At 60.2% G+C, this 41,150-nt stretch carries 47 protein-coding genes, 2 tRNA genes and 1 pseudogene (1 of these 50 cut by a window edge); 19 read left to right on the top strand and 31 right to left on the bottom strand.

The features are described from left to right. Nucleotides 1-260 precede the first annotated feature (260 nt). The 11 genes from fliF to IB248_RS04615 all read right to left on the bottom strand — a co-directional run bounded on the left by fliF (nt 261) and on the right by IB248_RS04615 (nt 10,445). Complete coding sequence (gene fliF, locus IB248_RS04665; protein ID WP_169681175.1) at nt 261-1,952, bottom strand: flagellar basal-body MS-ring/collar protein FliF; 1,692 nt, start codon at nt 1,950-1,952, stop codon at nt 261-263. Nucleotides 1,953-2,055: 103 nt separating this feature from the next. Then, complete coding sequence (locus IB248_RS04660; protein ID WP_062369605.1) at nt 2,056-2,445, bottom strand: hypothetical protein; 390 nt, start codon at nt 2,443-2,445, stop codon at nt 2,056-2,058. Nucleotides 2,446-2,462: 17 nt separating this feature from the next. After that, nucleotides 2,463-3,017 carry a chemoreceptor glutamine deamidase CheD gene (gene cheD / locus IB248_RS04655; RefSeq protein ID WP_018117031.1) on the bottom strand — a complete coding sequence of 185 codons (555 nt, stop codon included), beginning with the start codon at nt 3,015-3,017 and terminating at the stop codon, nt 2,463-2,465. Further along, entirely contained in the window at nt 3,014-3,403 is a 390-nt protein-coding gene (locus IB248_RS04650) for a response regulator (protein WP_007530058.1), read from the bottom strand. The genes cheD and IB248_RS04650 overlap by 4 nt, the downstream gene beginning before the upstream one ends. Beyond that, the gene (gene cheB / locus IB248_RS04645) at nt 3,403-4,446 is read right to left on the bottom strand and encodes a protein-glutamate O-methylesterase CheB (RefSeq protein ID WP_025660316.1); all 1,044 of its coding nucleotides are present in this window, start codon (nt 4,444-4,446) and stop codon (nt 3,403-3,405) included. The genes IB248_RS04650 and cheB overlap by 1 nt, the downstream gene beginning before the upstream one ends. Beyond that, nucleotides 4,443-5,354, bottom strand: a complete 912-nt coding sequence (gene cheR / locus IB248_RS04640; RefSeq protein ID WP_018859704.1) for a protein-glutamate O-methyltransferase CheR — start codon at nt 5,352-5,354, stop codon at nt 4,443-4,445. The genes cheB and cheR overlap by 4 nt, the downstream gene beginning before the upstream one ends. Then, nucleotides 5,351-5,818: a chemotaxis protein CheW gene (locus IB248_RS04635; protein ID WP_192240397.1), complete on the bottom strand. Its 468-nt coding sequence runs from the start codon at nt 5,816-5,818 to the stop codon at nt 5,351-5,353. Before IB248_RS04635 ends, cheR begins: the two co-directional genes overlap by 4 nt. A 3-nt stretch (nt 5,819-5,821) precedes the next feature. Further along, entirely contained in the window at nt 5,822-8,095 is a 2,274-nt protein-coding gene (locus IB248_RS04630; protein ID WP_192240396.1) for a chemotaxis protein CheA, read from the bottom strand. A gap of 17 nt (nt 8,096-8,112) precedes the next feature. Beyond that, nucleotides 8,113-8,478, bottom strand: coding sequence for a chemotaxis response regulator CheY1 (cheY1, locus tag IB248_RS04625; protein ID WP_007530053.1), 366 nt, complete (start codon nt 8,476-8,478; stop codon nt 8,113-8,115). Further along, nucleotides 8,475-8,768, bottom strand: coding sequence for an STAS domain-containing protein (locus IB248_RS04620; protein WP_018859706.1), 294 nt, complete (start codon nt 8,766-8,768; stop codon nt 8,475-8,477). The genes cheY1 and IB248_RS04620 overlap by 4 nt, the downstream gene beginning before the upstream one ends. 63 nt (nt 8,769-8,831) lie before the next feature. Next, a complete protein-coding gene (locus tag IB248_RS04615; RefSeq protein ID WP_192240395.1) occupies nt 8,832-10,445 on the bottom strand; it encodes a globin-coupled sensor protein in 1,614 nt (537 codons plus the stop codon). A 646-nt stretch (nt 10,446-11,091) separates the two neighbouring features. Here IB248_RS04615 and IB248_RS04610 point away from each other — a divergent pair. Next, nucleotides 11,092-12,513, top strand: coding sequence for a glycosyltransferase family 39 protein (locus IB248_RS04610; RefSeq protein ID WP_192240394.1), 1,422 nt, complete (start codon nt 11,092-11,094; stop codon nt 12,511-12,513). A 4-nt stretch (nt 12,514-12,517) separates the two neighbouring features. On the opposite strand, the gene IB248_RS04605 is transcribed toward IB248_RS04610, so the two are convergent. Next, entirely contained in the window at nt 12,518-12,823 is a 306-nt protein-coding gene (locus IB248_RS04605; RefSeq protein ID WP_018859710.1) for a helix-turn-helix domain-containing protein, read from the bottom strand. Between the two features lie 34 nt (nt 12,824-12,857). Here IB248_RS04605 and ybaL point away from each other — a divergent pair, with 34 nt between their 5' ends. From ybaL to IB248_RS04565, 8 genes are all read left to right on the top strand, one after another. Further along, entirely contained in the window at nt 12,858-14,666 is a 1,809-nt protein-coding gene (ybaL, locus tag IB248_RS04600) for a YbaL family putative K(+) efflux transporter (protein ID WP_025660319.1), read from the top strand. 54 nt (nt 14,667-14,720) lie between these two features. Beyond that, nucleotides 14,721-15,101 (top strand): hypothetical protein, encoded by a 381-nt coding sequence (locus tag IB248_RS04595; RefSeq protein ID WP_025660320.1) that lies wholly within the window; start codon nt 14,721-14,723, stop codon nt 15,099-15,101. A gap of 92 nt (nt 15,102-15,193) precedes the next feature. After that, a complete protein-coding gene (secD, locus tag IB248_RS04590) occupies nt 15,194-17,749 on the top strand; it encodes a protein translocase subunit SecD (protein ID WP_169681171.1) in 2,556 nt (851 codons plus the stop codon). 87 nt (nt 17,750-17,836) lie between these two features. After that, entirely contained in the window at nt 17,837-18,286 is a 450-nt protein-coding gene (locus IB248_RS04585) for a hypothetical protein (protein ID WP_169681166.1), read from the top strand. Next, the gene (locus IB248_RS04580; protein WP_025660323.1) at nt 18,283-19,905 is read left to right on the top strand and encodes a VOC family protein; all 1,623 of its coding nucleotides are present in this window, start codon (nt 18,283-18,285) and stop codon (nt 19,903-19,905) included. The genes IB248_RS04585 and IB248_RS04580 overlap by 4 nt, the downstream gene beginning before the upstream one ends. Before the next feature lie 665 nt (nt 19,906-20,570). Further along, nucleotides 20,571-21,488 (top strand): glycosyltransferase family 2 protein, encoded by a 918-nt coding sequence (locus tag IB248_RS04575; RefSeq protein WP_192240393.1) that lies wholly within the window; start codon nt 20,571-20,573, stop codon nt 21,486-21,488. A 67-nt stretch (nt 21,489-21,555) separates the two neighbouring features. Next, nucleotides 21,556-23,046 carry a lipopolysaccharide biosynthesis protein gene (locus IB248_RS04570; protein WP_018859717.1) on the top strand — a complete coding sequence of 497 codons (1,491 nt, stop codon included), beginning with the start codon at nt 21,556-21,558 and terminating at the stop codon, nt 23,044-23,046. A gap of 42 nt (nt 23,047-23,088) precedes the next feature. Further along, nucleotides 23,089-24,108, top strand: coding sequence for a polysaccharide pyruvyl transferase family protein (locus tag IB248_RS04565; RefSeq protein ID WP_192240392.1), 1,020 nt, complete (start codon nt 23,089-23,091; stop codon nt 24,106-24,108). 7 nt (nt 24,109-24,115) lie between these two features. Here IB248_RS04565 and IB248_RS04560 read toward each other — a convergent pair whose 3' ends face one another. Together IB248_RS04560 and IB248_RS04555 are read right to left on the bottom strand one after the other, a co-directional pair. Next, entirely contained in the window at nt 24,116-25,012 is an 897-nt protein-coding gene (locus IB248_RS04560; protein WP_192240391.1) for a DMT family transporter, read from the bottom strand. A 144-nt stretch (nt 25,013-25,156) separates the two neighbouring features. Beyond that, entirely contained in the window at nt 25,157-25,585 is a 429-nt protein-coding gene (locus tag IB248_RS04555) for an OsmC family protein (protein ID WP_018859720.1), read from the bottom strand. Between the two features lie 236 nt (nt 25,586-25,821). Between IB248_RS04555 and IB248_RS04550 the strand changes: the two genes are divergently transcribed. Next, on the top strand, nt 25,822-26,028 hold the full coding sequence (locus IB248_RS04550; protein ID WP_018117010.1) for a hypothetical protein: 207 nt from the start codon (nt 25,822-25,824) through the stop codon (nt 26,026-26,028). Nucleotides 26,029-26,136: 108 nt separating this feature from the next. Here the strand turns inward: IB248_RS04550 and IB248_RS04545 are convergent, their stop codons facing one another. Next, entirely contained in the window at nt 26,137-26,541 is a 405-nt protein-coding gene (locus IB248_RS04545; protein ID WP_018117009.1) for a hypothetical protein, read from the bottom strand. Between the two features lie 242 nt (nt 26,542-26,783). Here IB248_RS04545 and IB248_RS04540 point away from each other — a divergent pair, with 242 nt between their 5' ends. Beyond that, the gene (locus tag IB248_RS04540; RefSeq protein ID WP_025660329.1) at nt 26,784-27,017 is read left to right on the top strand and encodes a hypothetical protein; all 234 of its coding nucleotides are present in this window, start codon (nt 26,784-26,786) and stop codon (nt 27,015-27,017) included. A 204-nt stretch (nt 27,018-27,221) separates the two neighbouring features. Further along, the gene (locus IB248_RS04535) at nt 27,222-27,872 is read left to right on the top strand and encodes a glutathione S-transferase family protein (protein ID WP_192240390.1); all 651 of its coding nucleotides are present in this window, start codon (nt 27,222-27,224) and stop codon (nt 27,870-27,872) included. A gap of 136 nt (nt 27,873-28,008) precedes the next feature. On the opposite strand, the gene IB248_RS04530 is transcribed toward IB248_RS04535, so the two are convergent. Both IB248_RS04530 and IB248_RS04525 read right to left on the bottom strand, forming a co-directional pair. Further along, on the bottom strand, nt 28,009-28,236 hold the full coding sequence (locus IB248_RS04530) for a hypothetical protein (protein ID WP_192240389.1): 228 nt from the start codon (nt 28,234-28,236) through the stop codon (nt 28,009-28,011). 105 nt (nt 28,237-28,341) lie between these two features. Further along, complete coding sequence (locus IB248_RS04525; protein WP_169683789.1) at nt 28,342-28,509, bottom strand: hypothetical protein; 168 nt, start codon at nt 28,507-28,509, stop codon at nt 28,342-28,344. 582 nt (nt 28,510-29,091) lie between these two features. On the opposite strand from IB248_RS04525, the gene IB248_RS04520 reads away from it, so the two are divergent. Then, a complete protein-coding gene (locus tag IB248_RS04520) occupies nt 29,092-30,069 on the top strand; it encodes a tyrosine-type recombinase/integrase (protein ID WP_246779205.1) in 978 nt (325 codons plus the stop codon). Between the two features lie 69 nt (nt 30,070-30,138). Here IB248_RS04520 and IB248_RS04515 read toward each other — a convergent pair. From IB248_RS04515 to IB248_RS04470, 10 genes are all read right to left on the bottom strand, one after another. Further along, nucleotides 30,139-30,214: transfer RNA gene (locus IB248_RS04515), tRNA-Phe, on the bottom strand. 184 nt (nt 30,215-30,398) lie between these two features. Further along, nucleotides 30,399-30,605 carry a DNA gyrase inhibitor YacG gene (gene yacG, locus IB248_RS04510; RefSeq protein WP_018858547.1) on the bottom strand — a complete coding sequence of 69 codons (207 nt, stop codon included), beginning with the start codon at nt 30,603-30,605 and terminating at the stop codon, nt 30,399-30,401. Between the two features lie 18 nt (nt 30,606-30,623). After that, complete coding sequence (locus IB248_RS04505; protein WP_018858548.1) at nt 30,624-31,244, bottom strand: Maf-like protein; 621 nt, start codon at nt 31,242-31,244, stop codon at nt 30,624-30,626. Nucleotides 31,245-31,300: 56 nt separating this feature from the next. Beyond that, entirely contained in the window at nt 31,301-31,519 is a 219-nt protein-coding gene (gene infA, locus IB248_RS04500; RefSeq protein ID WP_003545338.1) for a translation initiation factor IF-1, read from the bottom strand. Nucleotides 31,520-31,637: 118 nt separating this feature from the next. Beyond that, the gene (locus IB248_RS04495) at nt 31,638-32,114 is read right to left on the bottom strand and encodes a low molecular weight phosphatase family protein (RefSeq protein ID WP_018858549.1); all 477 of its coding nucleotides are present in this window, start codon (nt 32,112-32,114) and stop codon (nt 31,638-31,640) included. 5 nt (nt 32,115-32,119) lie between these two features. Next, nucleotides 32,120-32,593, bottom strand: a complete 474-nt coding sequence (locus IB248_RS04490) for a UPF0262 family protein (protein ID WP_018858550.1) — start codon at nt 32,591-32,593, stop codon at nt 32,120-32,122. A gap of 3 nt (nt 32,594-32,596) precedes the next feature. Next, the gene (gene hisD, locus IB248_RS04485) at nt 32,597-33,895 is read right to left on the bottom strand and encodes a histidinol dehydrogenase (RefSeq protein WP_018858551.1); all 1,299 of its coding nucleotides are present in this window, start codon (nt 33,893-33,895) and stop codon (nt 32,597-32,599) included. 36 nt (nt 33,896-33,931) lie between these two features. Continuing rightward, nucleotides 33,932-34,369 carry a DUF2948 family protein gene (locus IB248_RS04480; protein ID WP_018858552.1) on the bottom strand — a complete coding sequence of 146 codons (438 nt, stop codon included), beginning with the start codon at nt 34,367-34,369 and terminating at the stop codon, nt 33,932-33,934. A gap of 115 nt (nt 34,370-34,484) precedes the next feature. Continuing rightward, nucleotides 34,485-35,777 carry a UDP-N-acetylglucosamine 1-carboxyvinyltransferase gene (murA, locus tag IB248_RS04475; protein WP_169683786.1) on the bottom strand — a complete coding sequence of 431 codons (1,293 nt, stop codon included), beginning with the start codon at nt 35,775-35,777 and terminating at the stop codon, nt 34,485-34,487. 103 nt (nt 35,778-35,880) lie between these two features. Continuing rightward, nucleotides 35,881-36,075 carry a hypothetical protein gene (locus IB248_RS04470; RefSeq protein WP_018858554.1) on the bottom strand — a complete coding sequence of 65 codons (195 nt, stop codon included), beginning with the start codon at nt 36,073-36,075 and terminating at the stop codon, nt 35,881-35,883. 152 nt (nt 36,076-36,227) lie between these two features. Between IB248_RS04470 and IB248_RS04465 the strand changes: the two genes are divergently transcribed. The 3 genes and pseudogenes from IB248_RS04465 (at nt 36,228) to IB248_RS32345 (ending at nt 37,254) form a co-directional block, all read left to right on the top strand. Continuing rightward, a tRNA-Thr gene (locus IB248_RS04465) sits at nt 36,228-36,302 on the top strand. A gap of 161 nt (nt 36,303-36,463) precedes the next feature. Continuing rightward, the gene (locus IB248_RS04460) at nt 36,464-36,751 is read left to right on the top strand and encodes a hypothetical protein (protein WP_018858555.1); all 288 of its coding nucleotides are present in this window, start codon (nt 36,464-36,466) and stop codon (nt 36,749-36,751) included. Between the two features lie 225 nt (nt 36,752-36,976). Continuing rightward, nucleotides 36,977-37,254 (top strand): annotated as a pseudogene (locus IB248_RS32345) (hypothetical protein). A 69-nt stretch (nt 37,255-37,323) separates the two neighbouring features. On the opposite strand, the gene IB248_RS04450 reads toward IB248_RS32345, so the two are convergent. After that, the gene (locus IB248_RS04450) at nt 37,324-37,572 is read right to left on the bottom strand and encodes a hypothetical protein (RefSeq protein ID WP_018858557.1); all 249 of its coding nucleotides are present in this window, start codon (nt 37,570-37,572) and stop codon (nt 37,324-37,326) included. A gap of 305 nt (nt 37,573-37,877) precedes the next feature. Between IB248_RS04450 and IB248_RS04445 the strand changes: the two genes are divergently transcribed. Further along, complete coding sequence (locus IB248_RS04445; protein ID WP_018858558.1) at nt 37,878-38,120, top strand: DUF982 domain-containing protein; 243 nt, start codon at nt 37,878-37,880, stop codon at nt 38,118-38,120. 230 nt (nt 38,121-38,350) lie between these two features. Here the strand turns inward: IB248_RS04445 and IB248_RS04440 are convergent, their stop codons facing one another. The 3 genes from IB248_RS04440 to IB248_RS04430 all read right to left on the bottom strand — a co-directional run bounded on the left by IB248_RS04440 (nt 38,351) and on the right by IB248_RS04430 (nt 40,397). Continuing rightward, the gene (locus IB248_RS04440; protein ID WP_169683785.1) at nt 38,351-39,499 is read right to left on the bottom strand and encodes an acyltransferase; all 1,149 of its coding nucleotides are present in this window, start codon (nt 39,497-39,499) and stop codon (nt 38,351-38,353) included. A gap of 154 nt (nt 39,500-39,653) precedes the next feature. Beyond that, nucleotides 39,654-39,911 carry a hypothetical protein gene (locus tag IB248_RS04435; RefSeq protein WP_018117007.1) on the bottom strand — a complete coding sequence of 86 codons (258 nt, stop codon included), beginning with the start codon at nt 39,909-39,911 and terminating at the stop codon, nt 39,654-39,656. A gap of 222 nt (nt 39,912-40,133) precedes the next feature. Continuing rightward, a complete protein-coding gene (locus IB248_RS04430; protein ID WP_018858560.1) occupies nt 40,134-40,397 on the bottom strand; it encodes a BON domain-containing protein in 264 nt (87 codons plus the stop codon). Nucleotides 40,398-40,564: 167 nt separating this feature from the next. Between IB248_RS04430 and IB248_RS04425 the strand changes: the two genes are divergently transcribed. Together IB248_RS04425 and IB248_RS04420 are read left to right on the top strand one after the other, a co-directional pair. Continuing rightward, nucleotides 40,565-40,828, top strand: a complete 264-nt coding sequence (locus tag IB248_RS04425) for a hypothetical protein (RefSeq protein WP_018858561.1) — start codon at nt 40,565-40,567, stop codon at nt 40,826-40,828. Nucleotides 40,829-40,924: 96 nt separating this feature from the next. Then, nucleotides 40,925-41,150, top strand: the 5' end (the start) of a protein-coding gene (locus IB248_RS04420) for an ATP-dependent helicase (protein WP_018858562.1). Its footprint extends 1,835 nt past the window's final position; only the first 226 of its 2,061 coding nucleotides appear in the window; the start codon lies at nt 40,925-40,927; its stop codon lies off the right edge, out of view.

Here is a 41,150-nt window from a genome sequence, read left to right as displayed (position 1 = left end):
TTCACGGGCATCGCTATGCCCGCTTTCGAAGTCTCACCCGCGTCGCATGCCAGTGCCTGCTGGCTGCAGCCGCCCAAAACATCAAGAAGATCGCCATGGCGCTCACCAAGCCACCCAGACCAGCCATGGCATGAGGGCCAGAGGCCGCCAACTTCGCCCCGCCTCAGAACCCAACTAAAACAACCAACGTCCAAAAAACAAACCCGCCGAAAATATCGACGGGTTTGTCAGCAGTCTGAGGCCGGTTGCCCGGCCTTTCATTACGCGGCGTTGTCGACCGCCCATTTTCTGAGGATTTTCGCGGCGCGCTCCTCGTTGATCTCGACCATGCGCGCCAGTTTGCGTTCCGGGCCTTCCTTGACGCGACGATTGAAGTTGCCGTCGTCGTCGCCGAGGCTGAGCAGGTCCTCAGTGCTGTCGAAGCCGAAGTCCGAACCGAAGCCATCCATGAGCGCAGCACCGGTGCCCACGCCACCCGCCGGAGCGAAATCGGGAAGTTCGAGGCCGGCGCTTTCCGGCGACGTGTCGCCGATGACCGCGGCGCCGTTGCCGGTCACGCTGCGGATCATCGGGCGGACGCCCATCCAGACCACAAGGAAGGCAACTGCGACGAAAGCGAGCGAGTTGATGATGCCTGCGAGATTGCGGCTCAGCATATCCATGACACGGACGCCGCCGCCGGTTTCCTCGAGAAGCTGGTTCTCCAGGAAGTCCATGGCCGTAACGGTCACCATGTCGCCGCGATTGTTGTTGATGCCAGCGGCGGATGCCACGATCTTCTGCATCTCCGCGAGATAGGCATCGATCTTTGCCTGGTCCGCCGGCTCGCCGACCATCTGAGCAATGCGCCCCTTGTTAACGACGACTGCAACGGAGAGCTTTTCGATCTTGTAGCTGTTGCGCGTCGTGGCAGTGGTCTTGCTGTTGATCTCGTAGTTGGTCTGCTCTTCTTTCTTGTCGGACTTGTCTTGCGATTCGGGACCGTTGGGTCCGCCCGAGTCCGGTGCCGCCTGCGGGATGTTCTGCTCGACCGTCGTCGCGTTGTCGGACTGCTTCTGCAGCGACTGAGAGGCTTCCTTGGTCGTGCGGATCGAGCGCTCGACCTTCGATTCCGGATCGTAGACAGTTTCCTGGATCTGCTGGCTATCGGTATTCAATTCCGCGGTGACGCTGGAGCGGAAGTTATCCATGCCGAGGAAGGGCGCGAGTGCCTTGTCGATGTTGGTTTCAACTTCGCCCTGGACGTTCTGGACGATGTTCAGAGAACGGTTCAGCGAGCTGTTGCTGGCCTCGTCGCCCGAAGCGAGCAACTGGCCTGCGGAGTCGAGGATGGTAACATCGGCGACATCGAGGCCGGGAACGGCAGACGCAACAAGGTGGCGGATCGAAGTCGCCGCGGTGCGGCCGGCCGCGACACTTGCGCGAATCATGACGGAAGCGGTCGGCTTCTGTTCGGCTTTGCGGAAGTTGCCGACCTCGGGCATGACAATATGGACGCGTGCTGCCGTAATGCCGGAGATCGACTGGATCGTGCGGCCAATTTCACCTTCGAGCGCGCGAACCCGGGTGACTTCCTGCATGAACGACGTCAGGCCGAGAGAGCCCACGTTGTCAAAGAGTTCATAGCCGGCGTTGGCGCTGTTCGGGAGGCCGCGCTCGGCGAGCAGGAGACGCGCCTTGCCGGTCATACCGGCGGGAACTGTGATGCTGGAGCCATCCGTTCCGACCTGGAAACCGATATTTGCCTCGGCGAGCGCAATGCTGATCTGGTTCAGATCGGGCGTATCAAGCCCGACATAAAGCGTTTCCTGGGCCGGCTTATTGACCAAAAAGGCCGCCGCCAGGATGAGTACCACGGAAACGACACCCACGCCGGCCAACGCCAGCAAGCGATTCCGTCCTAGCGAACTGAAGTTCTTAAAAATTTGAACTAATTGATTTAACAGATTCATTCTGTTCTCGCACGACCATCCAGACAAAGCAGGCTTGTTGCCTCATGTGGACAATAGGTGCCGAAACTTGTGCGAACGTTTCGGAGGGTGCGAGCAGGCCGGATCAGAAGAAGTCGAAGTCTCCGGCTGCCTTCGCCAGCGGCTGAACACTGCTATAGCGCGCCGCCCCGCTCAGAGCGCGCTGCATTTCACTGAGCTTCACGAGGCTCAGGGCCGTTGCGACATCGACAGACCAGTCCTGCGGAATCTCGCCCGTGATGGTATCTATGAACTCGGCAAGACCGCGCGTCTTCTGCACGGCAAGATCAATTCCCTGCATCACCTTCATGCTTTCCGGCGAGTTCAGCAGTTCGCCGCCCCCGACGTCGAGGAGCTGTGGTTCGATGCGCTCGATCAGGTAAGCGACGTCGTGCAACTCCGCGACGATACGCATCAGGACATCAGGCAGGGCTTCGGCGGGCGACGGCTGCTCTGTCATGGCATTCACAGTCATTAGTAAGGTCCTTGCCCTCAGAAGAATTCGATGCTGTTTTCGACGGGTTTCTGCGGAGCGACCGGACGCTGCTCAAGCGCAACGGTTCTCTGCGTTTCCGCACCGGTGAGCGGATACTGCCGAGCGCGTCCCGAGACCGGCCAGTACTCGAGCTTGCGCCCGTGCTCCCCGCCGGTGCTGGAGCCGACGACCGGTATGCCTTCATCCTTCAGGAACTGCACCGCAAAGGCGGCGTTCTGTTCGCCGACATTCGAGAATGTCGAGATCGTCTTCGCCCCGCCGAAGATCTTGGCCTCCAGGCGGTCGCGACGCGCCCCTTGCTTCAGTAGACCGTTGATCAGCAATTCCATCAGGTGGACGCCATATCGCGTGGCGTCTGCGCCCGTCATCGGCATATTTCCTGTCCCTGGCAGAAGGAAGTGATTCATTCCTCCAACGCCTGCCACGGGATCTCGCAGGCATGCAGCCACACACGAGCCAAGGATGGTCGTCAGTACCGCGCTCGGATCATTCAGGACCTTCCATTCGCCCTGGATGATATGAACGCGGCGGGCCGCAACATCGAGGTTCATTTCAATGCTCCAAATACGGCCTCGATAGCCGCCTTCATCTTCTCGATCGTGAAGGGCTTGGCGAGAACGTTGTTGGCACCAAGCTGGGCCGCTTTCGTCACGAGTGCGCGGTCACCCTGCGCCGTCAGGATGATGAAGGCGGCTTTCTTCGTCGCCGGGTTGGCGCGAACAGCCTGCAGGAAGCCGAGGCCATCCATCTTCGGCATGTTGAAATCGGAGATGACAAGATGATGCGGCTGCTGGGTCATGATCTTCAAGCCCTGCTCACCATCGCCGGCGGCCGTAATCTGCTTGAAGCCGAGCTGGGTCAGAGCGTCGCTGAGCAGCAGACGGCTCGTGACCTGATCGTCGACGATCAGAACTTTGATTTTCTCTGCGATAGACATTAGTCAGTTCCTTCCTTTCGGGCGGCTGTCATTTTCAAAATTTCTTCGCCGATGGCATTGAGGGGCAGTTGCTGCTCGACGGCGCCGAGCTCGTAGGCAACCCTCGGCATGCCGTAGACCACTGAGGTCTTTTCGTTCTGGCCGAGCGTACGCGCGCCGGCGTGGCGCATCTTCAAGAGGCCGGCGGCACCGTCGCGTCCCATGCCGGTCAAGATCACACCGACCGCGTTGCGGCCTGCCAGTTCGGCAACCGAGTCAAACAGCACGTCGACGGATGGCCGGTGACCGTTCACCGGATCGCGTTCGATGAGGCGGCAGCATGGCGCATGGACGTTGGCAACCTGCAGGTGGCGCTCGCCGCCTGGTGCAAGATAGATTTTCCCGATCTCCAGGCGCGCACCGTCGGTCGCTTCCTGCACGACGGGCGCGCAAAGCCGGTTGAGGCGTTCCGCGAAGCTCTTGGTGAAGGTCGGCGGCATGTGCTGCGTGATAACCGTCGGCGGGCAGTTTGCCGGGAACTTCTGCAGCACCGCAATCAACGCCTCGACGCCGCCGGTCGACGAACCGATCGCGACGATCTTGCGGCCGACGCGGAAGTCAGCGACAGCAGGTGGCGGAGCAACCGGAGCCGGCTGAGCGTACTGGCGTCGCTGCGAGCGGGCGGCAGCCTTCACCTTCTCGGCAAGATCTCCAAAGGGACGCGCATCGCCCGGGAGCGGCTTGCCGACGCAGTCGAAAGCGCCGATCTCAAGCGCCGCCAGAGAGGCATCGGCGCCGCGATGGGTCAACGTCGAGACCATGATGACAGGCATCGGGCGGAGCCGCATGATCTTCTCGAGGAAGTCGAGACCGTTCATGTTCGGCATCTCGATATCGAGCGTTACGACATCAGGATTGAGCTTCTTGATCGCCTCGCGGGCCTCAAGCGCATCGCCTGCCTGACCGATGACGCTGACCTCGGGATCGGCGCTGAGAACAGCGGTAATCAGGCCGCGCATCGTGGCGGAGTCGTCGACGACGAGAACCTTGGCCGGTGCGCTCATGCCTTCCTCCCAACGCCCTTGGTCGTGTAGCGATAGGTGGTGATGCCGATATTGTCGAAGACATGCTTGGCGTCGCCGGAGACGCGTTCGGAATGGCCGATATAGAGATGGCCGCCCTCAGGCAGCAATTCGGCAAAGCGTGACCAGATCTTCATCTGCGTCGGCTCGTCGAAGTAGATCACCACATTCCGACAGAAGATGACGTCGAACTTGCCCTTGAACGGCCACTGCGCCATCAGGTTCAGCTCGTTGTAGGTGATCAGACGCTTGACGCGGTCGTCGACCTGGAACTTGCGCCGCCCCTGGACCTCGACCTCGCTGAACCACTGCTTGCGCATGGCGGGCGACACGGTTTCGAGCGCGCTCTCGTCATAGGCACCGGCACGGGCGATCGCCAGAATCTTCGGATCGATATCGGTCGCCAGGATCTTGAAATCGTAGTCGGCGACGTTGGGCATCATCGACAGGACGGTGAGCGCGATGGAATAGGGTTCCTGGCCATCCGACGAGGCAGCCGACCAGATACGAACCCGACCGCCCATCTTCGCGCGATGCAGCAGTTCTGGCAGCACATGGTCCCGAAGGTGCTCGAAGTGGTGGTTCTCGCGGAAGAAGCGCGTGAAGTTCGTCGTCAGATGCGACAGCATCTCGCGGCGCGGCGCCGCACCCGCCGGTGAAGAAACGAGCGCGCAATACTCCCGAAATCCGGAAAGGCCCAGATTCCGGATATGCTTCGACAGCCGCGAGTAGACCAGCGAGGCCTTGGTCTCGTTCAGGAAGATGCCTGCATCCGAGTAGATCATCGCAGCGATTTCCGTGAGGTCGCGGCGCGTCAGCGGGTACTCTCCGCTTGCCAACACCTCGTCAGGGTTTCCCTGCCGCATGTCTTTTGCACTCAGAACATTCATGCGGCTTCGCTTTCCGTTTCGGGGAAAATGGCTTCGAGCTCGAGCAGGCAGATCATGCGTTTGTCGATCGCCAGGATGCCGCGCGCGAACTGACGTTGCAGCTCAGATGCGATTTCCGGTGTCGGCTGCACATTGTCTTCAGTGACGGTCAGAATGTCGGACACGGCATCGACCAACAGACCGACGACCTTGCGGTGCACCTGCGCTACGATGATGACGTGTCGCACCGTCGGCACAGTCGCCGGCATGCCGAGGCGAGCCGACAGATCGATAATCGGCAGCACCGCACCGCGCAAATTGATGACGCCCTTCATATAGCCGGGCGAGTGCGGCATCGCCGTTGCCGGCGTCCATCCGCGGATCTCGCGCACCGACATGACATTCACGCAAAATTCCTGATCCCCGATGCGGAACGCGATCAATTCGCGGTCCCCATCCTTCAGACTTTTTACGGCATACGACATAGCTTACCCCACAGCTGCCAGCGACACTTCCTGCCTCAACGCTTGACCGCGGGAAGCTCCCACGACCGCGTCGACATCCAGGATGAGAGCCACGCGACCGTCGCCGAGGATGGTCGCCGCAGCGATACCCGGAACGTGCGTGTAGTTCGCCTCAAGGCTCTTGATGACGACCTGGCGCTGCCCCTGGATCGCATCGACCATGAGCGCGCGCTGACCGCCGCCTTCCGATTCGACGAGAAGAGCGACTCCTTCGACAGGATTAGCCTGCGTGGCACGGAAGTTCAGGATGCGACCGACATCGACCAGCGGGCAGAAGCTGTTACGGATCGAGATCAGGCGATGGTTTGCACCAAAGGAATGAATCGCGGCGGCTTCCGGTTGCAGCGTCTCAACGATCGCCGTCAACGGGACAACCAGCGTCTGGCCGGCAACCGTGACGACCATGCCGTCGAGAACGGCAAGGGTCAGCGGCAGGCTCATCGTGAAGACGGAGCCCTGCCCTGGCTTCGAGGTGATGTTGATGCGGCCGCCGAGCGCCTGAATCGAGCGCTTGACGACGTCCATGCCGACGCCGCGACCGGAAATGTCGGAAATCTTGTCGGCGGTGGAGAAGCCCGGCAAGAAGATCAGGTTGTCGATTTCTTCGTCGGTCAGGTTGGCGTCAGCCGGGATCAGCTCGTTGGCGATGGCCTTCTGCTTGACCTTCTCGCGGTTGATGCCGGCGCCGTCATCGGCGAGCTCGATCAGGATGCGGCCGGAGCGGTGCTTCGCCGTCAGGCGAACCGTGCCTTCGACGTTCTTGCCGGCGGCGGCGCGCTTTTCGGGCGTTTCGATACCGTGGTCAACGGCGTTGCGGATCATGTGCGTCAGCGGCTCGGCCAGCTTGTCGATGACCGTCTTGTCGACTTCGGTGTTTTCACCTTCGGTGATCAGGCGAATCGTCTTGCCCGTCATGTCGGCGATTTCGCGAACGATGCGCGACATGCGCTGGAAGACCGGCTTTACCGGCTGGGCGCGGATCGCCATGACCGAATCCTGGATCTCGCGGGTGAGCTGCTGCAGCTCCTCGAGGCCCATGTTGATGGATGACGTTCCGGTCGTGTCGTTTTCGATGACGCTCTGCGAAAGCATCGCCTGGTTGATGACGAGCTCGCCGACGAGGTTGATCAGGCGATCGACGCGGTCGAGATCGACGCGGATGGTCTGACCAGCGCCGGCAGCGGCGTTGTTCTGGGCGGCGACAGCTGCACTTGCGGCAGCGGCGGCAGCCGATTCCTTCTTCTCGACACGAGCAGCGGCGGCGGCCATCTGCGTGACGTTGGAAGCAGTCTCGGCGGCAGTAACTGCAGCGGCCACGTCGGCCTTCGGCTGCTCGGCCGGTGCCTCGGTCGCGCCATCATCGAGGAACGACAGGTCGAAGGGCACTGGGATCATCGGCAGTTCTTCGGCGTCGGGGGCAGTCACCTTTTCCTCGCCTGCGGTGATCTGCAGGTCGCAATCCCACTCGGCAAATTCGAAGACCGTGCGGATCGCATCTTCGCCCTTGTCTGTCTTGAGCGTGATGTTCCAATAGAAGTAGGCAGCTTCCGCATCGAGCTCGTCGAGACCCGGCAGCGCATCCATGTTGCAGTAGACGCTCATCTCGCCGAGGCGGGAGAGATCGCGCAGCAGCAAGGTCGCGTCGTTGCCTTTGGAATAGAGGTCCGAACGCGGCTTGAAGGTGATTTCGTAAGTCGGCAGATCGGAGCCGACCTCTTCCTCGCCGCTGAAATCGTCGAAGGAGAAGGGGATCGGCTGGAAGCCGCTGTCATCGGTCGGCTTGGGGGCCGGAGTGGCGGCGACAGGCGCTGGCTTAGCCACCGGAGCTTCCACGCCAGCGGACGGGGTAGGCAGCTCGCCGTTGGCGAGCGCTTCCAGTTCCTTCACCAGACCGCGGCTGCGGCTTTCATCGACGCTGCCGCCGTCGCGGGCGGCATTGGTCAGGTCGGCCAGCACGTCAGCCGACTTCAACATGACCTTCAGGACATCCTGTGTCGGCTCAAGCTTGTTGGAACGAACGCAATCAAGTGTGGTCTCGAAGACATGCGCGAAAGCGACGAGATCATCCAGACCGAAGGCGCCAGCGCCACCCTTGATCGAATGGACGGCACGGAACACCGCATTGACGGTTTCCGGATCGCGATCGCCATCATTCATTTTCAGAAGACCGGATTCCAGTTCGGCGAGCTGCTCCTCGCACTCCTGGAAGAAGATCTCTTTGATTTCGTTCATATCCATAGGAGAAAATCCTGGGTTTAAGCGGTTACACGCTCAATGGCATCGATCAGCTTGGCAGGGTCGAAAGGCTTGACGATCCAGCCGGTGGCGCCGGCCTGGCGCGCGCGGTTCTTCTTTTCCGCATCGCTTTCGGTCGTCAGGACCAGGATCGGGATCGCACGATACTTGTCGTTGCGGCGAACGCCCTCGATAAAGCCGAAACCGTCAAGGCGCGGCATGTTGATGTCGGTGACGATGACATCAGGATTGGATTCTTCCAGAACCTCGAGGCCCTCGACGCCGTCTTCAGCCTGGATCGTCTCGAAGCCCGCATTGTTGAGGGTCACGAGAAGCATGTTCCTTATGGTCCGTGAATCATCCACGGTAAGCACTTTTTTCTTCATTGCCGGATCTCCTTGGCGAGCAGATGGATATCGACACCAATCAGCTGCATGGTTTTCTGAAATGCGTCCGAAACCTTGCTGAACGTGAAGGCGAGCTTGTCCTGGTCCCAGGTCTTGGCGGCTGCCATCAGGACCTGCGCGCTCAGGGCTCCGACGCGTTCGACCGCGGACGCGTCGATGGCCAGATCATTGCCGCGCAACGAGACGAGCTTGTCGCGAAGCATGGTTGCTTCGTTCAGATCAAGCACCGCTGACAGGTTCAGCGTTTTCCCAGTTTTCCTTGCCGCCATCAGCTCTTCCTTGTCTCCTGGTTACTGCTCAACGTATGTGAGCGGCGCTCATATACCGGTCCGTTAGTAAGCAATCCGCCCTCCGGCCGAGGCGACCGGCTGCACAAATCCGAAGTCCTCGTCGTCAGCCACGACATCGGCGGTCCGCCTGATGCCGATCGCCGGGGAGAACACCGGCGGGGGGCGCGCGGGCTCGGCGTTCTGCCGGGCAATACGAAACTCGCGGATCGTTTGGCCGAGTTCGACGATGACACTGTGCAGGTAGTCGGCGCCTTCGGCTGAACGCGATGCGGAAGCCGCGTTATCGGTCATCTGGGCGCCGAGGCCCTTCACGTCAGCTGTCACGACATCGAGGTTCGCAGCGTGTTCGCTGGCCTGATTAGCGACCATCGCGATCGCCGTGTTGATCTCACTGACCTGGCGAACGATGCTGCCAATCGAATCCTGCGTACGTCCAACCATCTGGACGCCGGCATCCACCTGCGACTTGGTGGTGCTCACTAGCGTCTTTATCTCGCGCGCCGCGTCCGCCGAGCGTTGCGCTAGCGCACGTACTTCCTGCGCGACCACGGCAAAACCACGTCCGGAATCGCCGGCGCGCGCGGCTTCGATGCCAGCATTCAGCGCCAGCAGATTGGTTTGGAAAGCAATCTCGTCGATTGCGCCGATGATTTGTCCGATCCGCTCGGCAGACTGTTCGATATCCGCCATCGCAGCAATCGCGCGCCCGACAACCTGGCCGCTTTCTTCGGCCGCGGCGCGGGTCGTGGCCGCCGCCTGCTCGGCAGCCCGGCTACCCGCGGCGCCGTGGCGAACGCTTTCCGACAGATCGGCAAGCGCAGCTGCAGAGGAGAGCAACTGCTGGGCATGAACGGACGCGTTTCCGGCGAATTGCTTCGACGCATCGCCAAGCGTCTGGACGGAGGTTCCGGCAACCGCCGTCTTTTCGGCGATCGCCTGAAATTCGGCCTGGACGGCATCGAGCGCACCGTTGAGCGCCTGCGCGATATCCCGATGGGCGCCGTCTTCCTCGATGGTCGCACGAACCGTGAGGTCGCGCGTGGCAAGGCCATTGATAACATCGGCGAATACGCGTGCGACGTCCGCCTTGTCACTGGCGCGCTGATCGGCAAGCGCACGCTGCTGGGTGGCCCGCAAGGCATTGAAACGCAAGGATACGGCAATCTCGACGTCCACCATCACGAGGCGAATGATCGCCGACATGAGGTCGGAGATTTCCTTGGCCCGACGACGGCTGCTCGGCAGGAAGGAGCGACCGGCCAACTCGGTTGCGAGGCCGCCGATGATATGCTCGAGAACAACGCCATGACCCGCGACATGCCAGCGCGGGTCGAGACCCATCTTGCTTTCGGAATCAGACAGAACCTTCACACGCTCGGCATAAAGGCTGTCAAAGCGCGCATCGGTCAGAACATCCCAGTGGGAGGCCTGCAGGTCGTGGAGGCGCTCGACCTGACGTTCGCTCTCGAAATTCCGCGCCGCGTCTGGAAACGATTGAAAACGCTGAAAAAGGTCACGCAGACCGGCGGTCAGATGCTGCTGAAGGTCGAGACGGTGGCGCCGGACCAAATCACAGTGTTCGGCGTCGAGACCGGCAAAGCGCAGCCTCTCACGCAAGCTGCCTGCCTGCGCTCCTCGAGCCTGATCTGATGGCATTTCCTGCCCCAACACCTGTCCCCAACCACATGCCGGGCGCTTGCCCGTCATTAAACTATTGCTCCGCGCAGCGTGCACGCTGCTGATTGGTGGCTTGCCTCGGCTGCAGCCGGCGGCGTGAAGCCTCCCGATCAGTCGATTCTGCTTCGGAGCTGCTTGATGAGATGGATTCCGGATCGACCGGTACGGCGGTGCGGCGTCATGCCTGGTGGGAACGAGTAAGTTTTCCCATTCCGACGTGTCATGCAATGTTTATGGTTAATTCCTTGCCTGAAGGTTAATGCGTATTTTATGAATGTCGACTTTCCAGCAGGCCCCAATAACCATCTATGAATTACTGGGCTTGCGTTGCGGCGCTGCTACAGTCCTAGGCAAGCTTTGTGGTATATGCCCAGAAATAACCGTGACATGACGTCAGAAGGATTGGGCAATGATTGTTTTCGGATTGGGGTCGTGCGTTCTTTCGATCGCTGTTCTCGCAGCCGTTGCGCTGCTTGACCGTATCGAAGCGACCCGCAGTCAGGTTGCCCTGCGCGTCCTTTAAAATTCCACAACCAGATTGTAACGAGTGGTCAAACGCACCGGCATGCCGGTGCGTTAATCTTTGGCTTTACTGCGGTAGTTGAGTTCAGCGGGAATTGCATTCATGTCTGCCAGACTTGGTCTCCTCATCGTTCTTGCCGTGACGCTCTGGCGAGTCATCACCCTCCATTTCGACACGACCGATCTGTTCGTCGACGAGGCGCAATACTGGTTCTGGTCGCAGAATCTCGATTTCGGCTACTACTCGAAGCCGCCGATGATCGCCTGGGTCATTCGAGCCATGACGGAGCTTGCAGGATCGACGTCGATCTACTGGATCAGGGTGAGCGGACCGCTGATCTACATGGCGACCGCGATCATGCTGATGAAGACGGCCAACCGCTTTGTCGGACCGAGGATTGAAGGGTGGACCGGCGCGACCTTCATCACCCTGCCCGGCGTTGCCCTGTCATCTGTGTTCTTCTCGACCGATGTCGTGCTTCTCTTTTTCCTGACGATGGCACTATGGGCCTATTTCGGCCTGACCGAGAAGCGTTCCGTCGGCCTCTCCATCCTCATGGGATTTGCCGTCGGCTGCGCCTTCCTCTCGAAATACGCGATCCTCTTTGTCGTTCCCGGCGGGTTGATCGCGCTCATTCTGCTTCCGAGCGCACGCATCGCCTGGCGCGATTTTTTCACAGCCGTCATCGTTGCGCTTGTCGTTGCTGCGCCAAATCTCTGGTGGAATCTTGCCCATGACGGAACAACGGTCCGTCACACCACCAACATCGCGCATTGGAGCAAGCTCGGCGTCAATGTGGCCGGCGGCCTGGAATTCTTCGCGGCGCAATTCGGCGTCGTCGGGCCGATCGTATTCTCCGCGATGCTCTGGGCCGTTGTCCGCGCACTCAAGGGCAAGAGCGAGCCTAGGGAAAAGCTGCTGATCTGGCTGTCTATCCCTGTCGTTGTGCTGATCACCTTCCAGGCGCTGGTGGCCAAGGCTTATGCCAACTGGGGCGTGACGGCCTATATCGCGGGAACGATCCTTGCCGTGTGGTTGCTTGACCGCCTCTGGCCCAAGGGCCTGCGCCTGTCGCTTGCCATAAATGGCACGGCGAGTTTTCTGTTTCCTCTTGCCGCGATCTTTGCGCACCAGCTGGTGCTGCCGAACGGCAGCGAGATCATGAAGCGCTATCTCGGCCGTAGCGCGATCAGCCGCGAGGCTGGCGAGCTGGCGCGGCAGTCCGGCACCTCGATCATTGTCAGCGACAGCCGCGATCTCCTGGCGGACATGTTCCACACGCTGAGGAACGATCCTGTCCGTATCTACGCGCAGCCGCCCGTCGACGCGCCTGACAACTATTACGAGCAGACCTTTGCGCTGCCGAGCGACGTTGCAGACGACGTGCTTTTTGTGACGACACACCCGGTCGAGTGCGCTCAAACGCCTGAGCTGGTCCGCAGCTGGCAGCCGACGGAAGGCTACTACCGCGGCAAGACTATCTTTTCCTACAGGATTTCGCCGGCCTGCCTGACCGGCAAATAGGACCTCACTTCGGGGTAGACGGGAGGCCAAGGCATGTTCCCGTCCCCTCCACCTCCACAAACACGACGCCCCCTCGCTCGAAGGCGAGACGCAACTGCGCCTCGGTTGCACGATGGATATCGTGATGCTTTCCTTCGTAGTCACGGATGGTGCTGCGCGACACGGCGGCCTGTTCCGCGAGGTCGAGCTGCGTCCAGCCAAGCAATCCGCGAGCGGCCCGGCACAATGCCGGGGTCAGAATTGTTTCCTTTGCGCCTTGACCCATAATGTCAAACCACCCATATTGGTTGATATAGGCCATATATGTCATGTTTTAAACGGGATTTCCAGTTCGGGAGAGAATGATGCCGCACGATACGCCTTTGATTTCGACAATCGTCGGAGGCCTCGTGCTTGCGTTCATTCTCGGCACGCTCGCCCACAGGCTCCGAATGCCGCCTCTGGTCGGCTATCTCGTCGCAGGCGTTCTCGCCGGCCCGCATACGCCGGGCTTTGTTGCCGACCAAAGCCTTGCGCCTGAACTGGCCGAGATCGGCGTCATCCTGCTGATGTTCGGCGTCGGACTGCACTTCTCCCTGAAAGACCTCCTCTCCGTTCGCGGCATTGCGGTACCCGGCGCCATCGTGCAGATTGGATTTGCCACGCTACTCGGCTGGGGACTGGGGGCGCTCATGGGATGGCCGACGGGAGGGAGCCTTGTCTTCGGACTCGCTCTTTCCGTCGCTTCGACAGTCGTCCTCTTGAAGGCACTGCAGGAGCGACGGCTGATCGATAGCGATCGCGGCAGGATCGCGGTCGGTTGGTTGATCGTCGAGGACCTCGCAATGGTCCTGGCGCTCGTTCTGATCCCGGCAGCCGCCAGCATCGGCGGTGGAGAGCATGCGACGGCAGAGCCGCTTTCAGCCGCGATCAGCCGGCTCCTCGGCCTCGACCTTGGCATGGGCGGCATCATCGTCATGACCCTGGTCAAGGTCGTGATATTCGTCGGGGTGATGCTGGTTTTCGGGGGCCGCCTCATTCCCTGGACGATGCACCGCATCGCGCACACTGGATCCCGCGAACTGTTCCGCCTCGGCGTGCTTGCGATCGCGCTCGGCGTTGCCTTCGGTGCCTCGAAGCTGTTTGGCGTGTCGCTGGCGCTCGGCGCCTTCTTTGCCGGCATGGTTCTGGCCGAGAGCGAACTCAGCCAGCGCGCCGCCCAGGAAAGCTTGCCGCTCCGCGATGCCTTCACGGTCCTCTTCTTCGTCTCGGTCGGCATGCTGTTCGATCCGAACATCCTGATCGATAAACCGCTGCCAGTGTTGGCCACCGTTCTCATTATCGTGGTCGGCAAGTCGATCGCCGCCTTCCTGATCGTACGACTGTTCCGCAAACCTGTCGGCACGGCGCTGACGATTTCGGCGAGCCTTGGGCAGATCGGCGAATTCTCCTTCATCCTGGCCGCACTCGGCGTCTCGCTCGGTCTGCTGCCCGAGGAGGGGCGCGACCTCATCCTTGCCGGCGCGCTGATCTCGATCATCCTCAACCCTCTGCTGTTCTACGCCTGCGATCGGTTGCGCCGCGTGCTGGAGCGGACAAAGCGCGAAGAGCCGATAGCGACGAATGTGCCAGAGCCGGCTAAAGAGCCCGAGCCAGAGGAAGAGGAGAACAGGCAGCCGACGGCGCTTCGCGGGCATGCAATCATTGTCGGTTACGGCCGTGTCGGCAGCATCGTCGGTCAAAACCTCAAATCATCGGGCACGCCCTTCCTTGTCATCGAGGACTCGAGCAACCGCATCGGCGAACTGCGGGATCAGGGGATCGAAGCGATCAGCGGCAATGCCGCCTCGCGCGAGCTGCTCGACCTCGCAAACATCGCCGGCGCCCGCAGTCTCGTCATCGCCATCCCCAACGCATTCGAGGCGTGCAGGGTTGCCGACCAAGGGCGCACCATCAACCCTTCGCTCCTGATCGTCGCCCGCGCGCATTCCGACGCCGAAGTGGATGAATTGCTGGAGTACGGTGCAGACACTGTTATCATGGGCGAACGCGAAATCGCCATGGGCATGGTTGACCGGCTCGCCCAAGTGCATCATGACAGTGTGCGCTATGAAGATGAGGCCGACACTGCTACAATTGCAGTCGAGGACACGCCTTCTCCCGATAAAGAATGAGAGACTTTTGCGCCGTTGAGCCGGTACGAGGTTGAAAATCCAGATGATCACGAGATGAGGCTCGACGCACGCCGCATGGGCAGTCGTGTTGCGATCTCGCTGGTCATTGCCGTCTTCGCCTATCTTGGCCTTCTGTTCGGCGGCAATCTGGTCATCGTCCCCAGCCGCGGTGCGAACTCGGTCTCCTCGTCCGCCAAGGACGGCCAGCCGCTGCAGCTGAGCGCTCGCGATACCGTACGCGGCATTTTGACCGCCGAGCGCAAGGCGGCTCCCAAACATGTCCCTTACGACCCCGGCGCAGCAGCCATTGGCGCGACGCCTGATATCGAGCTCCGCCTTGGCGGTGAGCAGCCCCTCGCAACCTTCCATCCCGCGCTTCGCGCCGCCGATGCGAGGGCTTACGACTCGCACGGCCCGCCTGCGGCCTCGGCATGAATGCGCGCCGGTCCGGCGCTTTCCATTGCTTTTAAGACACGCCGCCAGCGCGAGGAGCGCAGGCTCAAGCGTTATCAAGGATAAACAACAACATGCGTAATTCACCATGGCTGGTGTTCACCTATACGGTGATCATTCTCCTCGGCATTCTGATCGCTCTGCCGAACGCACTGCCGCAATCCACCCTCGCGCGTCTGCCCTCGTGGCTGCCGCATAACCAGGTTTCGCTCGGTCTCGACCTTCGCGGGGGCTCGCACCTCGTTCTCGAAGTTGACGAAGCGGACCTGACCCGCGAGCGCCTGCAGTCGCTCCTGCAGGATGCCCGCCGCGTCCTTCGCGAGAAGAACATCCAGACGAAATCAGTCGTTCGCAATCAGAACCAGATCGTCGTGACCCTGACGGATACGGCACAGACGGACGATGCGGTCACACAGCTGAAGACGCTCGGCAATGCGATTGCCACCGGCCTCAGCGCCGGCCAGTCCGATCTCTCGGTTACGACCAGCGGCAGCAATATCCTCGTCGCCTTCTCGCCGGCCGGCATTGCAGCCAATGTCGATTCCGCGGTCCAGCAGAGCCTTGAAGTCATTCGCCAGCGCGTCGACCAGGTCGGCGTCGCCGAACCGACGATCCAGCGCATCGGCGGAAACCGCGTGCTCGTGCAGCTCCCGGGCGCACAGGACCCGTCTCGCCTTCGCCAGCTTCTCGGCTCGACCGCGAAGATGTCCTTCCACATGCTTTCTCCGAACAACGCTCCGGGACCGGGCGTGACGATGCTGAAGGATGAGCAGGGCAACAGCTTTGCAGTTCTCGACCGCGTCGAGATTTCGGGTGACCGTCTTTCGGATGCGCGCGTCAGCTTCGATCCGAATACGCATGAGCCCGTCGTCAGCTTCCGCTTCGACAGCGCCGGCGCAACCCGATTCGCCGACATCACCCGTCAGAACGTCGGCAATCCGTTCGCCATCGTTCTCGACGACAAGGTGCTGAGCGCACCTGTCATCCGCGAACCGATCACCGGCGGCTCCGGCCAGATTTCGGGCAACTTCTCGGCTGACAGCGCAACAACGCTCGCCGCCATGCTGCGCGCCGGCGCCCTGCCTGCCAAGCTGACCGTCATCGAAGAACGCACCGTCGGTGCCGACCTCGGCGCGGACGCTATCCGCATGGGTATCTATTCGGGTCTCGTCGGCTTCGCGCTTGTCGCAGCCTTCATTTTCATCCTGTATGGCACGTGGGGCTTCCTCGCGAACTTCGCGCTGCTCATCCACACGATCCTGACCTTCTCGGCCCTGACGCTTGTCGGAGCAACGCTGACGCTGCCAGGTATCGCGGGTGTCGTCCTCGGTATCGGTCTTGCGGTCGACGCGAACGTTCTCATCAACGAGCGCATCCGCGAAGAGACGCGCAAGGGCAAGAGCGCGTTCGCTGCCATCGATACCGGCTTCCGCCGCGCTTATTCGACGATTATCGACGGCAACATGACGGCGCTGATCGCAGCGGCCATCCTGTTCTGGTTCGGCACCGGCCCGGTCCGCGGCTTCGCTGTGACCATGGCGCTTGGCCTGATCATCTCGATGTTCACGTCTGTCGCCTTTGTTCGCGTCACGATGATCGAGATCACACGCCGTCGTAAGCTGAAGGTCCTGAACATCAAGCCGATGATCCCGATGATGTTCAACCCTTACGGCCGCCATATCCAGTTCATGAAGGCTCGCTTCTTCGGCGTGACGGTCTCGGCGCTTCTGTCGATCGCCTCGGTCGTCCTCTTCATCCATCCGGGTCTCAACTACGGCGTCGACTTCCGCGGCGGGATCCAGATGTCGGTCAAGACGCAGGAGGCCGCCGATCTCGGCCGCTTCCGCGAAGGCTTGAACAGCCTTGGCCTCGGCGAAGTCTCCCTCCAGACCTACGGCGACAACAACACCATGGCGGTGCGTGCGCAGCGTCAGGAAGGTGGGGAAGAAGCCCAGACGGCAGCCGTTGAAAAGCTGAAGGCCGAGATCGTCAAGATCGACCCGTCGGCAACCGTTACCGGCACCGATGTCATCGGTCCGAAGGTCAGCGGCGAGCTCGCCTGGGCCGGCATTCTGTCGGTCGTCATCGCAAGCTTGGCGATGCTTTTCTACATCTGGTATCGCTTCGAATGGCCATTCGCTGTCGGCGCTATCGTCACGCTTATCCTCGACGTGACAAAGGCGATCGGTTTCTTCGCGCTGACCGGCCTCGACTTCAACCTGACAGCCATCGCAGCCATCCTGACGCTCGTCGGCTATTCGGTGAACGACAAGGTCGTGGTCTATGACCGCATGCGTGAAAACATGCGCCTCTACAAGTCGATGCCGCTGCGCGAGATCATCGACCGGTCGATCAACGAGACGCTCGCACGAAGCCTCTACACCAACGCGACGGCGTTTCTTGCCTTGCTGCCGATGGCGATCTGGGGCGGCAGCGCGGTCTCAAGCTTCGCGATCCCGATGGTCTTCGGCATTCTCGTTGCCGGCGCGTCGTCGGTCTTCATCGCAGCACCGATCCTGCTCTTCCTCGGCGACTGGCGTCGTCGCCACGGCAAGGCCATTGCTGCGGCCGAGCCCGAAGCAGAAATCATCCCTCCGGAAGAGGGCCAGCCGCGCAAGACCGCCGGCTGAGTGCTAGTGAGATGAAACGAAATGAGGGCGCCGGTTGCGGAACCGGCGCCCTCTTTCTATTCTCGCCCGACTGGGAGGTTCTGCAGCATGTCGTCCGAGCAACCGATTGAATCGACTGAAAACGAGGAGCGCATTCGGCGCTTCCTGGCAATCGCCTCGCACGATCTGCAATCGCCGCCGCGAGACATCGCGATGTACGCGGAAATCCTGCTCGACGACTTGGCCGGCAAGCTTGACGGCGACCAGTTGAAGAGCCGGGCCTGGTACCGACCCCACCTATCAGGACAAGATCTTCGACGCCTTCTGGAAGCTGCCGCAGGCAGGGCGACCCGCCGGCGCGGGGCTTGGCCTCACGGCCGCGCGAGCAAAACCTGCGCGCGCTCGATGGCAGCATCCACCTGCATGCTCAAGCCGCCGACCCTTCAGCAATTCCGCGAAGTGTTGGACGGACTGGACAGTTTGAATTTGCAGGCGCGTGGAGATAGCTTAGTTCTTTATGCGGAACCTTCGAGGCAAACCCCAATTATAACGGCATGACGTTTATACTTGCACTAATGCTGGCGATGGCGACGCCTCCCAATCCATCCGGACTGTATTCAATGGTATCTGGCATCCATCACGTGACCCTCCTGACCCGAAAGGTGCAGGCAAACGTGGATTTCTACGCGGGTTTTCTCGGCATGCGGCTGGTCAAGCAGACCGCCGGATTCGAAGACGCCACGCAGCTTCATCTCTTCTACGGGGACGGCGTTGGCAGCCCCGGCTCGTTGGTGACCTTCCTTGTATGGGAAGACGGTTCACCCGGCCGCGTCGGCCACAGCCAGATCGGTGAGCTGTCGCTTGCGATCGATCCATCGAGCATCGGCTATTGGCTCACCCGCTGCATGAGTTTCGGACTTCGCTCTGAAGGCCCGGCCGATGAGTTTGGCGAACCTGTGCTGCGGCTGAAGGACCCCGACAATATCATCGTCAAGCTCGCCGGCGCCCGTGATCTGAAGTCGCCCGCTACCTGGGACGGCGCGGGCGTTCCGGTCGAACACGCCATTCAGCGGGTACGCGGCGTCACCATGCTCACCGAGAAACCGGCCGAAAGCCGTGACTTCGCGGAGCGTCATTTCGGCTACCGCTTCCAGGAAACGCGCGGCAATATCGACCGGCTTGTCTCGGAATCGGGCGATATTGTCGACATCAGGAATGCCCAGGGATTTTGGTCCGGCGCGCCCGGTACCGGGACGGCCGATCACGTCGCCTTCCGCGCCGTAGACGAGAAGCAACTTCACAAGGTGCACGATGCCCTGAAGGAAAGCGGCGCGTCGGCGACGAACCTGCACGATCGCAAGTATTTCGAATCGCTCTATGCCCGCGAGCCAGGCGGCACACTGATCGAATTGGCGACAGACAAGCCCGGCATGATGGTGGACGAGCCGCGGGCCACGCTCGGCACCAAGCTTTTCGTTCCCAAGGACCCAATCACCGATCTCAAGGATCTGAAGGTCGTACTGCCGCAATTTTCGATGCCCGGCGAGCCCCGCATCAACTACCGCGACCTGCCCTTCGTGCACCGCTTTTATACGCCGCCGGATCCTGACGGCAGCGTCTTCGTGCTGTTGCACGGCTCAGGCGGCAACGAAACGACGTTGATGCCCCTGCTGCACGAGGCTGCCCCGCGTGCCACGCTGCTTGGCGTGCGCGGACGGGCGACGGAGGAAGGCATTCCGCGCTGGTACAAGCGCATCACGCCGTTCTCCTTCGACCAGGACGATATCAAGAACGAAGCCGAGGCCTTTGCCGCCTTCATCGAGGGAGCCGTATCGTCCTACGGCCTGGATCCGAAGAAGATCGTCTATGTCGGCTATTCCAACGGCGCGAACCTGCTCAACTCGCTCCTCTATCTGCATCCGAATTTGGTGCACAAAGCTGTGCTGTTGCGCTCCATGCCGGTCCTGAAGGATTATCCGCACGCCGATCTCAAAGGCACGGATCTCTTGGTCATCAGCGGCAAGACGGATGCTTACGGCAAATATGCCAGCGACCTCGAAACCCGGCTGAAACAATCGGGAGCGACCGTCGACTCTGATGTCATCGCCGGCGGACACGATCTCGGCGACGCTGATGTTTCGATCATCCAGAAATGGCTGGCACAGCAGATCAACTAGCTCGGAAGGGCTTTTTCGCAGGGGCGGCACCGGCCCTGCGTTCCCCTGCATTCATGCACCGACGCGCGCGGACACGCCTGCAATTCCGTCCTTTTGCGGCGTTCGGAAGCAACGTTTCAAAGCAAAGACAAACAAGCCTTCACAAACTCGCGCTTGACGATAGCGAACAAAGGTCTGCTGTTCCCGACGGTTGTACCTTTCTGCTTCGTGCTAAACGTCAACAATGAACGCCACTGCGCAAAGGCCCTCGGTTATTTGTTATTCATGAAGACGTGCCCGTCTCTTTTCCAGAAATTGAAAGCAATGCCATGACTGTTTGCAACACTTATACGGTGTAAATATATTTCGACGCTGCTGTATTTTTTTATACAATATACGTCGACATCTTTACATATCTTTTCTCAATTTGATCATACTATATATTTTTGAAACTAGAATTATGAATTTCTACGAATTATTTCCACTTACATTATCCCCAGAATTCAGCATTTATCTTTTAAATCTATATTTAGATTGTCTTAAGCGATACAGAAGGCAAGAAATTACCACATTCGTCTGCGAACTGCTCCAACTGTTCTATTTTGCTGCAGCGCAAAATGCTCCTTGCCGAAGCGGGGTCCCAGCCCTATCCTCGCCTCGACATCGATCGCAGAAGGGGAATTTGCATGCCTCCTCGGCCCGTGGACATCAGCCTGATCATCTCGTCGAGAAATCGGGCCTATGGACTAACGAACTGCCTGGATGCCGTTTCTATTGCCGCCCGCCAGGCAGACTATCTGAGACTTGAACTGGTCTTCGTGGACAATGGCTCCACGGACGAGACGTCGGACGTCGTCCGCCAATGGGCGTCGACCGCGCCGATCAAGACCAACTTGATCTATGAAGCGAAACCCGGCCTCGCCGTCGCCCGCAACACGGGCCTCAACGCCGCGAGAGGCCGTGTCCTCGCCTTTACCGACGACGACTGCGAGATTTTCCCCGACTATTTCAGCACGCTCGCAGCGCTTTTCAGCTCGGATACCGAGATGGTCATGCGCGGCGGGCGGATCGAGCTCGGCGACACACGCGACCTGCCGGTCACGATCAAGCCCGAGATGGAACCTGCGGTATTGAGCAGCGAGCTGCATGCCGGCGGCTTCATTCATGGCGCGAACATGGCGTTTCCCCATGGGCTGGTCGAGAAGATCGGCTTTTTCGATACTCGCTTCGGGGCGGGCTCCCCTTTCCGCTCCGGTGAGGACACCGACTACGTGCACCGCGCCTTCAATGCCGGCGTGCGTGTCGAATATCTGCCGGATTTTGCCGTCAAACACTTCCATGGACGGCGTGAACTCGCGGATATCAAGCGTCTCCAGACCGGCTACGCCTTCGGCAACGGAGCGCTGTACGCCAAATATCTCTTCGATCGCCGCTCGAACATGCGCGGCATGCTGCGCTGGGAAATCCGCCAGGCGCTCATGGAGGCCATCGGGCGCCGAAAACTCAACGAGGAACTTGGCCTGACCTACCGCAGCCAGCTTCGTGACAACCTGACCGGCATGCTCGCCTACTGGCGAGGGCCGAAGGCAAAGCAGCCCGCCTGAGGTTTCGCTTCGCCGCCAACAGAATCAACGCGCGACTCTTCGCGAGCCAAATTCGATTGGATAATGCATGGCCGATACGGCAATTGCGCACGCCGAGCTTAAGAAGAAAACCGCACTTTCCGTCCTCTGGTCGGTCATTCGCGTGGCCTGGAGCACAATCGCGACCTTCGTGATCTTCGTCATCCTCGCACGCATTCTCGGGCCCGGCGACTTCGGTACCTTCGCGCTTGCGAGCCTCTTCGTGGAAATCGGCCGCGTGCTTGCCTATGCAGGCCTCGGCGATGCGGTCACGCGCCAGCTTGATCTCGACGAGGAGCTTGCCGATACCGCCTTCTGGGCGACGATCGCCTTCAGCGCCATCGTTGCCTCGCTGGTGTTCTTCTTCGCGCCCTACTACGGCGATCTGGTGCGCGATCCATCGGTTTCAGGCATTCTGCGCTGGCTGGCACCACTGCTTCCGATTTCGTCGCTGGCCGTCATCCACAATGCGCGCCTTGCCCGTGAATTCGGCCACAAGAGCCTCGCCGGGCAGGCAATCGCCGCCAGCCTGCTCTCAGGCATCACCGCCGTCGTCTGCGCCTTTCTCGGCTGGGGCGTCTGGGCGCTCGTTGCGCAGACCGCGGTCAACGCCGCCGTGACCGTGCTCCTCGGCTGGTTCTACTATCCCTGGATGCCGAAGTTTCGCTTCAATGTCCCGATGTTCCGGTCCGTTTTCCTCTTCAGCATCAGCCTTGTCGTGACCCAGCTGATGTGGATGCTGCTCGCCCGCGTGCAGGATATCTTCATTTCGCGCTGGTTCGGCCCGGTCGAAGTCGGCCGCTATCGCATTGCCTGGCGGCTGATCGAGCTGATCGGCCAAGCGGTGCTGGCCCCGATCGGCAGCGTATCGCTCGTCACGCTGTCGCGCCTGCAGAACGACCACACGGCCTTCCGCAACGCCTACAACAAGATCGTCGGTGCAGCCGCGCTCGGAACCATCCCGCTGCTGCTCGGCTTCGGCGCCCTGTCGAACGACATGATCGCGCTGCTCTTCGGCAACAAGTGGGGCAATGCCGGCGATATCGCCACCGTCCTCGTGCTGATGGCGGTTCCCTTCGTCACGAACTTCTTTGCCTCGTCGGCGCTCTCGGCTGTCAACCGGGCGGAATCGATCCTCTCCGTCGCCGCCCTGCAGCTCGTGACGACGCTGATCCTCACCTGGCTGCTCGTCCCCTACGGCGTTGTCGCCGTTGCTGCGGGCTATACGCTGCGTGCCTGGCTGACGATGCCCTATCAGCAATATGTGCTTCAGCGATACGCGCATATCGACGCCAAAAGCACGCTGAAGGCCGTCGCCCTACCCTTCTGCGGCGCGACACTGATGGCCGTCTGCGTGTGGTTCGCGCATCCGGTCATCGTAGAGCACATTCAGAACCGCTGGCTCGCGCTTGGCCTTAGCATCGGCCTGGGCGGACTGATTTACCTGGCGTTCCTGCCGATCTTCGGCCGCTCGGTCATCCGCCCTTACATCGCGCTTGCCATGTCCCTCAACCCATTCCGCAAACAGGCCGAAGCCTAGCCGCTTGCATGGACCCGAGTGTCCGTAAACAAGGAGCATTTCATGGAATCCAATATTACGATCATCAACCGCCTGCAGGGCGTGATCGCCAATTGCCTTTCCGACCTCTTTGATCCGTCCGAGCGTTATGCGCTTCTCGACTTCCCGAACCACTACAATATCGGCGACAGCGCCATCTGGCTCGGCGAGCTTGCCTATTTCGACAAGAAACGTACGCGCCCGACCTACGTGACCGAGATCCCGACCTATGATGAAGACCGGATGCTCGGCGCGATCAGCAGCGGTCGCATTTTCCTGCACGGCGGCGGCAATTTCGGTGACATCTGGGCCGGCTACCGCCAGTTCCGCGAAGGCCTGCTCGACAAGCACAAGGGCCGCCCGATCGTCCAGATGCCGCAGACGATCCATTTCAAGGAGCAGGCAAATGTCGACAGCACCGCGCGTGCGATCGAGCGCCACGGTCAGTTCACGCTTCTCGTTCGCGACCAGCGAAGCCTGGAATTTGCCCAGCGCTGGTTCCAGTGCGAAACGCGGCTTTGCCCGGACATGGCCTTCTGCATCGGTCCGGTCACTCGACCGACGCCGCAGCACGAGCTGCTGCTCAATCTGCGTGAGGACCAGGAAGTCGGCACCGCACAGGACCTGACGGCAGCAACCTTGCGTCCGGGTACCGTGAAATCGGACTGGCCCGACGAGCCTGCCGATTTCCAGCGCCAGACGAAGCACGCCGCGATCCTGAAGGGCCTTCTGACCGGCCGTATCGGTGGCCGCGCGCGGATGACGGAGCTTGCCTATCGCGAACGGGCGCAGCAGCGTTTCGACCGTGGCGTCGCCCTGCTGAGCTCGGCGCGCCAGGTCATCACCGATCGCATGCACGGGCATATCATGTGCGTGCTCTTGGGCGCCGATCACTGTGTTCTCGACAACAGCTACGGCAAGACGAGCAGCTTCATCGAGGCCTGGGGCACCTGCAACAGCGACAAGGCGGAGCTTGCCTCAACGGTCGACGAGGCGCTCGCCATCCTCGATGCGCGTCGCGTCGCCGCTGCGGCCGCCGCCTGATTTGAGATCAGCCTCGCCGGGCAACCAGAATCCCGGCGAGCACCACTGCCCCGCCGACCGCCTGCATCGGGCCGATCGGTTCGCTGAGCAGAACCCAGGCGAGGATTGCCGCCACGACCGGCTGCAGCAGCAGCGTCAGTGAGGAGAAGGCGGCCGGCAGATAGGCGAGCGAATAGGCAATCGCCACCTGCCCGCCCGCGTGGCTGACGAAGGCAAGACCGAAGACGATCGCCCAGCCATAGGCCGTCGGCGGTAGCATGTGGCCTTCGTAGAAGAAGCCGATCGGGAAGATGCAGACAGCAGCCGACGCCGTGCTCCAGAGCATGATGCGGACCGTATCGAACCGGCTGCGCAGCTTGCCGATTGCCAGGATGTAGCCGGCATAGAACACGGCTGCGATGACCGCGACGCCATCGCCGCTGAGGTCGCCATTGCCAAGCGCCGCAGGACCGCCCTTCAGGACAACCACGCCAGCAAGCGCCAATACCAGCCCGAGAACGAAGACGCGGGTAACGACTGCGCCGAAAAACAGAAGCCCGATCACCGTGACAAAGACGGGAGCCAGATTGGCAAGCAGCGTCGCATTGGCCACCGACGTCATGGTGATGGAGAGGTGCCAGGCCGCGAGATCCATGGCGAGCAGGACACCCGGCACGACCAGCAGGGCATAGTCGGATAGCTTTTCAGGCTTCGAGCCCGCATCCTTGCCCTTCGCAAGCGAGAATATGAAGATCGGGATCAGCGCCAGGGCGACGCGCCAGAAGGCCGTCGCCATCGGCCCGACTTCCGACAGCCGCACGAAGATCGGCGAGCCGCCGATCGCCGCGCCGCCGAGGATCAGGGCGGCGAGGGGAAAACGGTTGGATGCGGGGGTTTCTGCGACGGTGGAAGCGGCCTGCGACATTAGCTCTCGATGCGTTCTGACCGCCTGACGACCGGCGGCGAGCAACGGACCTATCAGAAGCGATGGTGTCGTGATAGCCGAGGAGCGACAGGGGCAGGCAAAAATCTCATTGCCCGCCGATGCGAATTTGCAGCACCGAGCCTATCAGCCGGAAATGACGGCCGAGAATTCAGGCGCCCCGCGAATTGTGTTGCTGACCGTGCAGATTTCTTCCGCCGCATGGGCGATCTTCAGGCGCGTCTCTTCATCGAGGTCGCCCTTGATCGAGAAGGCGATGTTGAATGTCTGGACACGCGACGGGCCTTCGCTTGCCTTCTCGCCAGTAACGTCGGCCGTGATCTCCGTGATCCGGTCGAGCATGCCCATCTGGCTTGCGGCAATGCGCGCGCTCAGGACCAGGCAGGCTGACAGCGACGCATAGAGGAGGTCGAGCGGATTGAAGCCAGGTTGCGAGGCGCCGGTGACGATATCGAGCTCACCCTTGGTGGCCGAGGTGACATGTGGAAAGCCGGTGCGACCAAGAACGGCGGTTGCTCCAACGGGACGGGGACGAGCCTTGAGATCGGCGGCCATGAGAAAATCCTTTGGTGATGACAGCCTGTGCTAGATAAGGATTTTGATTGCCCGCGGCAATGCGCTTCAGCTCTGGCGAAGGGGCGGAAACAGACCACTCGGGTGATTCGGTCGACTCCAATCCGTCCGCTCGTCAACCTCAGTTTCCCATCCCGATTTCTAAGGATAGCCCCAGGTCAGCTTCAAAGTGCAATATAAGCTTGCACTAAAACAGAAACGACTCAATGGAGTTATCCATGCGAACACTTGCGGCTGTTCCTGATGCACCCAGCGTCGTCCTCGATGCCGAACCCTTCGGCTATGTCAGAAAAGTCTACCTCGACGACGAAGCCTGCTGGGGCCTGTTCGATTCCGATGGCGATGTGATCTTCGTCGGCGATGCTGCCGGCGATTGCCACGAATACGCGGCGAAGGAACAGATCCGCATTCAGATCGTCCATTGAAACTCTAGGCAACGGGCTCGTTAAAGCGACATCGATGTCCGGCGACGAGATGCGCTGGGCGGAGTGCCAGGCAGGGCGGCTACCCTGCCAGACGCTGCATTGGACAGATCAGCGATATGACGGCGCCGGCGGTGTGAGTACCACCTTTTCGCTGGAGAAGATGATGAAAGCGAACAGCAACACGCCGACGAAGGTGATGACCGACGCGAGAGCGACGATCGGCTCCATGGCCGTATTGCCCTGAAGCATGAGATAGAGCGCCGGCACCATGAGCGCGATGCCTGCCGTGTAGACGTAATACTGGATCATCGCGAGACGCTTCTCGGCCTTCTGAGGATTGAGGGCGTGGTAGCCGCCAAAGATCGCCATCGTCACCCAACCCAAGAGATTACAGTGCGCATGGGCGCCGATCACGCTGTGATCCTGCGAGATCGCCATGTTCAGCCCCATGAGGATGCCGATAATCAGAAATATGACTGCCGTCCTGAAGTATAGCTGCGATATGCGTGGCATAGAGTATCCCCCTCCGTTTGCGCTGACAGTATTATCATTCAGCAATAGAATTGAGAACGGCGGCCGTCCGAGATTTAACCTTCTGAGGACCATTTTGTTACCGTTGCGGGAGACCGCTACGCGCCGCAACACTCCCCGCCCATCGCATCGGCATTTCACCCCTGTAGATTGGCAAATTCTTAAGCATTTCCTTAAACACATTTCGACTATTCTGCCTCGTCGGCACATTCGTGGAGAGCGAGATGAGAGACATTTACAAACCCTTCGTCGCCACTGATGACCCCGACCGGGACATCCGCTGCCAGGACGCGCTGCAGTTCGCCTTCCGCGATCTCGTCGCGGCATCGGTCGATGCGGGCTGGAGCGAGCACGAAGCGCTCGAGGCGATCGCTACGCTTGCGGACGACGGCCTCCGGCGGATCGGCGCCAATGATGACGCCCAGACGCTGCTCGATGTGCTGCGAAGGATGGCTTAGTCGAAGCAGGCAAGGCGCCCTTCGCGATGTGGGCGTTTGCGGCCTGTGCGGAAGAAACGGCTAGCATAAGTCGAAAGCTGCCCCCTCGCGCCAGCAAGAATCCTTCCCCTATTTGAACCAACCGCGAGGACTATCTTGAACATTGGGTGTCGGAATCTCGTTTAGCCGGTCGTCTTCAAGACAGACACGCTATGGAGAACAACAATGGCCATCACCATTACCGCCTTTGAACGGTCGCCCGATCGTGGCAGGGGTTTGGCGCGCGACATGCGCGTTCGCTGGGCGCTCGAAGAAGTGAACCAGCCTTACGACGTTCGTCTTCTTTCGTTCAAAGCGATGAAGGAACCCGCGCATCTCGCGGTCCAACCTTTCGGGCAGATTCCCACCTATGAGGAGGGCGATCTCGCCCTGTTTGAGTCGGGGGCGATCGTGCTGCATATCGCGGAGCGCCATGTGGGCCTGCTGCCTGAGGATACAAATGCCCGGGCACGCGCGATCGCATGGATGTTTGCCGCACTGAACACGGTAGAGCCGCCGATCGTCGATAGAGAAGTTGCCAGGTTCCTGGAGGGCGACCAGCCCTGGTACGAGCAGCGCCTGCCCATGATTGACAAACGCATTCGCAAGCGACTGAGCGAACTTTCCGATCGGCTTGGCGATGCCGACTGGCTCGACGGGAACTTCAGTGCCGCCGACATCCTCATGGTGACGGTACTGCGCAGATTGGAAGGATTGGGCATGCTGGACGAATACCCGAACCTTTTCGCCTATGTCGCCCGCGGCAAAGCGCGGCCGGCCTTCAAGCGTGCCTTCGATGCCCAGTTGGCTGTCTTCACCGCCACATCGGCTGACTGAGAAAGATCTGCTTTGGGCCGTGCCTGCCACCACGCCTCAGCACGTGAGCCGGGCGACGGTAACGGCGAAGGTTGATGACCTGCCTCAGTTGGCGGCCAGCAAGCCATCGGCGGTGAGCGTTCGCTATCAGGCTGGGTCAGCGACGACGGGCCTCGGCGACGACTGACATGTCAATCTCGGTTTCAGCGATCCAGGAGCGGTCAACGGCAATATCGACATGGGTCCGGGCTGGGACACGTTCTACATAGAGGGCGGGCAGATCACGTGTCCCGTCAATATGGGCGACGGTGACGACTGGGCCGCAGTCACGGGAGGCACCCCTGTCGTCGAATTTCGCGGCAGGAGCCGGTGCGGACCAACTCATTTGGGCCGGCGGCAAACGAGTTCCGGCCACGCAATGCCATCGCAAGATACCGATTGGCACCGGACGTCCTTCAGCACGGTGGCGATCGTCTCAATCACGTCGTCATCAGTGAAGGTCAAGGCTGAGTTGCTGGCCTTTGATTACAGGCAGAGGGCGGCCGATATCGATATGGCCGAAAACGCGTTTGCGGCGCTCGGCATCGCGCTCCCGCTCCGCCCGGCTTGCGGCGACGGCAGCAAGGGCATTCGCGATAACCTGTTCAGTATGGGTCATGAGAACCTCCATAGGAATGTTCCTATTTTGTTCTCATTTTGCGACAGCGTCAAGGGGCGTATTCACGCCGTGCAAGGTACCGCTCCACTGGCGCCACACAAAGCCAATTTCGCCGTCAACTGTTCGTTCGCATGCGCCAGATGGCGGTGATAGATTGTTTCTCGACACGAGTTCACCCACCGCAGGGAGAAACCCATGCGCAGACTTCGGATGCTTATGCTGATAGGGCTCGCCGCGTTTGCTTCGGCCTGCACAACAACTCCGCAAAGTTCAAATCGCGGAGATTTTCAGTATCAACCGCGGTATTCCGTGAATCCCGCCTGTGCACATGGCTTCAGACCGACAAACGCGTTGTCGTGCGGTTACTGACCGGGCTGGGCCAACTGAGGGCGAACGAGGCGCTCAAGCGTCCTGCGGGTAAAGCCGCCTTCGCGGCCTGCGTGGCTGCGCCAAAAAGGTTTCACGTGCGGGTTGGTGCATCGGCGCGATACGTGGAACTAAGAGGCGATCTTTGAAGAAACGAGCAGTTTGTCCTTCCCGAGAGAGGGGTGACAGTTCATACCGGAGACATGGGTTACACTTTTGGCCTTTGCGAGGAGAGCGAAGGTGCCTTGGCAGGAGTGCAACCGCATCAACGAACTGCGGAATGAAAAGGAGGCCAAACCCGGTACACTGGGAATGCTAATTACGAAATACCGCGAAAGCGTCAGGTTCCGCGCCGAGCTGGCTCCTCGAACGCGCGCCGACTATCAGAAATGTTTCGACTATCTTCAGGCGATTGACGACACGCCACTGGACCGGTTCAGGCCTCCATTTATAGCAAAGATCCGGGACAAGGCCTTGGAGAAACGCAAGTTTCGCTTTGCTAATTACGTACGCTCCGTCCTTTCAGTGATCTTCGACTGGGGAATTGAGTATGGCTTCACAAAGGACAATCCTGCGGCCAAGGTAAAGCCCGCCCGACGCCCCAAGGCCCTTCCCGACGCTAACCGACCATGGACCGACGCTGAGCGTGAAACCGTTCTCGCAGCGCTGCCACCTCACATGCTGCTGCCGGTCGCCCTCATGATGTTTTATGCGCTCGATCCGCAGGACGCGCTGGAACTGCCGAGGATGGCCATTACGCAAGCCGGGCTCGATACACGCCGCAACAAGACTGGCCAGCCAATCTACCTGCCTCTCTTCGAGCCTGTCGCTGAGGCGATTGTGCGTGCACCGAAGCATGATGCCTTGACGCTGTGTGCCAATAGCAGAGGCCAACCCTGGACCTACAATGGGTTCAGCACGAACTGGAGCAGACTTAAAGGAAAGCTGGAGGCGGAAGGTTTGATCCAGCCCGGGCTAACGTTGAAGGGTCTTCGGCACACAGTTGCAACCATTCTCGCGGAGATGGGCAAGGACCATGGAACAATCGCCCTGGTGCTCGGCCACGCCACGGAAGCAATGGCGAAGCACTATTCCCGGCGTGCCAACATGACGAAGCGCACGAAATCCGCCGTCGCCGATTTTGAGGCCGAACTGAACAAACGAAAAACGAAAGTTGTCAAATCCGGAGTCTGAAAGTGTCAAACTCAAATAAGCAAAAGGTGAGAAAACATGAAAAACACTAGGTGGAACAATGGCTTAAAATGGTGCCCAGAGCCGGAATCGAACCAGCGACACGCGGATTTTCAATCCGCTGCTCTACCAACTGAGCTATCTGGGCTAACCCGCTTCGCAGACATTCTTTCCTGGGAAAGAACCGAGGGGCCTTGGTTCGCCCCGGAAGCGAGCGGGGTTATAGCATCTTGTCCGGACATGGCAAGCGCCAAATGACAGTTTTTTGAGAAGCCTTGGAATTTTCCAAATTCATCAACGAATTTAATGGCTTCGCCCGTGGAAAAACGGACCTATTCCTCATCATTGTAATCCGCCTTCGCCTCGTCGTCGGCAACGGGGATGGCGTATGAGCCGGAGAGCCAGCGCGAAAGATCGAGGTCGCGGCAGCGGTTCGAGCAAAACGGGTAGTGTTCGCGGTTGGACGGCTTGCCGCATTCCGGGCAGGGCCGCGTCTTGCGCAGCGGTTCGACCTTGGCGGTCTTGTTTTCGTCAGACATCGGCGGTTCCTTCGAGGATCAGCCCTCGGCCCACCGGCTATGCACGTCAAAGCCTTCGCCGGTCAGCAAAAGGATGGTTTCATAAAGCGGCAACCCAACAACGTTGGTGTAGGAGCCGACCATCTTCTGCACAAATGTTCCGGCCAGGCCCTGGATACCGTAGGCGCCAGCCTTGCCGCGCCACTGCCCCGATGCAAGGTAGTTCTCGATCTCGAAACCGGAAAGGCGCTTGAAGCGAACCTTCGTCTCGACAATCTTCTGGCGGATCTTGCGGTCGGGCGTCACCAGGCAGACGCCGGTATAGACCCAGTGGCTGCGCCCGGACAAGAGATACAACGAGGCTGACGCCTCATCCGCGAACTCGGCCTTGCCAAGAATGCGGCGTCCGACAGCGACGACGGTATCGGCCGACAGGATGTAACTGCCCTTCCACGTCATGTCGCCCTTGATGGCGGCAAGTGCTGCCTCGGCCTTTTCCGTCGACAGGCGCCGGGCGAGTGAGCGCGGGTGCTCAGACTTTTTCGGCGTCTCGTCGATATCCATCGGCATGAGACGCGAAGGCTCGATCCCTGCCTGATTGAGCAGATCAACGCGGCGGGGCGAGCCGGAAGCCAGAATGAGCTTGTATTTCAGCGCCATGGAACCTCGACCACCGGAACACGGAGAAAGCGGCCTTTCAAGCCTTGTATGCAGGCCTACTTGAAGCGGTAGGTGATGCGGCCCTTGGTCAGGTCGTAGGGCGTCATTTCAACGAGAACCTTGTCGCCGGCCAGAACGCGGATGCGGTTCTTGCGCATGCGGCCAGCAGTGTGAGCGATGATCTCGTGTTCGTTTTCGAGCTTTACGCGGAACGTTGCGTTCGGCAGAAGCTCGGTCACAATACCCGGAAATTCGAGGACTTCTTCTTTAGGCATATAGAGGTTTTCTTCCTGTGGGTTGAGATGACGGCGGCGGCCGCCCAAAATTTTGGGCGGAAACTACACAATCAACGAGGGTTTGTGAACCTAATTGATCGCGTTTCCGTCATTTGTTTCACGCCGAGTGCGCGGCAATGATGTTTCTTCTAACCAGCCGGCTCTCGATCAGTTCGGTCAGATGATCGCGGACTTGCCGGTAGCTGTTCAGAATCTGCTCTCGCGTGCCCTGAACAACGGTCGGATCGATGGTCGGCCAATAGACGACTTCGATGGCTTTCGACCGGGTCAGTTCTAGCGCTGCATGGTGCGCTTGCGGCGAGAGCGAGATGATCAGGTCGAAGTAATCATCTTCCAGTTCTTCCAGCGTATGCGGATGATGCCGACCAAGAGAAAGGCCGATCTCCTCAAGCGCAACATCGACGAAGGGGTCCCGCTCCCCCGAACGGACGCCGGCGGATCTGATATAGACGTTCGCAGGCAGCATGCTGCGGGCGATCACCTCGGCCATGGGGGAGCGAATGCAGTTCATGCCGCACATGAACAGGATGGCGCCCGGCCTTTTTCCTTCGCCTGCGTCGACTGGCGCTTCCATCGGCCTCAACCGCGCCAGTAGAGCACGCAAACCAGCGTGAACAGCCGGCGTGCGGTATCGAAATCGATCTCGATCTTGCCGTTCAGGCGGTCCCTCAGCGTCTGCGAGCCCTCATTGTGAATGCCGCGCCGCCCCATGTCGATCGCCTCGATGCGGCTCGGCGAGGCTGAGCGGATTGCCTCGTAGTAGCTTTCACAGATCAGGAAATAATCCTTCACGATGCGGCGAAACGGGGTCAAGGACAGGATGTGGGTGGCGACGGCGCCTCCGTCCTCCGTCGTGATCGCGAAAACCAGCTTGGAGTCGACCAGCGAGATATTCAGCCGGTACGGCCCACCGGAATGCCCCACGGGCGTAAAGCTGTTTTCCTCGACAAGATCGAAGATGGCGACCGCGCGCTCGTGTTCGACGTCGGGCGTCGCTCTGCCGATGCTGTCGTCAAGGACGACGTCGCAAAGCCGAAAGTCGCCCGTTGCCATCTGTCACCCTTCCAGGTTCAGGCGGATCGCTACCGACCGTGCGTGTGCGTCCAGTCCTTCGGAAACGGCCAGTGCGATGGCGGCGGGACCGAGCGTGCGAAGTTGCTCGGGACCGAGGCGCAGGATCGAGGTGCGCTTGACGAAATCGAGCACTGAGAGACCGGAGGAGAACCGGGCCGAGCGGGCCGTCGGCAGAACGTGGTTCGAGCCGCCGACATAGTCACCGATCACTTCAGGCGTATGGGCGCCCATGAAGATCGCGCCGGCATTGCGGATGCGAGGCAGCAGCGCGTCCGGATCGGCAACGGCGAGCTCCAGGTGTTCGGGCGCGATCCGGTTTGACAGCGGAATCGCGTCCTTGAGCGACTTCACGAGAATGATCGCTCCAAAGTCGCGCCAGCTTGCGGCAGCGGTTTCGGCCCGATTGAGCAGTTTCAACTGCCGCTCGACCGCTGCTTCCACGGACCGTGCGAACTCGGCATCCTCAGTCGCGAGGATCGCCTGCGCGCTCGCATCGTGCTCGGCTTGCGCCAGAAGATCGGCCGCCACCCAGTCCGGATTGTTATCCTTGTCGGCGATGACAAGCACTTCCGAGGGACCGGCGATCATGTCGATGCCGACGGTGCCGAAAACCTGGCGCTTGGCGGCTGCCACATAGGCGTTGCCCGGGCCGGTGATCTTGGCGACCGGCGCAATGGTTTCGGTGCCGTAGGCAAGGGCAGCGACGGCCTGCGCACCGCCGAGCCGGTAGATCTCGGTGACGCCCGCGAGTTTGGCGGCTGCAAGCACGGCCGGATTGACCACGCCGCCGGTTGCGGGAACGACAATGACGATGCGGTCGACGCCGGCAACTTTGGCCGGCACGGCATTCATCAGCACCGAACTCGGATAGCTAGCCGTGCCGCCAGGCACATAAAGGCCGACCGCCTCGATCGCCGTCCAGCGAGACCCGAGGCCGACGCCCATGTCGTCCTCATAGATATCGTCCTTCGGCAACTGGCGGCGATGATGCGATTCGATCCGCACGGCCGCGACCTTCAGCGCGCCAAGCACTTCGGCCGGCACAGCTTCGACCGCTGCATCGATCTCGGCTTCCGTCACACGCATGGGCGTTACGGCAAAATCGATCCCGTCGAACTTCTTCGAATATTCGGCAAGCGCCGCGTCGCCGCGCGCCCTGACGTCATCGATGATGGCGCGGACTGCCGTATTCACATCCTCGGAGACTTCGCGCTTGGTCGTCAGGAAGGCGGCAAACCGTTGCTCGAAGCCTTCCGATGCCTGATCCAGCCAGATTGCCAATGCGATATTCCTCTTTGATTACAGAACAACCAGTTCTCAGGCGCCGGGATGGCGCGGCTTGGATGCGGTTTCCCACGCTCCGCCGATATCCGCAAGCTGAACCTCGATGCATTCGACATCGAGCGCAACACTTGCCGTGCCTGACAGCGCCAGCTCGACCGTTCCCTCCGGCCCCTCGCCCTTCTGCTCGAAGCGGATAGCAAGCAGCGACAGCACCGCGTCGCGGTTCTCGCGATCGATGCCGGTGGAGCGAACCGCAAGTACACGCTTGAAGACGACAGCTGCGCGGCGGCGTTCGAACCCCCTGCGCTTCTTGCCGGCTTCTTCCCACACGAAGCGGTTGACGGCGACCGAGAACTGACCTTCGCGCGGCGACCAGGCCAGATCGGCGACCTTGAAGACGCTATCCTGCAAATGCGCGGAGACGACGGCAAGATCTTCGCTATCGAGCGCTACCAGCTTCAGGTCGGTCATTCAGGCAATACCCCATCGCCAATACATCGCCGGAATGGCGATGCGTCAGACAACGGACATAAGGCGCGACAGGACAATGCGCAACCATATCGAAGGGCTAAGAAGCGCCCTTTCGTTATTCGCTCACACGCTCGACGATGGCGCCGCAGCGGGTGAGCTTTTCTTCCAGGCGCTCAAAGCCGCGATCGAGGTGATAGACACGGGACACCATCGTCTCGCCTTCGGCGGCAAGGCCGGCGATGACGAGCGAGACGGAGGCGCGCAGGTCGGTCGCCATGACGGGCGCACCCTTCAGCCGCGGAACGCCTTCGATCTTCGCCGTCTGGCCAGACAGCGAGATCTTCGCGCCCAGGCGCGCTAGTTCCTGCACATGCATGAAGCGGTTTTCGAAAATCGTCTCGGTGACATGCGAGATGCCGGTCGAACGCGTCATTAGCGCCATGAATTGCGCCTGCAGGTCGGTGGGGAAGCCCGGGAAGGGATCGGTGACGATATCCACCGGCTTGATGCCGACGCCATTGCGGCGGATGCGCATTCCGTTGCTGGTCGGCGAGATTTCGGCACCGGCGCGGCGGAGCGTTTCAAGGGCCGTGTCGAGAAGCGCGATATCCGTGTGCTCAAGAGTGACATCGCCGCCGGCCATGGCGACGGCCATGGCATAAGTGCCGGTCTCGATGCGATCGGGCAGGACGCGATGGCGCGCGCCGGAAAGCGACGAGACGCCCTCGATCGTAATCGTGCTGGTGCCGGCGCCGGAGATCTTGGCGCCCATGGCAATGAGGCAGTTGGCGAGGTCGACGACCTCCGGTTCGCGGGCGGCGTTGCCAATGACGGTCGTGCCGCGGGCAAGCGTTGCGGCCATCATCATGACGTGAGTCGCACCGACGGATACCTTCGGGAAGGTGTAGCGGGCGCCGATCAGACCGCCCTTCGGCGCCGTCGCATTGATATAGCCGCCGTCGATCTCGAGGTTCGCGCCGAGCGCGGTCAGGCCGTCGAGGAACAGGTCGACCGGACGCGTGCCGATGGCGCAGCCGCCCGGCAGCGAGACGCGGCACTGGCCTTCGCGCGCCAGCAGCGGGCCGATGACCCAGAAGGAGGCGCGCATCTTGGACACCAGCTCATAGGGAGCGGTGGTATCGACAATGGTGCGGCAGGTGAAGTGGATGGTGCGCGAGTACGCGTCTTCCTGACGCTCGCGGCGGCCGTTGACGGCAACATCGACGCCGTGATTGCCGAGGATGCGCATCAGCAGCTCGACATCGGCCAGATGCGGCACGTTCTCAAGCGTCAGTGTATCGCTGGTAAGCAGCGAGGCGATCATCAGCGGCAGGGCGGCATTCTTGGCGCCGGAAATCGGAATGATGCCGTTAAGCTCATTACCGCCGACAATTCTAATACGATCCATGTGCGCTTACGGGCGATGCCCGCCTTTCTGAAAGGCTGTCTGTAAAAAGATGCGGGTGTTTAGACGAAATTAGCGGGGGCTTCAATTCGCCGTGAACCGAACATTATGATTCGTCCATTTTTGCGGCAGGCAGGCCATCCGTCTCATCCGCCTGCCCCGATCGACGCGCACGGGTCTGCTGTTTGCGGCGGGACAAATTTTCTCGGAGCTTTTCGGCGGCCCGCTCGCGACGCAGTTTTGCCTGGCGTTCGATCTCGGTCTTGCGGCTCTTCTGGCCTTTTTTGGTGTTTTCGGTCATCGCCCAGACTTAGCCGAATTCGCGCCAATCCAAAAGTGGGCCGGCCTCAATCTCTACAAAGATGGAAATTGCGGCTTGCGCTTATCATGAAGCTGTGGCAATAGGCCCCCCGTTCACGCAATGCAGCCGGTTCGGTTGCGCGTCTGGTCCTTGCTGCCGTAGCTCAGTGGTAGAGCACACCCTTGGTAAGGGTGAGGTCGGTGGTTCAATCCCACTCGGCAGCACCAGTTTTCTCTAGGAAAATCAGATAGAAGAGCGTGGACGTCAGCGACCGAGAGGCGCGCGAAACGACGTGAAAGTGTGGAACAGACCACGAATTGCACAGAAAATCCGTGCGGCATGTTCCCGTCACGTTCTCACGAGACAGAAGACAAATAGGTTTCCTAACATGATCGAGCTTACGCCATCGCAGATTGCCGCACTGAAACTCGCTCGGGACGGGGACCTGTATCTTCAGCCATCGAACAAATGGACGCACCAGAATGCGACGGTAACCTACGCAAAGTCGGACCGCTGGAAGGAACGGCCTCTGAAAGTGAAGTCCGTAACAGCCAAAGTTCTGGATGAGCTAAAGGCGCCTGGCTTGCTGGAGCGGCGGCATCTCGACGATAACGCTTCGAAAGACGTCTACGGGATAACAATGGCCGGGAAGGTATGGCTACTGAAGAACAAGTAGGCTTAAGTGCATCTTAACGGTGGCGTCCAGAGCCGGCACACGGAAACTCAACAAAAACAAGACGGTAGCGTGTGACTGGACACTCATTATTGCCGCGCCTCGGCAACCTGTGACTCTCGGCTGCGAAAGAACGCCTCTCCCGTCAGCGGAGCTACGCAATGCCCTGAGATTTCAATTGAATCGCTCTGCGTGCGCTGTTTAACTGTCAGCAACCAGGAGGCGTTCATGAAAAATGTGGTTCTAGGGGCTGCGCTTTTGCTGTCTCCTTTGCCGGCGCGGTGACGCAGATCAATGCCCGTGAGCATACCTGCTCTGAGATCACGCAAATCATTCGCCAGGAGAAAAAGCTTTTCGTGCGCGTCGGCATCGGAGGCCGGAGCTTCCGTTATCCGCCGGCCAAATGTGGCCCCGGCGACCAACGGGACACAACCAACCTGCCAGATGCCACCGGAAAACAGTGCGTTCTCGACTATGCCTGCGTCTATGATCCGCAATCGCTTTAGAATTTCCGATAGGACTCGCGGGAAAGCACTGCCGAGTCATCGGCTCGAAGAGAATGCCCTGGTCCGGCCTCAGGCGTCGAAGTGCCAATCCTTCGTCGGACGGCACAGCGTATAGTCGGACTCATCGAGGTCCTGGATCATCTGCCTCAGCGTCCGGACGGTTTCCTCAAAGGCCGCTAGCTTTGCATCGGTCACGTCTACGTTCGAGCCCGTGGCAGCATCCCGTTCGAGCCATCGCTGGTTGCCGCGCCGCATGGATATGACCATAGAAACATACTTCTGGCATTCAGCATTCAGAACGTTCTTGAGGTCCTGCATCACCGATCTCCAACGCTAACAGAGGGCGACTGACGTTGAGCTTTCCATGGTTGCACAAAGCGTTGTTTTCAGCCAGTTAAAAGTGCGCTTAGCCGATCTGCCGGCTAAAAAAGAGACAACCTCCCACGGCACTCAAAAGATCTGCGGTCTGGGGGACGGTGCCGGTGGATACCGAGATCAACCAGCACCCGGTTTTCCTGTTTGCGGGCTCCGAAAATATCGCTAAAATACACTCAGTACGGGCCTTCTGGGGGAACGCGAAGGCTGACTTGCACATTTTGGCGTAAGCAACGGAGAATGCGCCTATGGCCAGCGAGAAGTGGAATAATCCTATTCATGTGGGGTTTGAAAATACGGGCGCACGCACGATCGTCGGCCCTATGGACGCGCTGAAATGCCTGGCAGACCTGTGGCCGAGCAGTCGCGGGTTGCATTATCTGAAGGCAAGAAGCACTTGCAGAGCCGCCCTTGATGGTCGAAAGACGATCGAGGAGGCACGCGCGGAATTCGTAGCGGCCGCGGAAGAAGCCAAGCTGAAGGTCAACTGACCGGGCCTTGATCCGCCAATCGCCGGCAGATCGTCGACAACCTGTCCCGGAACAGGGCAATGGCTTATTTTTGTTTAACCCTCGGCAGCGCTTGCTGTTGGGAGCGCGATTAACCTCATTGCCATCAAGGCACGTCCCTCAATAGAAAGTGTGCAGCCATCATGATGATGGTCAGAGGCTCGTCACCCTCAGCGAAAGCAGACGAGCCTCGATTGCGATAAGCCGATGCGTCAGGCCGGTTTCAGGCGCCGTCTCCGCATTATTTCCAGCACCTTGCGCCCAAGCGTCTGGCCCGGCCCCTCGATGCGGGTGAAGCCGAGATATGCCAGCGCATAGGCCAATGGCAGCAGGGCGGCGACCACGATCGCAAAGCGCGCCGGCGCGGAAATCCCAGCCCCGAAATGCGTTATGACGAATGCTGCGAGCGGCTGGAGCAAAAGCAGGTGAATCAGATAGACGCCGAACGAGAGCTCGCCGAGCCAATGGCAGAAGTGATTTCCCATCAGCGATGAGACGCGATCGCCGAGCTTTCCGACCAGACCTGGCAACAAATGATAATGCACCAGCACGAAGAAGCCGACGACCAGAAGCAGGCGGACGGCGACCTTCGTCGAGGTCATGTCGCCGCCGATCGGAATCATGACCAGCATGACGGCAAGCAGGCCATTCATGACGGTTTGCCGCGGCGTCACGAACAATCCGTTGGCGATCAGCATGCCGCATAGGAAGACATGCATCTTCAGCGGCAGGAAAGACGGCATCGGAAAATCGATGTGGGCGGCCTGCACGGCCTTGGCGACTACGAAACCGCCAAGCGCAATCAGGGCGGCGCCGGGCAGCCATCTGGCTTTCCTCAAGAGCAGCATCGCCAGCGGAAAGACCGCATAGAACTGCATCTCCAAACCAAGACTCCAATCGGGCAGTGGTGTGCGGAACGCATAGGCCGGATGCAGTCCGAAGAGGAAGCTCGCGTGGATGAGAAGGTTGCGCAGGCTACCGTCCAGATAGCGCTCCGGCAATTGCGGACCGTGGGATAGGAAGGTGTCAATGACCATGCGGCTCGCATAGAGCTGCGGCCCCAGCAACAGGGCGATGCACAGCATCACGTAGTAGAGTGGCGCGATTCGGAAAAAGCGCTTCAGCCAGAAGCCGAACCAGGTGGATGGCTTCTCCCAGGGGTTGGCGCTCTCGCGTAACCGATAGTGAAAGACCATCAGAAAGCCGGACAGCATAATGAAGAGGTCGACGCCCAAATCCGGCGACGACAGGATCGGAAGGTGCCAACCCGTCAGTTGCAGGCTGTGACCTAGGAGGACCCAGAGTGCGGCCAGTCCGCGCAGCCCGTCGAGGCATCCGATCCGCTTGCTCTCAATGATCATAGGGTATCCTTCTGGTTGAGGCTCAGCTTCGCGGAAGCTAACGCAATGTGCTGCAACGCACAACTCACAACCAGAAAAGTTGATCGGTCTCCGGCTTGGGGAGCGCGATCTTCCTACCCTATTTCATCGGATTCCGAGACGGACGAGCAAACGATCAGCAGCGACCGTCGCTCTGCACCTCGAGGTAACCGACGCCGATAATGGTGCCGTCAAAAGACCGGATGAAGGATGGCACATAATGCGTCGTCGGCGCGGTGCAGGACACCGAACCGGTATATTCGTTCATCGCCATCTCGTCCTGCGGCAGGGCGGAATAGTCGCTCGTAATCTCGAGTGAAGCCGAAGCTGGCGTGATGAAAGTCCCTAATGCCAGCGCAAAAGCCGGCGCTCCCAGTCGAAGAAGTCTTCGCATGCCCTTCTCCCGTGTTTTGATTACAAGCATTAACTAATGAAACACGCTTTTAGTTCCAGTGTCGCCGCTACTACTTTCGCACAGTTAATTCTTCGTATTTTCGGTCGAGCTAAATTGTATTATTTTATATGAAGATAGGCGGATATTTCCGGGTGCGCAGCAACATGCCGTATGCGTGCGTCAAAACTGATGAACTTACAGTATTACATGTGAGTAGGCTGGCTAACGCCGCAGCATCCGGCTGCGGACATAACCCTTCCCGACCACGTCTTCGGCAATCTCGACCGCCCGCTCGACATGGCCTTTCTGCCGGACGAATCCTTCCAGGACGACATAGAGCCCCAGGATCGAGACGACGATTTCGCTACTATCGACGTCATAGGCGGCACTGAGAGCGCTTTCGACCGAGGCGCGTGTTGACGCGAGGCTGTGGCCCTGCCCGCAAGCACCACCGTGACCTTCCGTCGTCTGAAATCGAAGCACCATCATCGCCTCCAAATGGCAAAGTCTGTTACAGGGTAACGCCGGAGGGGAGTTTTAGTTGCGCCGCACCAATCTATACTCGAAAGAATCTCGCGGAGCCCAGCCCACGCTACTTGGCGCCCTGATCTGAGGCGCCATATATACCATAGGTTTAGTTAAGGGTTACCGCGATGAAGGTTCTGCTTCCGACGTTTCTATCGCTCGTCATACTATCGGGCTGCACGACGGACAGCTCCACCGAGGTTCAGCCCATTCCGGGGAGCATCACCTATGGCGGGCAACCGCGCACGAAACTGACCAAATCGCCGCCCGGCAGTGTCATCTACAATTCCTTCTACGACTCCCGCGGCCAGAGGGTTAAGGAAACCTATATCCTCCAGCCGGATCGCACGCTGAAACTGACGAGGCGCGTCATCGTGCCCGATTTCCCCTGATGCTCTCACGCTTGACAGCCGCAGCGTTCGAGAACATTCAAGGAACGTCGAATATTTCCGCGGTGCGATTCTCCGCCGAAGCAACCGGACGGCTGAATGTATCTTGAAAAGCTCAATCCCCAGCAGCGCGCGGCCGTCGAATACGGCACGCTCACTGACGGCACCCACGTTGCCGGTCCCTTGCTCGTCATCGCCGGTGCCGGCTCGGGCAAGACGAACACGCTCGCGCATCGCGTTGCGCACCTGATCGTCAAGGGCGCCGATCCTCGCCGGATCCTGCTGATGACATTTTCCCGCCGCGCGGCCGCCGAGATGGCGCGTC

Source organism: Rhizobium sp. RHZ01, from assembly GCF_014851595.1.
GTDB classification, from domain to species: Bacteria; Pseudomonadota; Alphaproteobacteria; order Rhizobiales; family Rhizobiaceae; genus Rhizobium; species Rhizobium altiplani.
The sequence above is the reverse complement of the archived record's forward strand: the minus strand, read 5'-3'. Positions and strand labels throughout refer to the sequence as shown.

What these genes read in the sequence shown, in the direction of transcription:
- fliF (WP_169681175.1), bottom strand. Translation starts at nt 1,952, where the DNA reads ATGAATCTGTTAAATCAATTAGTTCAAATTTTTAAGAACTTCAGTTCG.
- IB248_RS04660 (WP_062369605.1), bottom strand. Translation starts at nt 2,445, where the DNA reads ATGACTGTGAATGCCATGACAGAGCAGCCGTCGCCCGCCGAAGCCCTG.
- cheD (WP_018117031.1), bottom strand. Translation starts at nt 3,017, where the DNA reads ATGAACCTCGATGTTGCGGCCCGCCGCGTTCATATCATCCAGGGCGAA.
- IB248_RS04650 (WP_007530058.1), bottom strand. Translation starts at nt 3,403, where the DNA reads ATGTCTATCGCAGAGAAAATCAAAGTTCTGATCGTCGACGATCAGGTC.
- cheB (WP_025660316.1), bottom strand. Translation starts at nt 4,446, where the DNA reads ATGAGCGCACCGGCCAAGGTTCTCGTCGTCGACGACTCCGCCACGATG.
- cheR (WP_018859704.1), bottom strand. Translation starts at nt 5,354, where the DNA reads ATGAATGTTCTGAGTGCAAAAGACATGCGGCAGGGAAACCCTGACGAG.
- IB248_RS04635 (WP_192240397.1), bottom strand. Translation starts at nt 5,818, where the DNA reads ATGTCGTATGCCGTAAAAAGTCTGAAGGATGGGGACCGCGAATTGATC.
- IB248_RS04630 (WP_192240396.1), bottom strand. Translation starts at nt 8,095, where the DNA reads ATGGATATGAACGAAATCAAAGAGATCTTCTTCCAGGAGTGCGAGGAG.
- cheY1 (WP_007530053.1), bottom strand. Translation starts at nt 8,478, where the DNA reads ATGAAGAAAAAAGTGCTTACCGTGGATGATTCACGGACCATAAGGAAC.
- IB248_RS04620 (WP_018859706.1), bottom strand. Translation starts at nt 8,768, where the DNA reads ATGGCGGCAAGGAAAACTGGGAAAACGCTGAACCTGTCAGCGGTGCTT.
- IB248_RS04615 (WP_192240395.1), bottom strand. Translation starts at nt 10,445, where the DNA reads ATGCCATCAGATCAGGCTCGAGGAGCGCAGGCAGGCAGCTTGCGTGAG.
- IB248_RS04610 (WP_192240394.1), top strand. Translation starts at nt 11,092, where the DNA reads ATGTCTGCCAGACTTGGTCTCCTCATCGTTCTTGCCGTGACGCTCTGG.
- IB248_RS04605 (WP_018859710.1), bottom strand. Translation starts at nt 12,823, where the DNA reads ATGACATATATGGCCTATATCAACCAATATGGGTGGTTTGACATTATG.
- ybaL (WP_025660319.1), top strand. Translation starts at nt 12,858, where the DNA reads ATGCCGCACGATACGCCTTTGATTTCGACAATCGTCGGAGGCCTCGTG.
- IB248_RS04595 (WP_025660320.1), top strand. Translation starts at nt 14,721, where the DNA reads ATGAGGCTCGACGCACGCCGCATGGGCAGTCGTGTTGCGATCTCGCTG.
- secD (WP_169681171.1), top strand. Translation starts at nt 15,194, where the DNA reads ATGCGTAATTCACCATGGCTGGTGTTCACCTATACGGTGATCATTCTC.
- IB248_RS04585 (WP_169681166.1), top strand. Translation starts at nt 17,837, where the DNA reads ATGTCGTCCGAGCAACCGATTGAATCGACTGAAAACGAGGAGCGCATT.
- IB248_RS04580 (WP_025660323.1), top strand. Translation starts at nt 18,283, where the DNA reads ATGACGTTTATACTTGCACTAATGCTGGCGATGGCGACGCCTCCCAAT.
- IB248_RS04575 (WP_192240393.1), top strand. Translation starts at nt 20,571, where the DNA reads ATGCCTCCTCGGCCCGTGGACATCAGCCTGATCATCTCGTCGAGAAAT.
- IB248_RS04570 (WP_018859717.1), top strand. Translation starts at nt 21,556, where the DNA reads ATGGCCGATACGGCAATTGCGCACGCCGAGCTTAAGAAGAAAACCGCA.
- IB248_RS04565 (WP_192240392.1), top strand. Translation starts at nt 23,089, where the DNA reads ATGGAATCCAATATTACGATCATCAACCGCCTGCAGGGCGTGATCGCC.
- IB248_RS04560 (WP_192240391.1), bottom strand. Translation starts at nt 25,012, where the DNA reads ATGTCGCAGGCCGCTTCCACCGTCGCAGAAACCCCCGCATCCAACCGT.
- IB248_RS04555 (WP_018859720.1), bottom strand. Translation starts at nt 25,585, where the DNA reads ATGGCCGCCGATCTCAAGGCTCGTCCCCGTCCCGTTGGAGCAACCGCC.
- IB248_RS04550 (WP_018117010.1), top strand. Translation starts at nt 25,822, where the DNA reads ATGCGAACACTTGCGGCTGTTCCTGATGCACCCAGCGTCGTCCTCGAT.
- IB248_RS04545 (WP_018117009.1), bottom strand. Translation starts at nt 26,541, where the DNA reads ATGCCACGCATATCGCAGCTATACTTCAGGACGGCAGTCATATTTCTG.
- IB248_RS04540 (WP_025660329.1), top strand. Translation starts at nt 26,784, where the DNA reads ATGAGAGACATTTACAAACCCTTCGTCGCCACTGATGACCCCGACCGG.
- IB248_RS04535 (WP_192240390.1), top strand. Translation starts at nt 27,222, where the DNA reads ATGGCCATCACCATTACCGCCTTTGAACGGTCGCCCGATCGTGGCAGG.
- IB248_RS04530 (WP_192240389.1), bottom strand. Translation starts at nt 28,236, where the DNA reads ATGAGTTGGTCCGCACCGGCTCCTGCCGCGAAATTCGACGACAGGGGT.
- IB248_RS04525 (WP_169683789.1), bottom strand. Translation starts at nt 28,509, where the DNA reads ATGACCCATACTGAACAGGTTATCGCGAATGCCCTTGCTGCCGTCGCC.
- yacG (WP_018858547.1), bottom strand. Translation starts at nt 30,605, where the DNA reads ATGTCTGACGAAAACAAGACCGCCAAGGTCGAACCGCTGCGCAAGACG.
- IB248_RS04505 (WP_018858548.1), bottom strand. Translation starts at nt 31,244, where the DNA reads ATGGCGCTGAAATACAAGCTCATTCTGGCTTCCGGCTCGCCCCGCCGC.
- infA (WP_003545338.1), bottom strand. Translation starts at nt 31,519, where the DNA reads ATGCCTAAAGAAGAAGTCCTCGAATTTCCGGGTATTGTGACCGAGCTT.
- IB248_RS04495 (WP_018858549.1), bottom strand. Translation starts at nt 32,114, where the DNA reads ATGGAAGCGCCAGTCGACGCAGGCGAAGGAAAAAGGCCGGGCGCCATC.
- IB248_RS04490 (WP_018858550.1), bottom strand. Translation starts at nt 32,593, where the DNA reads ATGGCAACGGGCGACTTTCGGCTTTGCGACGTCGTCCTTGACGACAGC.
- IB248_RS04480 (WP_018858552.1), bottom strand. Translation starts at nt 34,369, where the DNA reads ATGACCGACCTGAAGCTGGTAGCGCTCGATAGCGAAGATCTTGCCGTC.
- murA (WP_169683786.1), bottom strand. Translation starts at nt 35,777, where the DNA reads ATGGATCGTATTAGAATTGTCGGCGGTAATGAGCTTAACGGCATCATT.
- IB248_RS04470 (WP_018858554.1), bottom strand. Translation starts at nt 36,075, where the DNA reads ATGACCGAAAACACCAAAAAAGGCCAGAAGAGCCGCAAGACCGAGATC.
- IB248_RS04460 (WP_018858555.1), top strand. Translation starts at nt 36,464, where the DNA reads ATGATCGAGCTTACGCCATCGCAGATTGCCGCACTGAAACTCGCTCGG.
- IB248_RS04450 (WP_018858557.1), bottom strand. Translation starts at nt 37,572, where the DNA reads ATGCAGGACCTCAAGAACGTTCTGAATGCTGAATGCCAGAAGTATGTT.
- IB248_RS04445 (WP_018858558.1), top strand. Translation starts at nt 37,878, where the DNA reads ATGGCCAGCGAGAAGTGGAATAATCCTATTCATGTGGGGTTTGAAAAT.
- IB248_RS04440 (WP_169683785.1), bottom strand. Translation starts at nt 39,499, where the DNA reads ATGATCATTGAGAGCAAGCGGATCGGATGCCTCGACGGGCTGCGCGGA.
- IB248_RS04435 (WP_018117007.1), bottom strand. Translation starts at nt 39,911, where the DNA reads ATGCGAAGACTTCTTCGACTGGGAGCGCCGGCTTTTGCGCTGGCATTA.
- IB248_RS04430 (WP_018858560.1), bottom strand. Translation starts at nt 40,397, where the DNA reads ATGGTGCTTCGATTTCAGACGACGGAAGGTCACGGTGGTGCTTGCGGG.
- IB248_RS04425 (WP_018858561.1), top strand. Translation starts at nt 40,565, where the DNA reads ATGAAGGTTCTGCTTCCGACGTTTCTATCGCTCGTCATACTATCGGGC.